Raw genomic sequence first — 57,386 nt, 5'->3', positions numbered from 1 at the left:
GTGCAGTCACACTGCAGATCCCCGAAGCAGTGTCTGCGGAATAAGTATGGACGCTTGCGGGTTTCATTTTGACAACAGCTACGTCCGCAAGCTGGAGGGCTTTTTCGCCCCCTGGCAAGCGGCAACTGTACCCTCCCCCCGCTTATTGATGCTCAATCATCCTCTGGCCACGGCGCTGGGACTAGATATTGCTGCATTGGAAACGGAGCGGGGTGCGGCCATTTTTTCCGGTAACATCCTTCCCGAAGGCGCGGAACCCCTGGCCCAGGCCTATGCGGGTCATCAATTCGGTCATTTGTCTCCGCAACTGGGAGATGGTCGGGCCTTGCTGCTGGGCGAAATTCTGGCTCCCGACGGGAAGCGCTGGGATCTGCAACTCAAGGGTTCGGGACGTACCCCCTTTTCCCGAGGCGGCGACGGCAAGGCAGCCCTCGGACCCGTGTTGCGAGAATATCTGCTGGGGGAAGCCATGCACGCCCTCGGTATCCCCACCACCCGCGCCCTGGCTGCGGTCAGTACCGGGGAGATCATTCACCGCGACACACCCCAGCCTGGCGCTATTTTGACCAGAATAGCCGCCAGCCATATCCGCGTCGGTACTTTCCAGTTTTTTGCCCTGCGCGATGATCGGGACAAGGTCCGCAAACTGACCGACTATACCCTTGCCCGTCACTACCCGGACGCTCAGCACACCAGCAATCCCTATCTTGCGCTCTTTCAGGCGGTAGCGGAACGCCAGGCGGCGTTACTGGCGCGCTGGATGCTGGCAGGTTTCATTCATGGGGTGATGAACACCGATAACATGAGCATTGCCGGAGAAACCATCGACTATGGTCCCTGCGCGTTCATGGATCGCTATGATCCTGCCACCGTATTCAGTTCCATTGACAGTCAGGGGCGCTACGCCTACGGTAATCAGCCGCTGATTGCGCAATGGAACCTGACCCGCTTTGCCGAAACACTGGTGGAACTGGTGGATCCAGACAGTGAAACAGCCATTGCCCTGCTGACCGAAGCCATCAACCAATTTCCCCGGCAATATACCGCGTATTGGCTACAGGGCATGCGTACCAAACTGGGCTTGATCACAAACGAAGACCAGGATCAGGATCTGGCCCAGCAATGGCTGACGGCCCTGGAAGAGAACTCGGTGGATTTCACCCGGGCTTTCCGCAGTCTCTCGACAGTCGTTCTGGGTAATCCTGCGGCCCTGCGCAGTCAGTTTGATGTACCCGCTGCGGCTGACCCTTGGTTGCAACGCTGGCAGGAACGACTAGCTCGTGAGCCCATGCCAGCCACCGAACGGGCCGCTCGCATGGATCAGGTGAATCCCGTATATATCCCGCGCAATCATAAAGTCGAGGAAGCCCTGCAAGCGGCCACCCAGCAAGGCGATCTGGGTCTCTTTCAGCGCCTTCTGGACGTGCTTGCCGAACCCTTCAATGAACGCCCGGGACTGGAAAGCTACGCCCAGCCAGCGCCCGAAAGCTTCGGGGTTTACAAGACCTTCTGTGGTACCTGAGTGCTGAGAAAATCCAGCACACGCTGCACTTGGGCATGGATGTCCGCATAGGCGTCAGCCACTGCCTCCAGCATCTCTGCAGGGCTTTGAATACCCGGTTGATTCGGGATGATTTCGTCGGCAGCATGCTGGATCAGGGCGGCAATGGTAGTGGCCGTACTTTCCAGATGAAATTGCAAGCCGATCACCTGACTACCGATCTGAAAGGCCTGATTTTCACAGGCAGCACTATGGGCCAATCGGGTTGCGCCGGCCGGCAAATCAAAAGTCTCCCCATGCCAATGAAAGGCCAGAAATTGCTTGGGAAACTGAAAATGATCCGCATCGCTCTTGTCTGCCTGTACGGGAAACCAGCCGATTTCCTGCTGCCTGGCCGGATACACCCGCGCCCCGCACACATGGGCAATTAGTTGGGCACCCAGACAAATGCCGAGAATCGACAAATCGGCCTGGATGGCTTCGGCAATGAAGCGCTTTTCCGCAGACAACCAGGGGCAGTCCACTGCATCATGCACACTCATGGGGCCGCCGAGAATGATGAGCAGATCAAAGGCGGAGGGATCTGCTGGCAACCGCTCATCGGCATGAAAGCGCGTCCAGGTCACCTGGGCCTTGCGATCCTGTAACCAGGTTGCCATGCTTCCCAATCCTTCAAAAGGTACATGCTGTAACACATGAACACGCATGACGGAAACCCTCCCTCTGCTGACAAAACCTATCAAAATGCAAGGCTACTCCCAAAATAACAAGCCCGTCAGCCCTTTCAGATCTGACGGGTTTGGATCAACGATCCGGCATCAATTGCTTACTTTTTTGGGGCCTTGGCCATCCGCAAGTAGGGCAGTTTGATATCGATATTGCCAAACTTTTCCTTGGCCTGATCATCATTCAGGGACAGGGCCACGATGACATCTTCGCCGGGAACCCAGTTGGCGGGAGTAGCGATCGGCACGCCATCCGTCGCCTGAATGGCATCCAGAGCACGCAGAATTTCCGCAAAATTGCGGCCTACAGACATGGGGTACAGCATGGTGAGGCGTATTTTCTTGTCAGGACCGATAATGAACACGGAACGCACCGTCGCTGTATTGGCTGCAGTTCGACTATCGGGAAGATAAGCATCAGCCGGCAGCATGTCGTAGAGCTTGGATACTTCCAGGGAAGTATCGTCAATGATCGGGAAATCCGCCGGCGCGCCCGCGAAGGCTTCAATATCCCGCTTCCATTTTTTGTGCTCTTCCACACTGTCCACGGAAACGCCCATCACCTTGGTGTTGCGTTTGGCAAATTCAGGGGCCAGTTTAGCTACCGCACCAAATTCCGTTGTACAGACCGGGGTAAAATCGCGGGGATGAGAGAAAAGAATGGCATAACTATCACCAATCCATTCATGGAGATTGAGCTTCCCTGCCGTGGAATCTACGGTAAAGTCCGGAGCAACATCATTAATACGAACGGTCATATGATTCATCCTCTATCTATTCAGGTTAAGGTCAGGTACTACGCATCTTCACTACACAATCACTATACCAAAGCTGATTTAGAATATCAACAGATATTTTTTTAATAAAAATTAGACTAGTTTTAAATAGTAGTTCACAGGTGTTGTTCTTATTGACCAGCTTCAGGGAGAGCGCCAGTAGGGCGCCAGCAACAAGGCTTCTGGCACCAGGGTTTTGATCGCTGCAGGAATTTCCAGGGTCAGACCGGGGCGCGGACGGATACTCACCCAGAGCAGGTTAGTGCGCAGGTTCAGGTCGGCAAACACGACCCAGCTGTCATAATGTTTGAGTACGGCATTGATAATACGCAAGGTATGCTGCTGACACAGGCCGCTTTTATCCCGTAACCCGGGAATCAGCATACGGAAGTCGGAGAGTAGATGACCGTTTTCATCACGACTGGGAACCCGACGCCAGAGGGGTTCATCGGGGTGGAAAAAAGCTTGAGAGGCCTTCTTCAGTACGCTGGAATCAGGATGCTTCCGTAATGATGGTGCTGCAGACATGGGAGTCTCCTGCATGTGCAAGTCACCCCCACAGTCTGCCTGCTCCGCTGCGGGGCGGCAAGCCCCGCAGCAAGCGGTGAAGTTTTATCCGTGGCGCTTGACGTCCGCTTCGATAATTTTGCGCGCTTCAGCGAGATTGGCCCAGTCTTTCATCTTCACCCACTTACCGGGCTCAAGATCCTTGTAATGCTCAAAAAAGTGGCGAATCTGCTGGCGGATGTGTTCCGGTAAATCCTCGACATCGCGAATGTCGGCATAACCCGCTGCGACTTTTTCGTGGGGAACGGCAACAATTTTCGCATCAATTCCATGCTCATCTTCCATCATCAGGACACCGACAGGACGGGCACGAATGACCGTACCGGGAGCTACCGGCTGGGGAGACCAGACCAGACAATCGGTGGGATCGCCATCATCGGAGAGGGTGTTGGGAATAAATCCGTAGTTGAGGGGATAATGCATGGCCGTGAACAGAAAACGGTCGACGAATACCGCACCGGCTTCCTTGTCCATTTCATATTTGACGGAAGAACCCTGGGGCACTTCGATCACCACATTGATATCGTCCGGTAAGGATTTACCCGCCGGTATTTTTTTCAGGTCCATAGATCACTCCTTGATGGTGGTTCAGGGAAAAAGACAACGTACCCGCTCCAGATCAGCCAGCGTATCCACGCCGGCCAGGGGCACTTCCGCAGAGCAATATACCGCAATTTGCACGCCACGCTCCAATGCGCGCATTTGCTCCAGCGATTCGATCTGTTCCAGAGGACTGGTTGGCCAGCGGGCATAATCCTGCAGAAACTGGTGGCGATAGGCATAAAGTCCGATATGACGCCACCAGTGCCCGCCATCCGGCAAAGGGTCCTGTGACTGCATGGGGAAATACTGGCGATACCAGGGAATAGGGGCACGGGAAAAATACCGGGCATGCCCCTGGTCGTTACAGATCAGCTTTACGGCATGAGGGTCTGCCAGTTCCCCCCAATGATGGATGGGGACAGCGGCCGTCGCCATTTTCAAGGCCGCATTTTCCAGCAACAGTTTTGCCGTGGCCTGCAAAAGAGCAGGAGGCATTCCGGGTTCATCGCCCTGCAGGTTGACGATTACCGTATCGGCAGGTAAGTCCAGTAACCGGGCGGCTTCGGCGAGTCTTTCCGTCCCGCAGACATGGTCAGGTGAGGTCAGCAAGGCTTCTCCGCCATGCGCTTCAATGCAGGCGACAATTTCCGGGTGATCGGCGGCCACCACGACCCGGGATGCGCCGCTTTCCACGGCGCGACGACGCACCTGTTCAATCATGGGTAAACCGCCCACTTCCAGCAGCACCTTGCGGGGCAGGCGGGTAGAGGCCAGGCGGGCCGGAATGAGCACACAAAAACTCATGCGGAGTTGTCCGTATAGGGCTTGGCCTCATCCAGCAACAGCACCGGAATGTCATCGCGGATGGGATATTGCAGGTGACAGCGCGGACAACAGAGGGCCTGCCGTTGTGCGCAGGGTTGCAGTCCTCCTTTGCATTGGGGACAGGCCAACAAATCCAACAAGCGACGATCAATGCTCATGATTCCTCCGGGTTGAAAGCGCCCTTTCCAGCCAGGGCATGAAATCTGCCACAAGTTGCGCTTCTATGCGCAACACCCAGTCATCCGCATGGGCGAACCCTCGACATTTTACGGCATCTTTTTCGGTCATGACGAGTGGCCGTGGCAAATGCTCAATATCCTCCCGACGAAAAACATGATGGTCCGGAAAAAACCGGGCATCCACTATAGCTCCCAATGCCTGCAAGGTATCGACAAAGCGTTGCGGACGGGCGATACCGGTCACGGCAGTCCAGTGTTGGCCAGTCAGGCTTTCCAGACTGCGGGTCCGCTGAGGGTCGGCGAGGGCCTGCAAATCCCGGGGCCGGACCTGAAATTGAAAACGCGGCGGCGATTCGCCAGGCGCCAGACTGGCCGCCGCCGCTGCATCCAGCAACAAGGCATCGGCCTCTGCGAGGGCGGCAGGAGATTCGCGCAGCGGGCCCGCCGGCAGGCAGTGACCGTTTCCCAGGGGTTGAGCTCCGGACATGACCAGAAAACGCAAGGTCGGGCGCAGAGCAAGGTGCTGGAAACCATCATCCAGCAAGGCCAGATCAAAGCCCTCTGCGGCTGCCGCCGCAATGGCACGGTGACGGTCAGGGCAGATGAAGACGGCCTGGTCAGCTTGCGTCTGGAACTGCGCCAGTAATAGCGGCTCATCTCCGGCCTGCTGCGCTGAGTCGCCCGCCTGCACCCGATAGGGCCAATGGGGAGGCTGCGCCCCATAGCCGCGACTGATGATAGCCACCCGCCAGCCCGCAGTGTTGAGCAATCTTGCCAGAGCCGCCACCAGCGGCGTTTTACCACTACCGCCGACACTGAGATTTCCCACCACGATGCTCGGGATGGCCGCTGGCCGTCCATGAATATGCCGCCGCCGCCAGGCCGCTACACTCCCAGTCAGAGCACCCAGAGGGCGTAAACTCGTGGCGAGCCAGCCGCCCTCCTGCCATTGTGCTTCGAGGGTCCGGCGCAGGGTCACCAGTCAAAAACCCGCTGCAAAAACTCGGGAAGACGCTCCCCGGCCAGGCGTCGTTCCTGCCAGAAAACCCGCCGCGTCGCATCGCCGCGCTGCCGCGCCGTCATCACATCTGCAGACAGATCCTGCCAATGCTGCAACACTTGTGCCGGTTGATCCAGAACCTCCACTGCACCGGCGTCCAGATGGCTGATAGCATTCACGATCACGCCCGGATGCACACTCACCGGTCGTGATCCGGCATAAACCTGCCATTGCAAAAAAGAGGATGCAGATTGCAGATGGACGGCCTGAGCGGCTGCGGCCAGGGCGGGATACCAGCGTTCTTCATCGACGGCCAACAGCGAACCAGCGGGCAGGGGTTGGCGCTGCCAGCGTGATAGCTTCGGCAAGTCTTGGGGAGTTTCCTGTCCGCCCAAAAACAGAATGCCTCGGCGCGACAAGGAGGATGCCAACCAGGCTTGTCGCCAGACCTGCCATTGTGTACCACTCAGGCCCTGGACCCACCAGAGGAGTCCTTCTTCGGTGCCACTGATCATGCTGCGAAAATTGGGATCCACTTGGGCGATGGTAAAAAGGGTCGCGAAATCCACCGGCTCCTGCAATAGCGATGCAGCGATTTTACCCTGCCATAATTCCGCCTGTGCTGAATCGCGAGGATAAATAGCTTCCAGCAGGGTTGGTCGGGAGTTTCCGGGATCGGCCGCCATCAGGATACTGGGGACTTTCCGGCGTTCCAGCGCTGCCGACAAAACCTGACGCGGCGCACGACCCAGTGCCAGATAACGCAGTGGGCTGAGTTTATCGAGGGTGCGCTCCACCGCCTGGGGATGATCACAGGGACCAAAGCCGTAGCCCAGACGCTCAATGCCTTCCGTATGCTGTTGCAACATCTGCGGATACTCTTGCTCAAAGGTCATGACCATACGGAGATCCCGACGCTTTTCGGCAATGGCCCTGGCGAGTTCTACACCTAGTCGCTGTTCGTCGGCAGCTGTAAAACTCTGCATCCAAAGGATCGGTCCCCGCTCACCCGGCGCCTTGATCCATCCCCAGCGGGCATTGGCCTGCCCCTGGCGACCCGCGCGCGCATCCTGCCAACTGGCCCAGCGTCCGCGCAACCATTGATTTTCGTAATAGCTCATAGAGGACTAATCATACTGGCGGCTTACTAAATTGTCCGCCTGTTTGCGTAAATCAATCATGGTTGTTTCCAATTGCTGCTGCAGTGTGGCCTGCATGACGGAGTCTGCATCCCGGGGAATCTGCAAAGCTTCTCCCCAGGTAATGACTATGCGTGTTCCCGGATAAGGCAACAAAAATCTATCCCAGCTGGAAAAACATTTGGCCCGCCGGGCCGAATAGCTCACCGGAATAATGGGCAGGCCGGAAATACGAGCGAGATCAATCACCCCTTTTTGCAAGACCTCACGGGGGCCTCTGGGTCCATCTGGGGTAATGGCCAGGGTGTGCCCGCTCAGAGCCATCTTGAGCATCCCTCTGCCCCCTTTCACTGCACCCCGTCGCGATGAGCCGCGCACGGCGGAATAGCCCCAATAGGCCAGAGTCATGGCAATCAACTCTCCATCCCGATGTTCACTGATGAGCACATGAATATCACGACCGCCGACGCGCCGATAGGCTTCGGTGATCATTACTCCGCGTCCATGCCAGAATGCCAGAATAAAAGGCTGTCCCGCTGCAATCTGTTGCCGAACCGGGGCGTCGCCCACTTCTTTCCAGCGCAAGGTCAAGGCTATGCCTTTGATCATAATAGCTGCCAGCCGAGCCGTCAGACGCTGGGAACGTCCTTCCAGTCGCACCGTTCAGCGATTACTCAAGGTGGCGAAACTGATGCGGGTCAACCCAGCTTGCTGGGCGGCATCCAGCACGTCAATCACATACTGCTGCGTGGTGTTTTTATCGGCACGCAACACGATCACGCGTTGCGGATCCTTGGCTGCCAATGCTTTCAGGCGTCCCAGCAAATCCGCCATGGGCACAACGACCTTATCCATCTGCACCTGTCCACTGGCACTCAGATCAATGGTGATGGGCGTCTTGGGCAGCCCCGCAGCAGCCTGCTGGGCCTTGGGTAATTGCATGGAGAGATGGGATTGATGCTCAAAACTGCTGGTCACCATGAAAAAAAGGAGCAGCACCAGCACAATATCCACCATGGACACCACATTGATGTCTGGCTCTTCGTTGACGCGAGGGCGCAGGTTCATCTTCCCGAACCTCCGGAAAGCGTATTCACCACTTTCAAGGCTTCTTTTTCAATGGCCAACACCAGACCATCCACCTGCCCCTTGAAATATCGATAAAATATCAGGCTGGGAATGGCAACAATCAGACCGCTGGCGGTGGTAATCAGTGCTTCGGCAATACCACTGGCCAAAGCCTTGGGATCGCCGGCTCCCACCATGCCGATGGCCGCAAAGGCGTGCATGATTCCGAACACCGTTCCCAGCAAACCCAGCAGAGGGGACACGCCGGCGATACTGCCGAGAAAGTTCAAAAAACGATCCAGATGCGCCACTTCTTGCCGGCCACTTTCTTCTATGGATTCCTTGATGACATCCCGGGGCTGACCGGCCTGCTGCAAGGCCACCAGCATCAGCCGCGCCAGGGGTGTGTCGTTTTCGTAGAGCAGCTTGACCGCCTGCTGGACTTTTCCGGCTTCGACCAGATCAGTGACCCGGGGAGCCAAATCCCGGGGCGCAATACGGGTCTTGCGCAGCACCCAGAAACGGTTGCCAATAATCGCCAGAGCGATGACGGCCAGGAGAATCAGAAGGGGGAGGACAAAACCACCCAGTTTAAATAACTGCAGCAACTCCTGCACATCGCCTCCAGCTTTCTATTAAATTGGACGAAGCAGGAATATAGCACAAGAGCTGAAAAACGGCAGCGCGATAAAATGAATCAAAAGGATCAATCCCGAGCCTGCCAGTAGGCTGGCGATGAAACAGCTGCAGAGCGAAAATGCCCGTTTTGCCATGTCCAAACTTCAGCAGGATTCTTCCCTGCATAATGAATGACCGCATGGGGCATGCGGCTGGCCAGAAATTTCCGCTCTGCCTCAGCCAGACTGTCAGGGGCCAATACCAGCTGTACTCGCTGCAAGCTGCTCGACCGGGTGCTCGCAAGCCGCTGTAGAGTATTGACATCCATATCGCCGAGAATCAGCAAATCCGGCCCCTGCCCCCACAACAGCATGCAGGGCTGGAAGGTCTTACCCAGATTTACAAAAACGCTGCCTGGCGGCGCATGACCGGCTTCACCACGACAGACGCCCAGGGGATTTGAGCTGTGCAGATAATGACGGGCCCCTGGTGGGGCCCACTGCCGCGCTGCTGCCAGAATGGGTAAAGGCGTGGAAGTATCTGTCCGCACCCAGTCCGAAACCTTGTCCAGACCTTTCTTCTGGAGCACAGCGACCAAGGCCAGACCCGCTTCGCGACGGGCTCCAGATTTCCAGAGATTGGCGGTCCATACGCCACTATATTGCTTTTCTTGCCAAAAGAGGACCATGCCGGACTGCGCCGATAAATCGCGCAGCTCAAAATCTGCGCCCCCCGCCGCTGGCACCAACAACGGCACCAGCCCGAGAAAGGCCAGGGATCGCCCCGGCCAACCGGACGGCAGGAAGAAAATGCTCAGTCCGAAGGCGGCGGCCAGTACCGCCCAGATCCGATCCGTACCGGTATGCAACTGTGCATAAGGGATCTCCAGCAAGGCTCTGAGCAATAGAGTAATTCCGTCCATCTGCAGAGCAACCACACGAAACAACACGCGACTGAGCAATTCCAGATCGAGCAGAGCAAGCAGGGTGCCCAGCAAGGCCACAGGTACTGCCAGCAATTCCACCAGCGGGATAACCAGCATATTCGCGAGGGGGGAAACCAGGGAGATTTGTCCGAACCAGACCGCGAGAAGCGGCAACAGCGCAATAAATACGGCCCACTGGCTGCGCAGTAAAGTGCGCCAGCCGCCTTCACCGTAGCCGACGGCTATTAGCGCGGCCACCGCACCCAGCGACAGCCAAAACCCCACATCCACCATGGCGCCGGGGTTGAAGCACACAATGAGCAGGCCCGCCAAAGCCAGTCCCTGCCAGGCGCGGTGGGAGCGTCCCAGCAGCCAGGACACAGCGGCGGCAGTAATCATCCAAGCCGCCCGCTCTCCAGGAATCTGCATGCCGGCAAAACTGGCGTAAAACCAGGCTGCCGGAATACTGGCCAGCACTCCGGCGGTTTGTGCTGGCCAGCGCATCACCAGCCAGGGTATCCGCCGCCAGAGCCATTGCAGCAACCAGCCGAACAGTCCTGCCACGACGGCCACATGGGAGCCGGAGATAACCAGTAGATGGGCCGTCCCCGTATCCCGGTAAATACGCCAGATTTCGGGAGGAAGCTGATTGCCCACACCTACACTGAGGGCCTGGACAAATCCGGCGGATTCCCGATCCAGAGCCATGTTGGTCGCCTGCAAAACCGCCTGCCGGGCCTTCGCAATGTGATCGCCGAGACTCCAGAAGAATGGTTTCAGCAGATGCCCATTTTCAATACGTGCCACGCCGCCGATGCCCTCCCAGAAACGCTGTCGGGCAAGGTCTGCAAAAGGGCTGACGGGTAAGCTGCTCAGTGCCTCACTGCGCAGTTGCAGATGCCAGCGTTGTCCGACTACGGGCACTTCAGGGAGGGATCCATGCACCTGCAAAATGGCCGGGCGGGCTCCGCCGGGCGCATCCTTCAGCCAATGTTCGGGAGCCATCTGAAAACGATATTCCCGTCCACCCAATTGGGGAATGGAAACTATCCGCCCCTCCACGCTGAGATGCTGGGCTAAGGGCCAATGCACAGCGAGGCGCAGTTCTGCCTGCCAGATCCCCCAGGAAAAAGCTCCCGCCGCCAGTACCACGAGTATTGCTGGTCGCCATTTCCAGACCAGCGCTAAAAACATGAAACCGAGGGAAAGCGGAATCCACAGGGGCGGTAATTGCCGGAAACAGTGAAAGAGCCCCATTCCCAAGCCTACCGCCAGAACAACCAAAGGCAAGGAAGGCCAGGATTTGGTTCCGGACCAGAGCTTGGCTACACTAGGGCGAATATTGTTGTGGAAAAATCCCATTGCGCCTACCCGCTTTTATCCGCTTTCCCACCCGCGAGGAAATCCTCAAAAAGCGTCCCCTCGGGCGTTTTACCCATTATCTAGCGCGTCCAGTGCTCTGGCGTCCGCACCGCCATAGCGTCGCCCGGGCGGCCGCCATCGGCACGTTCATCGGCAGTCTGCCATTTTTCGGACATTTACTCAGCATCACTTTGCTCTGCCTCTGGCGGAGAGCTTACATTCCCATCGGATGGGTTATGCCCTGGGTGGTCACAGGCCCCCTGACCATCATACCTTTTTTCTTTGCGTCTTATGAATTGGGTTTCTGGTTACTCAGCCAGTTGGGAATTGCTCCGGCCATCACCGTTCATTACGAAGATATTCATGAAATTTTTCATGGAGATATAGGTATTCTTGCGATGGGCGACCGGCTCTGGCACGCCTATCTGGTGACCTGGATAGGGAGCCTGATATTGGGTACCGCTCTCGCTCTGCTGGTTTACACCAGCATCATGCAGGGTTGGCGTATCTGGGTCATTTGGCGCCTATATCGCCGCCGCCTGCGTCAGTCAAGGATTCGCTAAGTCAGCAATATCAGCCTTCCAGAGCCTGCAAAATCCCGTTCTGCAAGCGCAACACCCGCCCCATATGGGCTGCCAGCGCCGGTTCGTGGGTCACGATAACCAGGGCCGTGCCCAGTTCCCGGTTCAGGCTGAGCATCAAATCGTGGACACTTTCGGCCGAATCACTATCCAGATTTCCCGTGGGTTCATCGGCCAGCAGCAGGGCGGGCCGGGTAACCAGCGCCCGGGCCAGAGCCACGCGCTGCCTTTCCCCGCCCGAGAGCATGCCCGGTTTGTGTTGCAGACGTTCACCCAGCCCGACCCGTGCCAGGATTTCTTCGCCCCAGGCCTGCACAGAATGACGGGGAACCCGGCGAATCAGCAATGGCAACAGGACATTTTCCAGGGCCGTAAACTCCGGCAGCAGGCGATGCAACTGATACACGAACCCCACACTCTGGTTGCGCAGACGACTGCGGGCGGATTCTCTGAGCTTGTAAATTTCCTGGCCGAGAATGCGCACCACACCCCCCGTCGGTTTTTCCAGCCCGCCCATGAGGTGCATCAGGGTACTTTTACCCTGACCGGAAGCGCCGACAATCGCCAGACTTTCGCCCTGGTGAATTTGCAGGTTGACGTCACGAATGACATCCAGCTTGTCTCTGCCAATGGCAAAGCTCTGGCGCAAGTGTTCCACAGACAGAATCAGATCATCACTCATAGCGCAAAGCCTCCGCCGGGGCCACCCGGGATGCCCGCCAGGACGGATACAAAGTGGCAACCCAGCTCATGATCAATGCTGCCACCGCCACATGCACCACGTCCCAGGGCTCGAGTTTGGAAGGAAGCTGACTGATGGAATATACCTGCGGAGAAATGAACTGGGTATGCAGCAGTTGTTCGAGCGCGGGGACCAGGGTCGGGATATTCAGGGCCAGCAAGACACCGAAAAGCACGCCCAGGAGAGTGCCAAACAGGCCGATCACCGCCCCCTGGACCATGAAAATCAGCATGATACTGCGTGGGGTCACCCCCAAGGTGCGTAAAATCGCAATATCGGTTTCCTTATCGGTCACCACCATGACCAGGGTGGCCACAATATTGAAGGCCGCCACGGCAATAATCAGGGAAAGAATCACAAACATGACCAGTTTTTCCATACTCAGGGCCTTGAAAAAGTTTTCATGGGTCTGGGTCCAGTCCTGAATGTAAAACGCGGGTCCAAGCTGCTTCTGAAGATGGGCCGCAAATGCCGGAGCATCAAAGGGATTTTTGATCTGCATACGCAAACCCGTCACCCCTTGATCCAGGCCATAGAGGCGCTGGGCATCCCCCAGATTGATGTACGCCATGCCACTGTCATAGGCGTAAATACCCACCGAAAACAGCCCCACCACCGTAAACTGTCGCAAGGAAGGACTCACACCGAGAGGCGTGACGCCCCCCTGGGGTGAAATCAGGGTGACCTTGTCCCCCACCGTCACCCCCAGTTGCCGGGCCAGAGCCGTGCCCAGAACAATACTCCAGGGCTGAGTTTGCAAACTTTGCAACTTGCCGACCTTCATGTCCTTGGCCAGCTTGTCGACCTTGCCTTCCAGGGCGGGATCAATGCCCTGGATCATGGCACCACTCACCAGACCGTCGTGGGAAACCAGGGCCTGGGCCTGCACGTAGGGGGCCACGCCCGTCACATCGGGTACCCGCGACAAGCGCCGGGTGGCGGTCTGCCAGTTGAGCACCGGTACCCCGTTACCCTGGACGATAACATCCGAAGTCACCGCCAGAATCCGTGAGCGCAGGGTGTGATCAAAACCGTTCATAACCGCCATGACGGCAATCAGCGCCGCCACTCCGATCACCATCCCGAGAATGGCGGTGCCGGTAATGAAGGAAATGAAATGATTATTGCGTTTTGCCCGGGTATAGCGCAGTCCGATCCACAACTCATAAGGGCGCATGTTTATTCCGGTCGCAGATGGGGGAAAAGAATGACTTCGCGAATACTGGGCTGGTCCGCCAGCAACATCACCAGACGATCGATGCCGAGTCCCACCCCCGCCGTGGGGGGCATGCCATACTCCAGGGCGCGGATATAATCGGCGTCATAAAACATGGCTTCTTCATCACCGGCATCCTTGGCCTCGACCTGGGCGCGGAAGCGGGCCGCCTGATCTTCAGGATCATTGAGCTCCGAAAACCCATTGGCCAGCTCCCGTCCGGCAATCATCAACTCGAAGCGATCGGTCACTTCCTCATCCAGATCATTGCGGCGTGCCAGGGGGCTGACCTCCAAGGGATACTCCGTGATGAATGTCGGCTGCTGGAGATTGCCTTCCACGGTTTTTTCAAAAATCTCGATCAGCCGCTTGCCCCAACCCCAGGAAGCCTCACAGGGCATCCGCAACTGCGCCAGCTTGTCTGCCAGCACTTGCGGATCGCGCAAATCGGCATCGGCCAGATCCGGATTGTAGGCGCGCACTGACTCTGCCACGCTCATGCGCACAAACGCCTTGCCCAGATCAATCTCCTGACCCTGGTACTGAATCAGGGTCGTACCGAGAGATGCTTCGGCGGCAGCGCGAATCAGCGTTTCGGTCAAATCCATGGCGTCACGGTAGTCCGCATAGGCTTGATACCATTCGAGCATGGTGAATTCAGGATTATGCCGGGTCGAAACTCCCTCGTTGCGGAAATTGCGGTTGATTTCGAAAACCTGTTCGATCCCGCCCACCACCAGCCGCTTCAAATACAGTTCCGGAGCAATGCGCAAATACAGGGTCATATCCAGAGCATGATGATGGGTCATGAAGGGACGTGCGGTGGCGCCACCGGGAATGACATGCATCATCGGCGTTTCGGCTTCAAAAAACCCGCGTTGGCGCAAGCCTTCGCGCAGTGCCGCCACGGTTTCCGCGCGGATTTGAAAAGTCCGTCGGGCCGATTCGGTGACAATGAGATCCACATAACGCTGGCGGAAACGGGTTTCCGCATCGCTCAGACCATGCCATTTTTCCGGGAGGGGACGCAGGGCCTTGCTCAATAATTGCAGGCTATGCACCTTCAGGGACAATTCACCGGTTTTGGTGCGAAAGAGGCTGCCTTCCACGCCGATGATGTCCCCGAAATCCAGAGCCTTGAAGCGCGCATAGGCTTCTTCACCGAGATTATCGCGGCTGACAAAAAGCTGAATGCGCCCGGACTGGTCCTGAATATCGGCAAAACTGGCCTTGCCCATGACCCGCCGGGTCATCAGACGACCACCCAGGCGGGCCAGAATGGGCTCCTGTTCCAGGGCCGGAGCACCCATATCGCCGTAGCGACCGTGCAGATCACCGGCCAGGGCATCACGGCGAAAGTGGTTGGGGTAGGCCTGCCCCTCGTGCCGCCACTGGGTCAGCTTGTCCTGGCGTACCTGCATCTGGTCATTCAGTTCCTGATCCACTTTCCTCTCCTCGCGCAGATTGTGTGTGACTGCATCTTATTACAGGCCGGCTTTCAGTGCCGCTTCAATAAATCCATCCAGAGCGCCATCCAGCACCTTCTGGGTATCCCCCACTTCGACCCCGGTACGCAGGTCTTTGATCCGTGACTGATCGAGGACGTAAGAGCGAATCTGGTGTCCCCAGCCGATATCACTTTTGCTGTCTTCCAGCGCCTGTTTTTCGGCATCGCGCTTTTGCATTTCCATTTCGAAAAGCTTGGAACGCAGCATACGCATGGCTTCGGCGCGATTTTTATGCTGCGAACGGTCGGTCTGACAGGCGACAATGATGCCCGAGGGGACATGGGTAATGCGAATGGCCGAATCGGTCTTGTTGACGTGCTGCCCGCCGGCACCACTGGCCCGATAGGTATCCACCTTGAGGTCGGCCGGATTGATTTCGATTTCAAAGCTGTCGTCAATTTCCGGGTAGATGAACACGCTGGCAAAACTGGTATGGCGACGGTTGCCCGAATCGAAGGGTGACTTGCGGACAAGGCGATGCACCCCGGTTTCGGTGCGCAGCCAGCCAAAGGCATGATCGCCCTTGACGTGGATACTGGCGGACTTGATACCCGCCACCTCGCCTTCCGAAACTTCCACCAGCTCGGCGGCAAAACCGTGCTGCTCCGCCCAGCGCAGGTACATGCGCAAGATCATTTCCGCCCAGTCCTGGGCTTCGGTACCCCCCGCCCCTGCCTGAATATCGACAAAGCAATCGGAAGCATCGTGGTCACCGGAGAACATGCGCTGAAATTCGAGTTTTTCGACCATGGTCAGCGCCATATCCAGATCCGCATCGACGGCGGCCAGCAGATCCTGGTCCTGCTCACTCAGGGCGAGTTGGAGCATTTCCTCCCCGTCTGCCAGACTGGCGCTGAGCTTGTCCATGGGAGTAACAACAGCTTCCAGGGCAGCGCGCTCACGGCCCAATTCCTGGGCTTTTTCGGCGTTGTTCCAGATGGCCGGGTCTTCCAGCTCGCGCTGAACTTCTTCTAGGCGGCCGCGCTTTTCTTCGAGGTCAAAGATACCCCCTCAGGCCGCTCACCCGGGCCTGGAGATCCTCGTGCAAGGCACGCATCTCATTCACTTCTCTCATGATTTTTCCTTTTCCAGTTAGCGTGCCCGGACCCGGTCCGCGCCGGCACGCTTATCCCGCACATAAAGCTCGCAATTATGCGCAGTTTTGAGGCCGATCTCCAGTGGCTTTGCTCATACTTCACATATCGTTCGTAAAGACGGGGACAAAGAGTCATGACGAGCCCCCCTTCTTTTGCAATGGCATCAAGCAGACCGGCTCGCTGGCAGCCTTTGAGGAAGGCCAGTTTCAAAAAGTTGCTGTTGGCAACCGGCGCTTTTGCGGTCTGTTGTTGAATGGTGTCAAGGTAGTTGTTCGGTGTAAAGCCAGAGGCATCGCGTAAAATACGAAACTGCTCCAGCCAGTCCTTGGCGTCACCATCGCAGCATTTCGCCTTGTAGCGCTCATCAATACCGTACACCTCTTTCCAGGTCTCGATCTCCTCATGGACGGCAGCTGGACCGAAGGTGAGTTGAATGTCGGCGGGTGTCAGGCGATCAATATCTGGATTGTTGAGGTCGATTGTAATTTCGATACCGGGGAAATCGGTCGTATAGGGGTAGAAAGCCTTGCGCCGTCCGGCCTTATTGCGTGCCGGGTCTTTGCTGTGTTTGTAGGTGCTGTTGCACTCATGGCAGGCCGGGGCGAGGTTGCGGAAATTGATCGAATTGAAGGGATAGAGCGCCTTGGGCAGATAATGGTCATAAGCCTCGCGCCTAGTGTGATGCACCCCCTTGATGTCGCCGAGGCCGCAGAACGGACATTTGCCGGTGGTGTTCGCCCGCATGAATTCCTCATAGTGCTTATCAAGCTGGCCGATCTTTTCCCGCAGCGCCGCAAGGTCGAGCAGTTGCTGGGAATAGAGTCCCTTGAAAAATGACGCCAGTTGCTCGCTCAGATCAGGATGGATGTCGGCGATATCGACATAGCGGGCGATTTTGACTTTCGGGTCATTGGCGCAGACCTTTTCGATCTCATTGTTGGCCTGGTACCACTGTTTGAGTTGGTCGACCTGCTCCGGGGTTAATGGGGCAAAGAGCTCATAGATCGCTTTGATGTCTTTGTAAAACTGCTTGCCAAGCTTGGGGGCATTCGCCGCAAACCCGAAAGCTGAAAGAACTTCTCTTAGGTCTGGCTCGGTTTCAAACAGATCGAGACTGAAAGGCAATCCGATAGGCGCATTACACCACACCTCAAAAAAGATGAAATTGATGAACGCCTGCATCTTCTCCATTGCGTGGGAGACATAGGTGTAAGCGAACAGCATCAGTCCTGTCCCTCCCCGCCATTGGGCACCTCGAAAACCCCTCTTTTTTGCGGAATAAAACGCTTCATCAATTTGATTATATTATGTAATATTTTATTCTGTCGGGGTTTTTCGCGGTGCCCATTATCTGCGCCAACGTCGAGGATGGTCTTGATGAGTAGGACCTTTTCCACCGAGTCACCAAGCTGGTGGTTGATCTCGGCAATAAGCTGCTCCTGATTCTCATTGGCATCCTTTGAACGTTCTCGAAAATCATCAAGCATTCCCTGCGCACGGAGCCCGATGGTCTCGCGCTTGCCGAAGGTGGCCATGGTGATCTTGTTGATGGACGCGCCCATGGTGTTGTAGTCAGGGTAACCGACTGAGACCACGCCATTGGACTTGTTGAACACCAGCACCTTTTCGGGTCGGCTGTCGGAGATCAGAAACGGGTTGTGGGTGGTGATCAGCATCTCCTGGCCGTCGCTGCCGTTGAAACTCTGATGTAGGCGGGTGACGAAGTTGGCGCGCCAGTCGGGGTTGAAATGGGTCTCCGGCTCGTCGAGCAGAAACAGGCTCTGGGTGTTCTTGAACAGCAGGCAGAGGCCCAGGGTGTGCAGCAATTGATGTTCGCCGTCGGAGAAACTTTTGAGCAAGACGGACTTGGCCACATTGGCCTTTTTCACCCAGAAGTGTTTGAAACGCATGATGCGTTCATCTGAAGCCAAGATCGGCACCGTCTCGCTGGCATAGAGACTGTCAGACTGATACAGATCTGCCTTCAATGAATCGCTGACGGCAAATTGATTTAACGTCAATAGCACCTGTAACGCTTGAAATAGCACCAGTGGATCGTGATCGAAATTTTCGAGGAACGCTTGTTTGGTTGCGTCATTCACCCAGTAATCGAGCACAAGCGTATCCGTAGCCTCCTCCACATAATGCAAGGTGGCACAGCGAGTGAGAGCGCTCACCGCTAGAAAAGACCTTTCATCGCCCTCCAACAGCTTCGTTAGGTTCAAGCGGTAACGGCCGCCGCCAATCTCATCGGTTTCAGAAAGTGCGGGATTGCCTTTGATAATCTCACTGCGAATCCACTCATCCATTGACTGGCGAATTTCAGAATCAGACTCACCTCGCTTCTTAGCTTCTGCTACGATACGATGCTGCCGTTCGCGGCGCTGGTCGTCATCTAACAGATCGAATGCATTAACTTGTTCTTTCGAAATAGGAATGCTTCTACGGATGATGACGCGGAACTCTTGCAAGGCCTCAATACCCACATCCTCGCGGAAAGGCTTGAGTGTGCCTTCATTCTGAAATAGCAGGTTGCATAACAGTATGGCTTGGCTAAAGCCACTGTCCAAATAGGCGAGTCTGGTTTCTGGATGACCAGGGTAGTTTAGTTGCTTTGCCAGTGCATTCGAGTATTCGTCGAACTGCACGAAGCGCATCTTGAGGAAGGGCAGGCTAAGTATTTGATTTTCTCCAGAGGAGTAGCCTAGCACCTGTGGAATTAAATAGTCTTTAACTATTGTATTAAGAGCATCATAGGGCAGGGCTCCGTCAAGCTCGCCAGATATAGTAGCAGAGGTTTTCGCCACTGATTTTAATGGTGGTTTGAAGGGGCTATAGTTGGTGGAAATGCGGCATTTTCAGGCGATTTTGGGTGCAGAATCGTGAATGGGGTGGCTGACGGACGCAGCTCGCCCTCCGGAGCTATTCTCGGATAGGTAAACCCCGTGGTGGCGCCTCAGTATCCGAGTTGGCGGAGCGTTTTGTGCGCGCTGGCGGCGAAATCCCGGCACGCTTTGGCGATATTCTTGACGCCAGTGAGACGCATAATGCTCATGGCCAGTTCGCGCAAGGTCGCCATCATATGGGGACCGTTCTGGGTACGGACTTGGGAGAGGTCCTCGTGGAAAGTCACATCGCGGACATGATGGTTCCGGTTTTCAATTTCCCAGTGACCACGGGCCAAGCCCAACAGATTTTCGGGCGTGGCACGATCCGGGGTCAGGCTGGTGAGTCCGAAGGCATAATCATCCCGAATCGTGCCCTCTTTGCTGTTGATGGTGGAGCGTTGGATCAGGAAAGCTTGTCCGACATGCGGAAAATGGAGGCCGGTTGCCCGGGTGGCGACGATGATTTTGCGGTATTCAAAGCGGCCATGCCCGACCTCTGTGGTTTCAGCGTTGAGGGGGAAAATCGCCCCAAGGGAGGCACGTCAGACGGTCGCGGAGTTTTCGTTGATTGCCTTTGACGGCGGTGAAGAGATAATCGGCTTTCTTGTCTTCGACGAGGAAGCGGGCGGTCTCCCGCTGGGTATGCAGGGCATCGGCGGTGACGACCTTGCCCGCGATGTTGACGTCCTGGAGCAGGTTGCGCAGTTCTGGAATTTCGTTGGTTTTCCGGGCGATTTCTTTTTGCGCGATGGTGGCCCCCTGTCCATGCAGGAACGCGCTGAGCAGATGCACCTGAGCGCCGTCTGCGCGTGCGGCCCCTTTGAGGACTTTGCCATCGACGGCCACCGCTTCAAAGCCCGCCGTACCCAGTAGCCAGGCGCCGATCGCCGCATCCAGCGCCTCCACATCGGCCCCTTGCAAGACGCGCCGGATGGTCGGTTCGGAGGGGGCGAGGTAGCGCTTGGTTTTGGGATCGAATCGGGCGCGGATGCGCTTCAATTGAGCCTGGGTCAAGCGACCGCCCCACTCGGCGATGGCGGCATAACTTTCGGCCCGCGTCAGGACAGCGGCCACGGCCACCGTCAGGATGGCCGGGAGGGGATGCTGCTTGCCTAGTTTGCTGCGGGTATCGGGAAGGCGGAAAAAGATTTGGCGCAAGCCTTCCATTTGCGCGGTCGCTCAACGTCACGGTTTGCATGGGGGTATGGGTCCATTCGAGTTGGGGCTGCGGCTGGGCCAACCAGGCCCGCGCCTGTGGATGGAGAGGAAAGAGCAGAAGACGTTTAGGTTGGCCGTGGTGGACATAGCCACCACCGGGACGGCGGGCGAAGCCCTTGGTTCCGCCGACATCCACCCAGTTGGCGGCCCGGTAGCAGGCACCGGTAAAACGGGGGGATTCCACAAAGGTCTCAGCCAGCACGATGGGATGCCCATAGACGGATTGCCAGTCCGCAGAGAGCCTGTGCAGGTTCAGCGCCAGAATACGGGACGCCAGATTCGGGAAGGATTCTCCGGGCAGGATCAGAAAACGGGCATTGTTGGCGATGAGATGCAAGCGCTGGCGGCGCAAGATCCAGGACCAGCCGATCCACCGATCCCGCGCCTGGCATTGAAAAGCGGCGGCATGCCAGCCCAGTAACGCTACCCAGCGACCATCGAGCGTAGCCACATAGCGCAGGTTACGGCCCGCCAAGGTGCGAAAGCCCCGGTAGTGATACGTTTGCATCAGCGTATTCCAGCGTTCCCGCTCCGTGGGCAGGATGGGTCGCACCTGAACACGGTGCAGGCTGGCTTGCTGGTTTTCGGTGAGAGTTGGGACTTCCATGCGGCAAAAGTTACCGCATTCATCCTGAGAAGTCCAGAAAAACCCTTTGTGCTACTCCATCAGCAGCTTAGATGGAAGGTTGACAGGGCCCTGATCATAGGGCTGATCATTTGAATCAAAAACCCACCATGTAATTTCATTTTTACCTGGTATTTTATATATTTTCACCCTGAACCACGGGGCGGATCCTATGGGAGAATATTCGGCCGGAACCTTAATTAAATACTCTAGCTCAAAACCGGTTGGCGAGGTTTGCAAATGATCATCTTGCAGCACTTCGGGCAGAAAACTGCGTTGCACACGTAAGATTTCCAACTGAAAGAAAATCGCCGCCAGCGCCTCCAGCAGGTTCGACTTGCCACTGCCATTGGGTCCCGCGCAGACGAAGGGTGCAAAGCCCTGCTCTTCCTGCAAGTCCCACTCGCTGCGGAAGCGGTGCTCAAAACCCGCTTGCAGGCTGCGAAAGCCCTTCGGGTCGGTGATTTTGAGTCGCAGCAGCTTCATCTGGCGTTATCCCTTTGCTGCTATAATCTGCACACGGTTGTTGTCATCGTCATAACCTTGAATCAGACGGCCCTGTTCCAGCGCTTCGAACACTTGAGTCTTGAGTTCGTCGTATTCCGCTGCGCCCCATTCCGGTGCGTCGTCTTCCGCCAGCTCCCACAGCCGTTGCCGGGCGGCATCCATAAAAGCCTGCGTGGCAAAGGGCGCATCGCTCAGTTGCTCCAGCCAGGCATTCAGCCACTCACCCAGCAGGGCTTTGCGGCCTTCGGAGGTACGCAATAGGGCAAGTTCTTCGGGTGCAGGCAACTCGAACAATGGCTCCATGGGTTGTTTTTCCTCAATATCGGTCGTTTCTCCCTCGGCAATCTCAGGCTCTTCCGCTGGCAGCACCACCCGCGACAGATCCAGCTCGCCCTTGAAGGCCTTCTGGCTCAACGCGCCATAGAGGCTTTCCAGATCGGTCAGGCTTTGCTGGTAGCGGGATTTGAGGGCGTCGACTTTTTTGATGATGGCGGCGAATTGGTTTTGGTGAGCGATGGATGGCTTAACAACTTGAAAGCTACGAATATCATCAAAGTTAAGCCCAGCCTTAACCCCCTCGCGATTCTTCTTTTGGATAAATGATTTGCCGTAAGGCAGGGAAAAGTACCAGGCCAGGAAGATTGGATTAAAGCCTGCTTCCTCTTTGATGCGAATCAATGCCAAGTGCTGGTTAATGTACGAGCCATCTAATTCTTTCGGTATGACAGCAGTTCTTCCAAGGTCAGCTGTAATTGATAGGAGCAAATCACCAGATCGTACTCTAGTACGATTAGCCTCGGCAGAGGCTGGTGCATTAACGTAAACAACGTCATCAAGTTTTAAACGCCCATCTTTCACATTGTTTATGCGTAGAAAAATATCCCCAGTATCGGAATAATATTTTGCCCATCCACGAGAGCCGCTTGTAAGAAAGTCTATAAAATCGCCCAGCAGAAAATGCTGTTGCTGTTTCATTGCCGTATGGTCGCCGAACATCTCCAGAAAGACGCTTTTGAGCAGGTCGTCGAGTTGTTGCAGGTGTTGTTTGCGCCGGGCGATCAGCCCTTCCACCTTGCCGAGCAGATGGGCAATGCGCTTTTGGTCGTCGAGCGGCGGGAGTTCAATTTCGAGATTTCGAACAATTGTTGCCGAGAGATTCTTTAGGGCAACACCTTGACCTTGATTTATAAGTCGCTGCTTATTGCTTTCGAACCAGCATTTTAGATATTTCAAATCGATTTGAGCATCAACCTTGGGTCTGATCCCCAGAATTGCTTGGTTTGCAGATAACTCGGTTCCAGCAAAGGCAACTTTCCCGATTGACCCATACATCGCAAACAACAGGGTGCCTTTTGGGAAAAGTTTGCCTCTTATGTTCTTTAAGCCATCAGCAGTAATACATTCATCAGTCGTGTAGATAAAACCGTTATATGCGGCTTCAATATCCGAAATTTTCGCCCAAGGGATATCCCCTTTGAAGAATTCTGGATTGTTTCGCGAGGGAGTCCCGCCGCTTGAAATGTCGCATACATCAGACAGCTTGACGGTTTTCATCCAACCATCCCCCTCAATTCCAACAACTCCCGCACAATCCCACTCTCAACCCCCTCCAAAACCTTTTCGCGCCTTTCGTGTTTTTCGTGGTTAAAAAACTCTTCCCCCAACTCCGCCACCAGCAACCGCTCCAATATCACCGCAGGCGCTTCATACACCACCTCTTCAAACACATCCTCCTTATATCGACTCAGCGACAGGTCATACCCCTCCGCCTCGATCTCCCCCCGCGCCACACAAAACCATTTCGCGGTGCGATCAGCATCGACTTCCGGATTGCGGGCATGGAACCGGGCAACGATATCTTGCAAATCCCCATGCCCTTCCTGCTTGCTGCGCTTGTCATCCAGCGAATAGCCGTCGGCCTGCATCTCGTAGAACCAGACATGTTCCGTGGCCGGTTGCGTCACCTTGTCCTTCGGCCCCCAGACCTTGGTGAAGAGCAGAATGGCGGTGCTGACCCCGGCATAGGGCTTGAACACGCCGCTGGGCATGGTGACCACGGCCTTGAGGTCGCAGCGCTCCACCAGCATTTGGCGCAGGGTCTTGAATGCACCGCCGGAGCCGAACAGCACGCCTTGCGGCACGATGACGCAGGCGGTGCCGCCTTTCTTGAGCAGGCGGTAGATGTTCTCGACAAAGAGCAGTTCGGTCTTGGTGGTGGAGAGGCTTAAGTTTTCGTTGATGTCGCCCTTGTCGATGCTGCCGGTAAAGGGCGGGTTGGCCATGACGATGTCGTATTCGGCCTCTTCCAGGTAGCTCTTGGAGAGTGTGTCCTTGTAGTCGATGTTGGGCTCGTCGATGCCGTGCATCATCAGGTTCATCAGCCCCAGGCGCACCATGGTGGCGTCGATGTCGTAGCCGAAGAGTGAGGCCTGCAGGATGGCCCGGGCCTTTTCGGTGAGGCCGGCCGCTACCGAGGTGCGGACAAAGCCGTCTTCATCGGGCGGAAAGTCTGTATTGCCCGCTTTCTTTGCCAATTCCGTGACGATGTACTGATAGGCCCCGAGCAGAAAGCCGCCGGAACCGCAAGCCGGGTCGGCGATGCGGTGGCCAAGCTGCGGCTGCACCAGGTCGGCCATTAATTTAATGATGTGGCGCGGGGTGCGGAACTGGCCATTCTTGCCCGCCGTGGCGATCTCGGAGAGCAGCATCTCGTAGACATCGCCCTGGATGTCCTGAAAGGCCTGGCCCTTTTCCTGCGAGTCCCTCTCCATGATCTCGAAGATCTCGTCGATGGTTTTCACAGCCTCGACCAGCAGCGCCGGTTTGGGGATGATGAACACGGCGTTCTTCATGTGGTGGGTGAAGTTGCTCTCGGTCCCGTTCATGTCCTTGAGGAAGGGGAAGACCTTGGTCTGGACGTGCTGCAACATCTCCTCGGCCTGCATGCGCTTGAACTCGCTCCAGCGCAGGGTGTGCTTGTCAATAGCGTAGTTCTCTGCGCCGTCCTTGTCGCGGTATTCGGGCGGAATCCACTGGCCCGCAAACTTGGAGATATAGGACTCGCTGGTCCATTCGGCATCGGCCTGCTTTTTCTGGTCCAGCTCGTCGAGCCGCTTCATGAACAGCAGGTAGGTGATCTGCTCGATGGCGGTGAGCGGATTGCTGATGCCGCCGGACCAGAATTTGTTCCAGAGCTGGTCGATCTTGCTTTTGAGTTCGGGGTTGTTCTGAAGCATGGTTATTTCTCCTCCAACTGCTTGACGTTTCTGTCGGCAAGCAGGAGTTTCATCTGGTGAATGGCGGTCTGGTTCAGGATTTTTAGGCGCTCGGCCTGTGGGAGCCCCTGGTGTATGAAATGGGCGTTCAGGGTTTCGAGATTGGCCAGACAGACAAGCTGGGAGACATTGGCTTCGTCGCGGATATTGCCTTTGTGGTCCGGGTTTTCATCCCGCCATTGCTTTGCCGTTTTGCCGAACAGGGCCATATTCAGCAGATCCCCCTCGCTGGCATAGATGAAATTGATCTGCTGAGGCGACAGTTCGGGCGGGATCAGGTTCGTCTTGATGGCGTCGGTGTGGATGCGGTAATTGATTTTGGCCAATTCTCGCTTGGCTGACCATCCAAGCTGCTTTTGTTCTTCTTCCTTTAAGCGTTGAAATTCCTTAACAATGTAGAGTTCAAATTCGACAGAGATCCAACTGGCAAATTTGAAAGCAATGTCCTTATGGGCGTATGTGCCGCCATATCTACCTGATTTAACGATAAAACCTATGGCATTTGTGGTCGTTACCCATTTCTGAGGAGAAAGGGTAAAGGCATTGAGCCCCGCCTGTTTTCTAAACCCCTCGAATTCGAGGGGTTTGAAATTGGGATTATAGAGCGACTCCCAAATCCCTAAAAACTCAATCGTATTCCGGTTGCGCATCCAGTTGCCTATAACAGCGCTGGTTTCATCTGTTTTGTATCTTGCAATATCTGTCAGAGAAATAAAATCCTGCTCTTGATTATCAACAACGGTTATCTCGGCGCCTCGAACTTCAATTTTTCTGTTCTTAGCCATACTATTTCTCCAGTTTAATTGAGGCGAATTCGCTATAGTTAAAATCCGCTCTAAGGCGCTTAAACTGCAGATTTCCCCATATTTCCAAACGGGTCGATTTCGACCCTTTTTCGTGTCTTTCTCGATTCATATCCATCAAGCCGCCAACCGCTCGGTGAGCTGTAGTATTTCGTTGATCTCGGCCGGGCTGAACACACCGCGAATCCCCTGCGGGTGGATGACTGTGAACGGTGCGTTGATGAGGTCTTTCTTCTCGACCTTCTCGCGCTCGATGATGAAGCCCTTGAGCAGGTTCAGGAACTCCAACTGACGGCTGGAAAGGCTCGTGTGCTGCTCGATGAACTGATCGAAGGCTTCGCTGACCGTTTCCGGGAAGCTCTTCAGGATCTCGATACCGAGGATGTGGCGGATGAACTGGATGAAGCGCGCCTTGCGGTTCTTGTAGACCTGGCGCAGAAGATCTTCGGTGATGTGGGGGTGCTCGGCATGGAGCAGCTCGGCCAGTTCAAGGGCCTCGTCAGCCGAGACATCCTGACCATTCTTGAGTTTTTGCAGGATGGGGTTGTGCGCGGTCAGCTCCGCGATCATGGCCTCGACCATCTCGCGGTAGCGGCTGATGCTGACCGATTCGTACTGGGGGCCGAACTCGACCATTTCCTTGCGGTGGATTTCATCTTTCAGGTCAAGGTGTGTCGGACCGGGGCCGGTCTGTTGCTCGCGGAATTTCATCAGCGGGCCGAGGCGACTGTTCAGGTCGTCGAGGGCGTCCTCCAGCTCACTGGCATCCGTTTTGGCCCAGTAGTGGTTGCTCTGGGCGGCGCGGATCAACGATTCCTCGGCTTTGACGAAACTGACCGACAGCGGTAGTTCACTGATCTGCTCGACGATGCCTTCCTTGATGGTTTCGGCTTTTTCCTTCTCTTCGCTGATCCGGGCGAGTGAAAATTCTAACAGGTCGCGCTCGAAGCGCATGGCCTTGAAGTCGGCCTCGGAGACGGTGCGGAACAGCGGCTTGATCTCGCCGCGCAAAAATTCCAGCCGCTGGTGATTCAGGGTGATCCAGAAGTTTTCCTCTTCGAGCCGGGCCAGCGCGGCGGCTGCCTCCTTGATGATGACGGAGCTATGCGGCAGCTGGCTGATCTGCCGACGCAATTTGACGATTTCACGCTCGCCAACCTGCGCCTGCGCAAGGTCGATGGCCTTTTCGATTTTATCCAGCCGCAAGCCGACCAGCCGCACCGGCAGCGGGAGCTGGGGTTTGAGTTCCTTGCCCTTGGGTTGCAGCTTGAAGTATTCGAAGTTGTCCCAGCAATCGAGGATAAGGAACACATCCTTTTCGGTACACCAGGGCTTGGGCTTGGCTGCTTCAAGCAGCCGGGTGCCGCGCCCGATCATTTGCCAGAACTTGGTGTAGGAATAGACCGGCTTGGCGAAGACCAGATTGACGATCTCGCGCACGTCGATGCCGGTATCGAGCATGTCGACGCTGATGGCGACGCGGGGCATGTCGTTGTTGGTGAACTGGTCGAGCAGGCCGCCCTTGCCGTAGACGCGCGGGTCATCGGAGACCAGCACCTTGGCCAGCTCGCCTTTGTATTGGGGGAAGAGCTTGTCGAAGATCTCTTCGATGCGCCGGGCATGGGCCTTGGAGGAGCAGAAGAAGATGGTCTTGCCGGGCAGCACACCGCTGCCGTCCTTGATGCACTCCTCCATGAACTCCTTGACGATGAGGGCATTGGTTCCCTTGTTGATCACCTGCTTTTCGAGCTGTGAACCCTCGAAGTTGATCTCTTCGATCTCCTTGCCTTCCAGCAGCAGCTTTTTCTGGTCTTCCAACGAGATGGTGCGCTTGCTGATCCCCTCCATCTGAAAGCGGGTCTGGATCTTCATCACCTGAAAGCTGCACAGGTAGGGCGGCACATTGTTGACCGCCTCCTCGAAGGTATAGGCAAAGGTGGGAAGGCCGTCTTCGCAGTGGAAAAGCTGGAAGGTGTTGTGGTCGATGATGTCGGTGGGCGTGGCGGTGAGCCCCAGGGTGATGGTTTTGAAATAGTCCAGCACCTCTTTGTAGGTGTTGTAGATGGAGCGGTGGCTTTCATCGACCACGATGAAATCGAAAAAGTGCGGCGAAAGCTGCTGCGACTCGTCCCGGATGATGTTGAGCATGGTGGGATAAGTAGAGACGTAGATGCGGCGGTCCTTGGCGATGAGCTTCTCGCCGACATTCGGCCATCGAGGTTCGTGGGGCAGATGCTCCTTGAAGGCGGCCAGGGCCTGCTCGCGCAACGCGATGCGGTCGACCAGAAACAGGACCTTTTCGGCGTGTCCGGCACGCATCAGGGCATCGACCATGGCGATACAGGTGCGGGTCTTGCCGGTGCCGGTGGCCATCACCAAAAGGAAATCGCGTTTTTTCTGTTCGATGCCTTCCAACACGGCGCGAATGGCCCGGATCTGATAGTCGCGGCCCGCGATGGATGTGTTGATCAGCTCCTGGGTCAGGGGCTTGCGGTTGCGGCGAATATATTGAAACCGCTCAAGGTCATCTCGGGTCGGGAAGCCGACGATCTTGCGCGGCGGGTAGTTGTCCAGATCCCAGAAATAAATCTCGTGCCCGTTGGTGTAAAAGCAGAACGGCAGCTCGCCACCCAGTTGTTTCTGGATGTTGTAACAGTATTGCTTGGCCTGCTCTCGCCCCAGCGCGGCGTCTTTGCTCGTTTTCTTGGCTTCGACCACGGCCAGGGGCTTGCGATCCTTGCCAAGCAATACATAGTCGCTGAATTGATGACCTTCGTATGGGGTGCGCGGTTCGGCAACACCCAGGGGCAGTGGAGTCAGGATGTCGAACTCCTCGATGACCTGGGTGGGGTCTTTGACGTTCCAGCCAGACTGAGTGAGCTGGCTGTCAATCAGTTCAGAGCGGGTCTGGGCCTCAGTCCTGGTCATGCTTCAACTTCTCATGTTCTTTAACTTCCGCACACAAAAGTCATAATAATTCACCCGCCGTGAACAAATTCAGCATACTCTCCATAGCCTACAGCCATCTATATAATATGTGCCAGAATATTTTAAGTGATCACCGCATACTTTATTCTCAGTTGCAGGGTGGTCTTGTCCCGAAAGGTATTGATTTCCAGCCCATAGGCGAAAGTGACGTCATCACCGACAGCCACCGGGCTGAGACCATTTTCTGCGGCGCCGAACCAGATGGCGTCGTAGTCCGCTCCGGCCATCTGCAATACCAGTTTCAGGTGCGTGCCGTCACCCACCGGACGGAGTTGGGTGATGCGCCCCGCACCTCGAAATACAGGCGGATCCCATTGCCGGCCATAAGGCTCCAGAACCATCAGCTCCTCAACCACTTCCATGCTGGGACTATCCTCCAGCACACCATCGGTCAGAATCTCCGGCCCAAGCTCCTGACCAGACAGGGCTTCTGCGGCAATGGCTGCCCAGGCTTCGGCAAAACGCGCCAGCGCCTCCTGTTTGAGGGTCACTCCACCTGCCCCGGCATGCCCGCCCCAACTTAGAAAATCATCGGGATAACGTTCAGCTATTTTTGCCAGGGCATGGCGGACATGGAAACCCGGCACCGTTCGCAATGAGGCCGTAATGCCACCTCCTTCAGCTTTGGGTGAAAAATAAGCGACCGGTCTTCCGCAAGACTCCACCAGGCGGGCTGCGCAAATGCCGTGCACCCCCGGATGACCTTGGGGATCAAATATGGTGATGGCGGAGGCGCCATCCCGAACTTGCTGCAGGGCCTGACAGGTGCTGCGCTGCAGCATTTGCGCCTGGACGACTTTGCGTTCGTTGTTGTGCTCAACAAAATGCTCTGCCATTTCTTCGGCTTCTGGAAGATGCGAACTCATCAGCAAATCCACGCTGCCCAGGGCGGAGTCCAGACGCCCCCGGGCATTGATCAGGGGTGCGAAGCTGAAGGCCAGGGTGGCTGCGGTAATGGGACCATGACTTCGGGTGGCCAGTTGCAGGGCCTGCCAGACAGGGCGCCGCGCCGGGGCGTTCATAAGTGCCAACCCCCGGGCAATAATCGCCTTGTTATTGCAGGAGCGCGCCAGATCCACACAATCCGCCATAGTACCCAGCGCCACATAATCCAGTAGCCCGCCAAGCTTCGGCGCAGAAGCAGGAAGCAGACCTGCCGCAATCAGTGCCTGGCGCACAGCACAGCAGAGCAGCCAGGCCACATGCACACCAGCAATATAAGGATCGGGAAAGCTGGAATCGGCACGCACCGGATTCACACAGGCCACCGCTGCAGGGGGTGGCCCGGAAGCGGGCACGCCATGATGGTCGGTGACGATGACGGTAAAACCATGATCCCGCAGTCGGGTAATCCGCTCATGATCGGTACTGCCCTGATCCGCCGTAATAATCAGAGCCGGGCTCGGGGCCTCCGCAATAATCCGGTCGGTCAGGGTTTCGGTAACCCCGTAGCCATCACGCAACCGATGGCCGATATAACTGTGTATCTGCTGTTCGGGGACGCCAAAATAATCCCGGAATGCGGTTTTCAGTACCGCATGGGCCGATGCGCCGTCCGCATCAAAATCAGAAATCAAAATAATCGGCCATTGTTGCTGGATAGCCGCGATCACCGTTGCCGCAGCATTGGCCATATCGGGAAGCAGGTCGGGTGGGGTGAGTCCGCTCATCTGCAGATTCATCAAGGCCGGGAGCTGACCGACGTCCGCATCACACAGGCGTCCGGCGATGATCCGCGCCTGCAGGGGGGTATAGCCCAAGGCCAGGGCCGCATCCCGGATTTTCACCGAGACCGGACGATCCACAATACGCACGCTTTCCATGAATTCTACCAGGCACCCGGCAGACTGGCCTGGCCGGGGCGCAGCGCCTTGCGCCAGAAGCGCCAGCGATCACCACGACTGAGCGTCATTTGCTCCACGCCACCATTTGCCAGTATGCCAGTCCAGCATTGCAGCTGCCCACCGTTGCGCCATAGCCTCTGCAAGGCAGGCTCCAGAGCTGCAAAAGATTTGGCTGCATCGGGATAAAGCCAGGTTCCGGACCAGACCCAGAGGAGATTATCCGGAAGCTTTGCCGCCGCCTGCAACGCTTTGGAATAGGATAATGGCAACTCAAGCCAGGCGGCAGCGGCCTGCAGATAATCTGCTTCTGCGGACACCGTCTGCCATTTGCTTACCGGACGCTGCTCCGGCAAACGCCCTTCACCCCAGGCCCAGAACAGGCACCAAGGCTCACTACCATCATGACCCTGATTGACCGGATGCGCAGCCAGGAACATCTGTAATTCATTGAGAAAGGCATTCCAGCGCCGGGCGTCGCTGCCGGTATTTTGCTGCGCGATAGGTTCACGCCCCCAGACCTGCTCAGGATCAGGACAATGCAAATCCGGCGTGGTCTGGCTCAGCACATACCAGCGCCGGGCACCGCGCTGCAAAATCCAGGGAGAATCGGCCAAAAACTCTACTGCAGCACTGAATAATGCCGCCGCCGCAGATTCTTCCAGGCCCGCCAGGGGTTGCACGACAGCCCGCCCCGCCTGCCCCAGAAAGGCAACCGGCTCCAGAGCAATCACCCAGTACCCGGCGGTCGCGATCCCTTCTGACTCTGCCAACAAGGCCGCCGCTGGCAGGACGCCGGCAAAGCCCAGCAACCGGCCCGCCACTTCCAGGGAAGACTGTGCCGCTAGGTGTTCTCGGTGCCCCCGTCCCCAATAGCGCGGCAATACCTTGCCCAGGTCCTCCTCCGGCAGGCCGTGCAAGCCCGACAGCCAGAGGCAGGCATCAGCCATCAGCGCTCCAGGATAGCGCGCTGTACCGCATCCAGGGTGGCATTGACGGTCACCACCTCACCGCCCTGGGAAATGGCCGTATCGGGATCTTTGAGGCCATGCCCGGTCAAGGTGCAGACCACCGTGGCCCCGGCCTCGATTTTGCCGGCACGGGCCGCCGCCACCACACCCGCCACCGAAGTAGCCGAAGCCGGTTCACAAAACACCCCCTCAAATTTGGCCAGCCAGCGCTGGGCTTCGAGAATGTCTGCATCACTATGGCTGCCAAACCAGCCACCACTTTCCTCCTGCACACGATGGGCCTGATCCCAGGACATGGGGTGACCGATACGAATGGCCGTCGCGATGGTTTCCGGATTTTTCACAAAATCGCCCGCCATGAACGGGGCGCTGCCCGCTGCCTGGAAGCCCAGCATTTTCGGGCGTTTTCCGGCTTTGCCATGGCCATAAGTACAGATGCCATTACAGAATTTGCAGGCATTGGTCAGCACCTGCGAAGCTTCTTTCCGGCCATCGGTGGCTTCACAGTAGCCCATCCAGTGCGCGGTGATATTGCCAGCATTTCCCACCGGCAGGGCATGATAATCCGGCGCCTCGCCCAAGGCCTCGATAATTTCGAAGGCCGCCGTTTTCTGACCCTGGAGACGATAGGGATTGACCGAATTGACCAGGGTAATGGGGGCATTGGCGGCCACTTCCTGGACAATTTGCATGCCTTCATCGAAATTACCGCGAATCTGCAGGACCAGTGCCCCGTGCATCATGGCCTGGGAGAGTTTTCCCAGGGCAATTTTCCCTTCGGGAATGACCACAAAAGCCTGCATCCCGGCCCGGGCTGCATAGGCCGCCGCTGCCGCAGAAGTATTGCCGGTAGAAGCGCAGATGACCATCTCGCTGCCCTCCTCCTTGGCTTTGGTCACCGCCATGGTCATGCCCCGATCCTTGAAAGAGCCGGTAGGGTTCAAACCTTCAAATTTCAGAAACAGACGCATATCCACCCCCAGCTGGCGGGGCAGGTTGACGCATTCGATGAGTGGGGTATTCCCCTCACCCAGGCTGACCGCCTGAGTATCCGGGGCCAAAGGCAGAAAAGCACGGTAACGATCAATAATGCCGGTATAACGAGTCATGGAAGGTTCCTGCAACAAAGGGGATTCGGAAAATAGTTCACTGCTCGGCCAGACTTTCAACGCGCAGCCGCAATACCGGCCGGGCTACCACCGGCAGGGCCTCGATGCGGCGGATGGCCTGCTCCAGATCACCCTCGCGGCAGCGGTGCAGCAACAACACAATAGGTACTGTATCGGCTTCCGGAGTTTCCTTTTGCACCAGGGCCTCAATGGAAATTTCATGCTCGGCCAGCATGGTCGCCACCTGGGCAAGCACGCCGGCGCGGTTATGGGCATGAATGCGCAGATAGTAGGCACTTTCCACCTCGGCCATGGGCAACAAGGGCAAAGCACTCAGGGCATCGGCCTGGAAGGCCAGATGAGGTACCCGATTACTGGGATCCGCCGTCATGGTCCGGGCCACATCCACCAGATCGGCAACCACGGCACTGGCGGTCGGATCACCGCCAGCACCCCGACCGTAATAGAGGCTCTGTCCGGCGGCATCGCTCTCCACCAGAATGGCATTAAACGGCCCCTCGACATTGGCGAGCAGGTGACTTTCCGGAATCAGGGTGGGATGCACCCGCAACTCGACGCCATCCGCGCGGCGCCGTGCAATACCCAGCAACTTGATACGATAACCGAGCTCCGCTGCATAGACCACATCATCCCGCTCCAGAGCGCGAATACCCTCCACATGGCAATGGGCGAAATCCACTGGAATACCGAAAGCAATGGAAGCCATCAGGGTGATTTTGTGCGCGGCATCGCCGCCATCCACATCCAGTCCCGGATCGGCTTCGGCATAACCGAGGCGCTGGGCTTCACCCAAAGCCTGCTGAAAATCCCAGCCCTCACGAAACATCTGGGTCAGAATATAGTTACTCGTGCCGTTGATGATGCCTGCCAGCCAGTGAATGCGATTACCCGCCAGGCCCTCGCGAATCGCCTTGATGATTGGAATCGCTCCGGCCACCGCAGCCTCAAAGGCCACCATCACGCCCTGTTGCTGAGCCGCCGCGAATATCTCATTGCCATGCTCCGCCAGCAGGGCCTTGTTGGCTGTCACCACATGCTTGCCTGCCGCAATGGCCGCCAGAATCAGTTCCCGGGGAAGGCCAGTGCCGCCCATGACTTCCACCAGCACATCCACTTCCGGATCACGCACCACTGCCCAGGGATCAGCACTGATCCGCGCATCCAGGTGCAGCCCTTCCAGGCGGGCAGGATTGCGAACGGCAGCATGCACCACCCGCAAATCCCGCCCCACCCGGCGGGTGATTTCTTCGGCATTGCGAGCCAACACCCGCACCGTCCCCTGGCCGACGGTACCCATCCCGAGAATGCCAATGCGTACCGGATCCATACCCTCGCTCATCACAAATCCTCACGAAACATCTGTTTGATGCCACGAATCGCCTGCCGGGTCCGATGCTCATTTTCCACCAGACCGAAGCGCACATACTCATCACCCAGTTCGCCAAAGCCTATGCCCGGGCTTACGGCCACTTTGGCACGGTCGAGCACCAGCTTGGAAAACTCCAGAGATCCCATCTTGCGCAGGTTTTCCGGAATGCGCGCCCAGACAAACATGGTGGCCTTGGGTTTATCCACCGCCCAGCCAGCGGCTTCCAGGCCTTCGCAGAGTACGTCGCGGCGCTGTTCGTACATCAGGCGGATGTCTTCCACACAATCCTGCGGCCCTTCGAGAGCGGTGATGGCCGCCACCTGGATAGGGGTGAAGGTGCCGTAATCCAGATAGCTTTTCATGCGTGCCAGCGCGCCCACCAGCTTGGGGTTACCTACCGCAAAACCGACCCGCCAGCCGGGCATGTTGTAGCTTTTGGAAAGGGTAAAAAATTCCACTCCCACATCCTTGGCCCCCGGCACCTGCAGAAAACTGGGCGCCTTGTAACCGTCAAAAACGATGTCGGCATAGGCCAGATCATGGACCACCCAGATGCGGTGCTCCTTGGCAAACTCGACGATTCTTTTGAAAAAATCCAGATCTACCACTGCCGCCGTGGGATTATGGGGAAAATTGATGACGAGCATCTTGGGTTTCGGCCAGGCAGCCTTGACCGCTTTTTCCAGCTCTTCAAAGAAATCCACTCCGGGAAGCATGGGCACATGGCGCACATCCGCACCCGCAATCACAAAACCATAGGGATGAATGGGATAGGTTGGGCTGGGCACCAGCACCGTATCACCAGGCCCCATGGTCGCCAGGGCCAGATGGGCGATGCCTTCCTTGGAACCAATGGTGACGATGGCTTCCGATTCAGGATCCAGGGCAACCCCGAAGCGCTGTTCATACCAGGTGGTAATGGACCGGCGCAGGCGGGGAATACCCCGGGAGACGCTATAGCGATGAGTATCCCCACGCTGGGCCGTTTCACAGAGTTTGTCGACAATATGTTGCGGTGTGGGCTGATCAGGATTTCCCATTCCGAAGTCGATAATATCCTCACCCCGCTTACGGGCCTGGTTTTTCAGGTCGGTCACAATATTAAACACGTAGGGAGGCAAACGACGGATACGTTCAAAATCACTGTTCATGGAGCACAGACCTTCAAGGGTTGTCGTGAATACCGAAATCGAAGAACAATAGAGAGGCTACGCGGGCCTGTCAATCTGCATCACGGAGGAAAGTCATGAAATTACACCGGCAACTGGACACCCAAGCCAACCTCATCAACAGCTATGGGCCGGAGGGCGTAGTCATTCGCGGCCAGCGTTATACCCAAGGCGTACTGGTAAGCACAGACTGGCTACATAGCCCTTGGGGGCCACCCAGCGCCACCGCCCTAACTCTGGAGCATTTTCATGAGGTACTTGCGCGCAAACCCGATGTTCTGCTGCTGGGCACGGGCAGAAAACAGTTTTTTCCCTTGAAACTCATGGTAGCCTTGCGTGAGGCCAACATTCCGGTGGAAGTCATGGACACCAGTGCCGCCTGTCGTACCTACAATATTCTCTTGGCAGAAGACCGCGTCGTACTCGCCGCCCTGCTGCACCCCGAAGCCTGAGCGCTTTCAGCCAAACAAGGATTCTGTGGTCAATCCTTCTTCTTCAATGCGCAAGCGTAGCGTCAGTAAAGCCTCTACCTGAATTTGCCGCACGCGTTCCCGGGTAATGCCCAGACGTTGGCCCACCTCTTCCAAAGTAGCGCCGTCGGTGCCGTCCAGGCCAAAACGCCAGAACAGTACCTGTCGATGCTTTTCGGACATACTGCCGATCCATTGATGAATCTGTCGGGATAAATCACGATCCGCGAAGGCGGTTTCGACACCCGGCATGGCGGCATCAGCAATCACATCGGAAAGAGGACGATCTGACTCGCGACCGTGGGGAATATCGAGGCTGCTGACCCTGCCGTCATTTTCCAGGCACCCGCGAATTTCTTCTACCGGTCGATCCAGGGCGGCAGCCACTTCTTCGGGGGTGGGATCACGCTGCAGGGTCTGACCCAGACATCGTGCGGCACGCAGAACTGTACTGAGTTCTTTCATCACATGAATGGGCAGGCGGATGGTGCGGGTCTGATTCATCAGGGCGCGTTCTATATTCTGGCGAATCCACCAGGTCGCATAAGTCGAAAAGCGGAAGCCCTTTTCCGGATCGAATTTTTCTACAGCGCGAATCAGACCCAGATTCCCTTCTTCGATAAGGTCCAGCAGCGGCAGCCCGCGGTGAATGTAACGCCGCGCCAGCTTGACCACCAGGCGCAAATTGCACTCGATCATGGTGCTGCGTGCCGCTGGATCTCCTGCCTGCACCAGCCGCCCCAGTGAAATTTCCTGTTCTGCCGTCAGTAGCGGGTTATGACCAATTTCCTTGAGATAACAGCGGGTGGCGTCCCAGTCAGGCGCTTCGCCATAATCTTCCTCCGGATTTTCCTGAACTTCTTCGCTACCCTCGACTTCCAGGGATACGTCCTCTTCTGCGACTCTGATTGCGTCGTTCATGATTAACACTCTCCAGAGGCCAATGAAACGGTGCCCGTCAGCAAGGGCACAAAAAAACAATCACCCAGAGGACTGATCCTGGCTTCCTGGCCATCCCAATGACTGACCTGCAAATGCTGCTTGCCATCTTCATCCACCGGCATCACCAGGCGGCCACCGGGTCGTAGCTGGCGATACAATGGCGCCAAGGCACAAGGAACAGCCGCTGTAATCACAATGGCATCATAGGGGGCTTGACTCGACCAACCTTCACTCCCGTCACCATGCAATAAATGGACCCGGGTGTATCCCATTCGTGTCAGCAGTTTCTCGGCGTGGTGATGTAGTGGACCAATCCGTTCCACACTGAACACTTCGGCGCCCAGTTCCGCCAAGAGGGCCGTCTGGTAGGCAGATCCGGTACCGATTTCCAGAATCCGTCGGGGAGTCGGGCTGTTTTCGAGAATGGCCTCCATCATCCGCGCTACCGTCCAAGGCTGAGAAATGGTCTGACCATAGCCAATAGGCAGGGAAACCAATTCGTAAGCCCTGCCCGCCAGCGCCTGGGCAACAAAGTGATGGCGCGGCACCTGATTCATCACATCCAGCACCCGCTCATCGCGAATACCCGCCGCCCGCAGGCGCAGCACCATTTTCCCCCGGGTGCGAGGAGAAATCATACCGACTTCGGGGCTCAGGACTGGCAGGTGCGCAGCCACTGACTCAAACCCTCCAAAAAATTGTAGCGGGTCATGTCCAGGTCCAGGGGAGTGATGGAGACATAGCCTCTGCGGACCGCATCAAAATCCGTACCTGGTCCGGCATCGGCTTCCCGACCCGAAGGACCAATCCAGTAGACCGGATCGCCCCGTGGATCCGCAGCCGGTATCACCATATCACTTTTATGCCGTCGCCCTAGACGAGTGACCTCGAACCCGCGTAATTGCTCATAGGGCAGATCGGGCACATTCACATTGAGGATGGTATCGGCAGGCAAGGCATGACTGAGCACACCGGTCACCAGACGCGCCGCAACTTGGGCAGCGGTTTCAAAATGACTGCAATCCCGCCCGGCCAGAGACACGGCAATCGCCGGCAATCCGAGAAAACGCCCTTCGGTGGCTGCCGCCACCGTCCCTGAATAGAGCACGTCATCCCCCATATTGGCACCCCGGTTGATACCCGAAACCACCATGTCCGGCGATTCGGCAAAAACACCGGTGACTGCCAGATGCACGCAATCCGTAGGCGTACCACCTACCAGATAGTGAAAACCGTTGAGGCCGGTGCGCATCCGCAAGGGGCGGTCGAGAGTCAGGGAATTACTGGCGCCGCTGCGATCCTGTTCGGGAGCCAGAACTTCCACTTCGCCCAGGGGGGTGATTGCTTGAGCCAGCGCTGCCAGTCCCGGTGCCAGATATCCGTCATCGTTACTGAGCAAGAAACGTGGCATCTGATCTCCCTGAAAGTCTTTCATTCAGCCTGCTATAGTAAGCCACGAAGACAGGGCAGGTCTATCCCGATTTCTGCTCAAGTTTCGTTGAATCGCTTCAGGCTCCGGTAAAGCCGTCTTGGCCATTGTCAATGCGCCAGATTGGCCCGGGGAGCATCCGGTACAGGATGCTCCGATAGCTGCTCCAGTTGATGCTGCAGCAATAAAACCCGCAACTGGGCGCTATCCATGGCTTGCTTCAACGCATTCACCCGCTGCAAGTAACGGGCGTAATTCCGTTCATTACCCGTGCGGACAGCCTTGCCATGTTCATAATTATGGGTAGCCTGCAGCAACTGCGCACGGGCAGCAGCCAATTCGGCTTCCAGGCTCTTACGCGCAGGGCTGGTCTGGTTGCCTGCTGACTTTGCGGGCGCGGACTGATCTGACCTTGGCATGAGCACCGGTCTTTGCTCATCGGAAGCTGCCGGTGTGCTCACAGATTGCTGCGGAGCTCCCGCAATCTGCTCAACCCCCCTTGCCCCGGCAGGCGGATTCTCTCCGTAACTCACGACTCCATTATTTCCTACCCAGCGATAAATGGTTTCCGCAGTCACCTGCACACTGAACAGTCCGATCAGGAACAAACCCGGCAGCACGCAGCGGGCCATAAACCTATGTATTGCATTTTTGCCTATTGCCATTTTCATCACGCCTTCTCAATAGCTCTCCGCGAAACTTATATGGTCGTCCCGCAAGTCCTTGTCAAGGCGCCAAAGAAAAAGGCCCCGCACAATGCGGAGCCTTTCACCTCTGACACCGGCAGACTGAATCGTCCGCTTTCCGGTCAGAGGCTATAGTACATCTGGAATTCTACTGGGTGAGTAGTAATCCGCAGGGCTTGCACTTCCGCCCATTTCACATCGAGATAGCCTTCCAGCCAGCTTTGGGAGAACACGTTACCCTTCATCAGGAACTCGTGATCCGCTTCCAGAGCCCGCAAGGCTTCTTCCAATGAAGCAGCGACGCCCGGAATGTTGGCCTGTTCTTCGGCGGGCAGATCATAGAGATTTTTGTCCATGGCATCGCCGGGATGAATCTTGTTCTGGATACCGTCAAGTCCGGCCATCATCATGGCGGCAAAAGCCAGATAGGGGTTGGCGGTGGAGTCCGGGAAACGGACTTCAATACGCCGGGCCTTGGGGCTGTTGACGAAGGGAATACGGATGGAAGCGGAGCGGTTTTTGGCCGAATAGGCCAGCAACACCGGGGCTTCATAGTGGGGGACCAGACGCTTGTAGCTGTTGGTGCTGGGATTGGTCAGGGCATTGATAGCCTTGGCGTGCTTGATGATACCGCCAATGTAGTAGAGCGCCAGCTCTGACAGACCGCCATAGAGGTCGCCAGCAAACAGATTCTTGCCGTCCTTGGCCAGAGACTGGTGAACATGCATGCCACTGCCATTATCCCCGACAATGGGCTTGGGCATGAAAGTGGCCGTCTGACCATAAGCCGCCGCCACATTGTGGATGACATATTTCAGAATCTGTACTTCATCCGCCTTACGGGTCAGGGTGCTGAAGCCCACACCGATTTCATGCTGACCGGCAGTCGCCACTTCGTGGTGATGCACCTCCACTTTCAAACCCATTTCTTCCAGCGCCAGACACATGGCTGAACGCAGATCCTGGGCAGAGTCCACCGGGGGGACCGGAAAATATCCGCCCTTCACACCGGGACGGTGCCCCATATTGCCGGACTCATATTCCTTGCCGGAATTCCAGGCGGCTTCCTCGGCATCCACCTTGTATCCGCAGCCACTCATGTCGATGTTCCAGGTTACCGAATCAAAGACGAAAAATTCGTTTTCCGGACCAAAATAGGCGGTATCGGCAATGCCCGTACTTTTCAGATAGGCTTCGGCACGTTTGGCCAGCGAACGGGGATCGCGTTCATAACCCTGACCTGTAGCGGGTTCTACAACATCACAACGGATATTCATGGTCGCTTCATCGGTGAAGGGATCCAGCACGGCGGAATCAGGATCGGGAAGCAGAATCATGTCGGATTCATTGATGCCCTTCCAACCCGCAATGGAGGAACCATCAAATGCTTTACCTTCCACGAAGGTATCTTCTTCCATGGTGTGGGAAGGGACGGATACATGCTGTTCCTTGCCCTTGGTGTCGGTAAAGCGGAAATCAATGAACTTGACATCTTTTTCTTTGATCAACTTCAGTACATCTTTCGGGCTATGACCCATCTGCATTTCCTCCAATCAAGAAATATTTACCACCTGAAGCCAGGTAACTAGCAAAACTGATACCACCCTCCAAGCGAGTACTCACAAAGTTCTGGCCGATTATTGCACCAAACTAACACCCCATAACAGTGCAATCAAACGCTTTGCACCAAATTTGTGCACTACGCCCCCTGATCTTGGCTACCCGGATGTCTGCCAGGCCACATCCACTCTCTGCAAGCCGACGATCTTACCTTGCAAGGCGTCCTGAATCTGCTTTTCCTCAGCCTCCAGTGTTTGCAGAGTTGCTCCTACCGGAAATGGATAGCGCAGGCAAACTACTACGCCTTCTTTCAGATAATGCAGGGTCATCTGTTGTGGATGGGGCAAGTTTCGGGCGAGCAGCCCGGATGCCACTGCTTTTTCAATCTCACTACGGGGCGGCAATACCGCACCGCCCTCTTCATCATTTTCGCTGTCAATATGAATGGTGGCATCCACTAGATCATCCACGGCTTGAAGCAAACAAATCCGTACGCGCTCGGCAATCTGGTGTCCCTCGGAAACGCTGAGCAAGGGATTGGTCACCTGTAAGTGCACTTCGGCCAGCGCTTGATGTCCTATTTTGCGGGTCTTCAGCAGATGCAGGTCGCGTACGCCCTCACAACCCAGAATGATTTCACGGATTTGCGTCAGAGTGACATCATCCAGACCCCGGTCAGCCAGCTCCTGGAGTGCCTCCCAGGCCGTCACGACACCGATACGCAGCACCATCAGCGCGACAATGAGGGCAACCACCGAATCCAGATAAGGAGCGCCCAGAAGACTTCCGCCGATACCAATCAACACGATCACGCTGGAAATCGCGTCGGTACGATGATCCCAGGCATTCGCCCGGAGTGCGGCAGAGCGGGTTTTGCGGGCCACGCGAATGGTGATCTGATACAGGGATTCCTTGGCCACGATGGCAAATGCGGCAATATACAGGGTCCAGACAGCGGGCATGCCATAATGCCCGATGACCAGCCGTTGCACCGCCTCATAGCCAATGCCCGCACCATTGGCCGCCAACAGCGTGCCGGTACCCAACGCTGCCAGGGTTTCAAAACGCTCGTGCCCGTAGGGATGCTCATGGTCCGGAGGCTGGCTGCTGAAATGCATGGCCAGAATCAAGCCCAGATCCGAGAGCAGATCAGACAGGGAATGCACCGCATCCGCCACCAAGGCGTCCGAATGGCCCAATATTCCGCCCGCCAGCTTGGTGAAAAAAAGCACCATGTTGGTGCCCGCCCCCATCAGGGTCACCCGCATGTTCTTTTTTCCGCGATCACTGCGGCTGATGGTTTCTGTCACGCTCTGGTGTCCTCTGTGTGGTCTGGAGTGTGCTTCTCTCCAATCTTGCCTATGATAACGGCAAAATGCTCCGGGATATAAGTGATCACCGCCACCACCCCCTTCTCGGGGCAATCCTAATCACTATAAAAAAATGCCCCGGAAATTTTCCAGCAAGATGGCCCAGCACCTTACGTAATCAACGAATCCCCTATATACTTCTGATTATCATTATAACTAAATGACTTTTTCGCCAGAAATTAATGACCATTAATGATGGGAGGAGTCCATGCAACCCTGGATGATCGTGACAGGTGCTTCCGGCGCCTTGGCTAATGTGTTCATACCGTTAGCAGCAAAACATGAATGGCGAATATTGGCGGTGAGCCGCAAAGAAGATTTCATCCCGCCAGAAACCGCAGACATCACCCGACTCCAGGCCGATGTTTCAAGTATGGCCGGAGTAGATACGGTCATGCAGTTTTTCAAGGAGCGAAACGAAGTGCCGGAGTGCCTTGTGCATCTTGCTGGCTCATTTCTACTGGCTGGTCTGGGCCAGACTTCTGAGACCCAATATCGACATTGCCTGGCGGCGAATCTGGATTCTGCTTTTTTTATGCTCAAGGCTTTCGTGGCTATCCTGCGGAAAAATCATACGGCAGGTAATGCCGTTTTCGTATCTTCTGTAGTAGCCGATATTGGCGTTGCTTTTCATGAGGCGGTAGCTGCCGCCAAAGGCGGGCTTGAATCTCTGGTTATGGCAGCTGCAGCCACCCATGCCCGCGACGCTATTCGTATTAATGCGGTGCGTTCCGGACTGATGGATAGCCCGGCAGCAAGCCATATTTTAAGAAACACTCAGGCCCGGGAAATGGCGCAACGACAATATCCTCTCGGGGAATTAATTGATCCGGCCCTGGTGGCTGAAGCGATTATTTTTTTACTGCAGCAGCGCCAAATGACCGGACAAATATTATCTGTGGATGCGGGCTTTACTGCTATTCGTCCTTTGGTGACGAGCTGAGTTATAAACCTGTGGAACGATGCACCAAAGAAAAATACCAACGATAGGGCAGACAACGCAGCAATTTAAGTTTACGGGTAAAAGCGCGGGGAAAATGTATTTCAAAATGATTCCCTTGCATTCCTCGCAAAATTTCCCTGGCCGCTTGCTCGGGGCTGATCAGATTGGGCATAGGAAAATCATTATGGGCTGTCAGCGGGGTGGCGACAAAACCGGGGTGAATCACCTGAACCTTGATACCTTTGTCTTCAAGGTCAAGATGGAGCACTTCGGCAAGATGGGTCAATGCGGCCTTGCTCGGTCCGTAGTAAAGAGACTGTGGCAGCCCCCGCAGACCGGCAACACTGGAAGTCAGGACAATCTGCCCCTGCCCTGCTGTCAGTAAATCCCCAAGCACTGCGTGCACCGCGTCCACGGCCCCCAGATAATTGGTCGTCATAGCCTGTCTTGCCAAGGTCGGATCCAGATCCCAGCTCCGTGCTGCCTGATAAGTCCCAGCCAGAAACAGCAGGAGATCCAGGCCGCCCCAGTGCTGTTTAATGACTGTATAGGCTTTTTGTAGCTGCTCTGTTTGGGTCACATCAGCGGGGCAGATCAGGGGCTCATTGCCCAGCTGGCTGGCGAGTTGTTCGAGTTTGTCGGGATTACGCGCCGTCAGAGCAATTTTTGCTCCCTGGTCATCTAGGGCCTTTGCACAAGCCGCGCCAATACCGGTACTGGCACCGATGAGCCAACAACGTTTTCCTTGCCAGTAGCTACTCATACGGGTACCGGATCGCCCAGGCGGGGCAGCTGCATCATAGCCTCGCGATTTTCCGCTGTATCTGCCAAACGATGAATTTCAATACTGACATCTCCTACGAAAAACCCCCAAAACCGCATTTTACTACGATTAATGACGTGATCTTTATCAATCAGATACATCCAGTCATCCACACGCAAGTTAAAAAAACGCTTCCCCACAGGCTGACGCAACGTATAACGCCAGCGCATGGCAAATCCCTCGGCTTCCCCTTGGGCAACACCCACAATATCACCCGCAGAACCTTGTGCCGTAGCGGCAAAGGTATGCCCTCCCGTGACTTGCAACTGCCACAGACGGTCTGCATGTGTCGCTTTACCGTTATTATCCAGAAATAGAAATTTTTCACTGAGTGAGCCAACCGATTCGCTCTGCCAGGTGCCCAGCAAGTGCATGATAAAGCGGTTGACCACCTTACCGGAGCGATCCTGGAATATGCCCGTTGCTACAGAAGGGCCATTAAAAAATTGATGGAGCTGAAACACGGGTAGGGTTGATGCGTATTTTTTCATGACGCGCCTGTCTATCGAATAAGAGTGCCCACAAAATTATAACCGTTATACAGCAAAAAAGAGGGATGCATAGCATCCCTCAAGGCAGGGCCCTGTCAACCTTCCATCTAAGCTGCTGATGGAGTAGCACAAAGGGTTTTTCTGGACTTCTCAGGATGAATGCGGTAACTTTTGCCGCATGGAAGTCCCAACTCTCACCGAAAACCAGCAAGCCAGCCTGCACCGTGTTCAGGTGCGACCCATCCTGCCCACGGAGCGGGAACGCTGGAATACGCTGATGCAAACGTATCACTACCGGGGCTTTCGCACCTTGGCGGGCCGTAACCTGCGCTATGTGGCTACGCTCGATGGTCGCTGGGTAGCGTTACTGGGCTGGCATGCCGCCGCTTTTCAATGCCAGGCGCGGGATCGGTGGATCGGCTGGTCCTGGATCTTGCGCCGCCAGCGCTTGCATCTCATCGCCAACAATGCCCGTTTTCTGATCCTGCCCGGAGAATCCTTCCCGAATCTGGCGTCCCGTATTCTGGCGCTGAACCTGCACAGGCTCTCTGCGGACTGGCAATCCGTCTATGGGCATCCCATCGTGCTGGCTGAGACCTTTGTGGAATCCCCCCGTTTTACCGGTGCCTGCTACCGGGCCGCCAACTGGGTGGATGTCGGCGGAACCAAGGGCTTCGCCCGCCGTCCCGGTGGTGGCTATGTCCACCACGGCCAACCTAAACGTCTTCTGCTCTTTCCTCTCCATCCACAGGCGCGGGCCTGGTTGGCCCAGCCGCAGCCCCAACTCGAATGGACCCATACCCCCATGCAAACCGTGACGTTGAGCGACGCGCAAATGGAAGGCTTGCGCCAAATCTTTTTCCGCCTTCCCGATACCCGCAGCAAACTAGGCAAGCAGCATCCCCTCCCGGCCATCCTGACGGTGGCCGTGGCCGCTGTCCTGACGCGGGCCGAAAGTTATGCCGCCATCGCCGAGTGGGGCGGTCGCTTGACCCAGGCTCAATTGAAGCGCATCCGCGCCCGATTCGATCCCAAAACCAAGCGCTACCTCGCCCCCTCCGAACCGACCATCCGGCGCGTCTTGCAAGGGGCCGATGTGGAGGCGCTGGATGCGGCGATCGGCGCCTGGCTACTGGGTACGGCGGGCTTTGAAGCGGTGGCCGTCGATGGCAAAGTCCTCAAAGGGGCCGCACGCGCAGACGGCGCTCAGGTGCATCTGCTCAGCGCGTTCCTGCATGGACAGGGGGCCACCATCGCGCAAAAAGAAATCGCCCGGAAAACCAACGAAATTCCAGAACTGCGCAACCTGCTCCAGGACGTCAACATCGCGGGCAAGGTCGTCACCGCCGATGCCCTGCATACCCAGCGGGAGACCGCCCGCTTCCTCGTCGAAGACAAGAAAGCCGATTATCTCTTCACCGCCGTCAAAGGCAATCAACGAAAACTCCGCGACCGTCTGACGTGCCTCCCTTGGGGCGATTTTCCCCCTCAACGCTGAAACCACAGAGGTCGGGCATGGCCGCTTTGAATACCGCAAAATCATCGTCGCCACCCGGGCAACCGGCCTCCATTTTCCGCATGTCGGACAAGCTTTCCTGATCCAACGCTCCACCATCAACAGCAAAGAGGGCACGATTCGGGATGATTATGCCTTCGGACTCACCAGCCTGACCCCGGATCGTGCCACGCCCGAAAATCTGTTGGGCTTGGCCCGTGGTCACTGGGAAATTGAAAACCGGAACCATCATGTCCGCGATGTGACTTTCCACGAGGACCTCTCCCAAGTCCGTACCCAGAACGGTCCCCATATGATGGCGACCTTGCGCGAACTGGCCATGAGCATTATGCGTCTCACTGGCGTCAAGAATATCGCCAAAGCGTGCCGGGATTTCGCCGCCAGCGCGCACAAAACGCTCCGCCAACTCGGATACTGAGGCGCCACCACGGGGTTTACCTATCCGAGAATAGCTCCGGAGGGCGAGCTGCGTCCGTCAGCCACCCCATTCACGATTCTGCACCCAAAATCGCCTGAAAATGCCGCATTTCCACCAACTATAGCCCCTTCAAACCACCATTAAAATCAGTGGCGAAAACCTCTGCTACTATATCTGGCGAGCTTGACGGAGCCCTGTCCCTCAAGGCCACCAGAAACTACAATACGTACTTCATAATCAATGGATCAAGCAGAGGCAGATAAAAGCTGATAAAGATCGGCCACTGAGCGAGCTCCAGCTGATTGTCCTTGAGCCATGGAGTCATCAATAGTCTCCGGACCCGTTGCCGCACCACAGACATAAATGCCTCTTCGTGTTGTTCCCTGGGTATTGGTGTATTGTTCTGCTCGATCAATGAACCCGTGTTTTTCTAGAGCAACACCAAAAACCTTGGAAATTTCTGGATTCAGTGCATTGGGATCCATACCAATGGCATGCACCACCAGATCCATGGGAATAACAATGGGTCTTTTGACCAGTGTATCTTCGCCCTTAACCAACAAACGACCATCAGGAGATTTGGTTACTTCAGCAATGCGCGCTTTCACAAATTTGGTTTTGAACTCTTCTTGGCTCTTCCAGTAAAACTTGTCTTCGTACAATCCAAAGGTACGAATATCCATGTAATAAATGAATACATCGGTAGTAGGTGATATTTCCTTGATTTCCATTGCTAAGTTGGTGGAAACCGTACAACAGATCTTGGAACACCACTCTCTGCCGATTTGTCGATCACGAGAACCCACGCACAACAAAATGGCGACTCTTTCAGGGACGCGTCCATCTGATGGACAACGAATTTGCCCGGTGGCCACCATTTGCTCCATTTGGGTTGTGGTCAATACGTCTTCGTAAGTGCCAAATCCCCATTCGGGTTTATTGATGGAATCAAAGTGCGTAAACCCTGTGGCGAGAACCACGGCGCCGGTTTCCACTTTTTCGCCAGAACTCAAAGTTGCAGTAAATTGACCGGGTTCTCCACTGAAATCAGTCACTTTAGTAGAGGTATGGATAGAAACATTTTTGTTACCTGTCACTCTGCTAACCATACGGCCGATAGCATCCTTAGCCCATTCGCCGGAAGGCACCAAGCGGGCATATCCTGATATGATGGGTGCCCCGCCCAAGACATCTTCTTTTTCGACGATAACTGCTTTTTTACCCATAGATGCAATGGTTGCTGCTGCAGAAAGACCCGCTGGACCAGCTCCAACTACCAGTACTGAATCGGTATTCGCCATGACACGCTCCTGAAATTCAACTGATGGTTAAAATGTAGAACATGCCCTGAACATTGTCAAGCATTTGTATTAAACAAAAGCTGGTCACAGTGAAGAGGTCAGGACCATTCCCGTATTGCCTCCAACATATCCTGTAAGCGCACAAAACAGGATTCATCTCTGCCACTGCCGAGCTCGAGACAACCACTCCCTCCCAACCAGAGGGTAATATCAGACGGTATCCGTTTTTGCAATTCCTTCAGGTAGATACGATTTTGTGAATTGACCGCCGCCGCCGATATCGCCATATGAATGACCTGCACATGACAGGCTTCTGCTGCCGCCAGAAGATCATCCAGTTCTGGCTCAGGCCCGATATACAGAACATCTACTCCCTCACCCATCAGCAAGGCCCGGGTCATCTGTAATTCCAGAGCACGCCCCTCCCCGGGAAAACTCGCCAGCAAAACCCGCAACCGTGCCACTCCGACAGGAAGCTGACTGGTGGCCACATAAAGACATTCTCTCAACAACTCCTGAAGACAGGCTTCCCGGTAGGGCTGAATTTCTCCCGTAAGCCGGGCGCGGGCAACGCGCTGCAGCAACGGCGCAGCAACCTGTAATACAAAGCGTGGAAGACCTTCCTGCTGCAACTGACGACGCAAGTAAGTCAACAATCGTTCCGGGCGGTCCGAGGCAAGCATCGCCAAGGCTTCGGCCAGAGCTTCCGGATCTTCTCGCGGGACCGCTGACGGCACCGGAATTTCGGCAATCAGATTCTCGATTTTCTGGGCATCTGCACCCACTACAGCCCCCGGCCGATAGCCTGCCGCCAGCAGCCGATTGATCTGGTGCAAACGGTCGATCTGGGCACGGCTGTACAAGCGGTTTCCTGTCAGATCACGACCAGGCACCGGAAAGGCATACCGCCGTTCCCACATCCGTAACAACTCTTTGGAAATACCGGTTTCCTGCTCGACCACACTGATCGGAAATTGCGGCGCATCTACTTCATCCGTACTGATATCCACCAATGTTCCCTTTTTGTATATGACGTCTTCTTGACATATGAATCCTGAACAGTAACCTACTATAGCATTGCCAGAGAGATTCCTGTGCTTACTGTTTTATTTCATGGTCACACAAATAGTCAGGGATGCCCATGCTTTATATGAATTCTGGTGGCAATCCGCTATCAGGGCAAGACGGGGGTACAGGATTCGCTCTTCCTGGCAGATTCATTTTGTCCAAGGAACGTGAATGTTCGCTAAAAATTTTGTTGCCGACGAGATCCTGAACCACCCTGAACAAATCACCGCGACCATGGCTGATCGTCAAGGTTTTGGGATTATTGCCCTGGACAATCATGCTCTGGTAAAAATTTTCAATGCTGCAGAATCACGTCTCAGCGGACTCAGCGTCTCAGAAGTTCTGGGTAGGAATTTTTTTACCGAAGTTGCGCCCTGTACTGCCAGCCGATTGTTTCGTGGCCGGTTTCGTCAAGGTATTCAGGATGGAACCATGGATACGCATTTTTACTATACGTTTACTTATCGTATTCGTCCGATTTCTGCGCATATTCATATGCTTTACGATATTCGCAAAAGTCCGCTCTTTTTTATTTTCATTGATCGTGTCATTCAACTTTACGAGGACCTCGGCTGATGTCTGCGCCCGTTGAAAGCAATGTGATCATCCATTTTCTGGCATATGCCGATGAGTTAATACAAACGGTGGCTGATCTTCCGGAGATTCAGCAGGAACAAAAACAACTATATCATGTTTGTTTAAGCAGCCTTTGGCAGATCCTGAACAATGCCTTCCAGCAGGATGGACAACAATTTCTCAGCGCCGAACAGGTACAGCTCCTACAGATGGTGGATCAGGAAATTTGCCACCACGAAGAGGAAATCTCCGCAGATTTGCGCCAACAAATTAGTCGCTTTTTGAGAGATATGTCTCCGGATTTGGTGTCCTGACAGTGGCGGATCGCGATGCTTTTTTGCAGCGACTGGCTGCGGGCATGCATCATGGCTTTGCCCTGGACTGGCAGCACAACGGAATCAGCCATGCCTGGCCCGGACAATCGCTTTGGGCCCGCGCCGCGCGCATCAAAACCCGCTGGCGGCGCAGCAAGCTGCTACCCGGTGCACGGGTTGTCGTCAGTATTCCCAATAGTCCGGCCTATGTGGCTTACATGCTGGCCTGTTGGATGGGCGGCTGGACTTTTTGTCCCTTACCCAACCTGCACCCCCAGGAAACCCGGCGACGTCTGCAACGGCTTCAACCGGCCTTGTGGATCCATTATTCAGCGCAGCGTCTGCAGGAAATCCCCTGTAATGGTCTTCCGCAGGAGGATCTGGATGCCGCGCTGATTATGTGGAGCTCGGGCAGCATGGGGGCAGGAAATGCGTATCGTCTGCGTTTTTCAGCCTTGCAATGGCAAGTGGATGCCCACCTACCGGCATTGCAGCTGAGTACCGACAGCCTCATCTGGAACACACTGCCCTGGGCGCATGTTTTTGCCGGCGTGCTGGAGTTACTTACCGCCGGCATTGCAGGCAGCGTCATTCAGGTAAACGCACAGCGCGCCCGTCACCCACCTCCTGACTGCACGCATCTTTTCACGGTTCCGCGCATTGCCCGCTTGCTCGATCAGCAACAAATAGGCGCACTGGAGGGGGGCATCATTGGTGGCGCGCCGCTAGGAACCCAATTGGCAGAACAGCTTCAGGGCAGCAAGCTCCGGGTCGGTTATGGACAAACAGAAGCCGGGCCGGGCATCACTCTGGGACTCCCTGGTGAGTTTCATCCCTTTATTCTGGGATTCCCCCTCGTGCAATGCACTATTGCCGGGGGAACCTTGCGCTATCAATCACCCGGTCAGGCAGATGCCTTCCTGGATGCATCAGGTTGGCAGAACATGCCTCAGGAACAGGGTTGGCGCAATAGTGGTGATGAGGTCTATCAGAATCCTCAAGGATGTCTATATTGGCTGGGAAGGCATGATGGCGGATTCAGCCTTGCAAACGGACAGAGTGTCCGATCAGAAGCTGAAGAGGCACGCTTGATGGATGTCTATCCTCAAGCAGACAGCATCGTCCTTGGTGCACCGGGGTCGCGGCATTTGAGCGTCGTCGCAAACGTGTCTGAAGCGCAAAAAGCCGCCTTCATTCGGCATTGGCACGAACCATACCGGTTACATGTTCCCGGACAGACCTTCTGGGAGAAGGCACCCAGCTCTCAGGGCAAACCCAACCGACGCTGGCTGTATGAAAACTGGCCTGAATAAAACGGCTTTCGCTTTTCTGACGGACTCCCTTATAATTTTTCGCTTTTGACTGAATAGCGAGTAATCGGCCCTATGCGCTCCCGCCCCTCCTCTGTCAGCCCCAGCGAAATATGGGGCCACGCCGTTGCCAACATTACCCCGTCAGCCATGCCCGCGGTGACGATCTCACTGGTAGCTATGCACAGCGGCCATTTTACCTGGCTGGCCTATAGTGTCATCGGCTTGTTAATGATGTTGGTGGCTGTGCAAGTTGGCATTCTCGCCCGGCATTTTCCCTCGCCCGGCTCCCTGTTTTTTTATCTCGGCAAGGCTTTGCACCCCATCGCTGGCATGGTGGCGGGTTTTGTCATGATTACCGGATATTTCGGTGCTCTGGCAGCCGCCCCGCTATTGGGGGGATTGTTCCTGGAGCAGGCGCTGGCCTTTTTCTGGCCGGTCCAGGGCATTGGCTGGATTGCGGTGATCGCTCTGCTGTATCTACTCGTTGCCTGGCGACTGGCACGGCGCGGGATTGAAATTTCTGCACGTTGGGGGTTGTGGGTCGAGATTTTTTCCATTGCCTGTATTATCCTCATCGCCGCCTTCACTCTGGGATATTATGGTTGGCGCGATCCCCATCAATGGGAATTTTCGCAGCTGCAGCAAGGCCCGTTTACCCAGGCGTTGATTCTGTCCCTCTTGGCTTATGGCGGTTTTGAAACAGCGGGTAATCTCGCCGGAGAAACCCGGGCGGCTCGTACCGCCATCCCCAAGGTCATGCTGTTTTCCGTGGGCATGGTAGGCATCTTTTTTGTAGCCATGGCCTATATCGAAATTCTCGCTTTTTCCCATATTCCTTCGGCCATTGGCAACAGCCCGGCACCACTCAACCGCATAGCCGAAGCGATTGGCAGACCCTGGCTGGGTATCTTCTCGGATTTAGCCATGGCTACCGCCGCTTTTTCCGCAACTATTGCCACCCTCAACAGTATCTCTCGGATTTTATTCAGTATGGCCGGACATCAGGTCATCAGTCCCTATCTGCATTTTCGCCACCCGCTGCACCATACACCGACCCGCGCCCTGGGCTTGTTAGCCCTGCTGGTCATGATCAGTACGGTAGTAGTCAGCATGGCCCGGTTTTCAATATTGTCCGTTGTGGGCACGTTTGGCACTTTTACCGGATTGGCTTTTCTGCTGATTTACAGCCTCGCCAACATTGCCACACCGCTGTTTTTGTTTCGTCAGCAACACCCCTGGCGCTGGATGAGCCTGATAGTTGCCGGACTTTCCCTGCCACTCTTGCTCAAGGTACTCCAAGTGAGTTTATGGCCTTTACCAAAAGGGGGAGAAGGGGCTGCCAGCGTGCTTTTTGTGCTGCTGGTGATCATCGTGTTTATCCGGGGTTTGCTATGGGCACGCTACCAACCCCGGAAATTGCATCAAATCATCGACGTGGTCGACGAATAAACTTACTTCACTTCCGCTACTTTTGCCCGGTTTTCGGCGGTATCGGGGAGTTTATGCATTTCCAGAAAAATATTACCGGCATGCAGCCCATACCAGGTCACATCGGTATGATCCATCAACGTATTGGGTGTAATCATATACATCCAGTCATTGGCATGCAGATGATAAAAAGTTTTGCCTACCGGTTGACGCACGTCGTAGGACCAGTGCAGAGCAAAACCAAAGGCATCTCCAGATGCCTTGGCTACATTCCCGGCTGATCCTTCAGCACTGCCCACAAAATGATGGTTACTGGTTTCGGTCAGATGCCAAACCCGTTGTTGATAGGTTTTTTTACCTGCAGCATCAAAATAAGTGAAGTTTTCTACCAGGGTGCCCTGATCGCCTTGCCAGGTACCCATCATCCGCACCACAAAACGATTCACAACCTTACCAGAACGATTTTCAAACACGCCTTGGGCCATCAGGGGGCCATTAAAAAAGGTCTTCAGATCGAACTTTGGCCGGCTTTGCGCATATTCCTGGGGCTGCGTCGCACAACCTGCCAAAGCCATGACCAAGGACAAACCCAATAATTGCTGTATTTTATTCATGATACCCTCCCATTAATGGAACCAAAGAATTCCGGCCCTCTAAGGACCAGACACCCATGAGCACAACGGCCAGTATTTTGATCAGCGCTGGCACCAGGGCATAACAAAAAGATAAGGCCCATAGATTTTGTCCGGCTGAATAGCCTAAACCTTGTAATAACGGCAATATCAAGCCGGCACCCAAAGCCGTGGCTGCCTTACCCACCCAATTGAATAAACCGAAATAATTTCCCGGACGACTGCGCGTGTCCCGGTCACTATGATCAGCCAGAAGGCTGGGCGGTAAGGCCTGATCAGCCCCCAGAGTCAGCCCCGTCAAAACGCAAATCAGGGCATAGGGCCAGACCTCCCCCGAGCGAATAAAATAAGCACCGGCAAAGGCTACGATGGCGACCAACATGGACAGACGCCAGGCCAGACTTTTACTGAAACGTCCCGATAGCCATAACCATAAAGGCATGCCTAATGCTCCCGAAAGAAAATAGGCCAACAGAAACAAAGGCGCCAGTGAGTGTGCCCCGAGAATTTCATCGACAAAAAAGAAAAAAAGTGTTCCGGCTACAGTATTGGCGGATTGTGAAAGCAAATAAATAATCAGCAGGTGTCGTAATGGCTTATGCTTCAAGGCTGAAAAAAAGGCCCACCAAGGGAGCTTTTCGCCAAAGACCGGGCGCTGCATGCTGGATTTCAGTAAAGGGAATACAGCCAATATCAAAAACAGAGCAAAAATACCCGCAAATAGTTCCAGGCCTTGCACTCTGCCCCATTGCTGCATCAATACGTCCGGCAAGGCAGCGGCCAGCAGTACACCTATCAAGGCGCCCGCCTCGCGACTGGTCGTGAGCCAGGTGCGGCCATTGTAATCCCGGGATAATTCTGCCCCCAAAGCCTGATAGTTGACACTGGTCACACTGAAAAACAGATAAAAAATGATCAGTGAGCAAGCCAGGCTGAGCCAGACCGAGCCCGGCCACGGATTGAAAAGCCCGTAAAAACCCAGAATCATGCCTGGGATACCCAAAAGAATCAGCACCCGGCGGCCATGATGCTGTTCTGCCCACCGGTCACTCCAAAGGCCGATCAGCGGGTCCTGTATGGCATCCAGCAAACGTACCGCCAGCAAAATGATTCCCAACAAACTCAGAGAGATACCGAAATTCTGGGCATACAGATGAGGAATCAGCAAATAGACGGGCAAAGCCCCAAAAGCCAAAGGCATTCCCAAGGGCGCATAAAACAGGAGCGTTCTATAGGAAGGGATACCCTGTTGCCGACCTTTACTCATGCCTGCCCAGCAGGTTTTTCCGTAAGCCCGGCACTTGGGTCCTGGGACTCAGCCAGATGGCAAAAAAGTCCGGACAGAATTGCGGATCATTAATTTTACTGTGCAATACGCCATTATAATAGAAGGCAGTGTATTTTCCGGGCACACACAAACCAACAATCTGATCCCCGGATTTCACGTCAGGAAAGGCGTTTTTCAAATCAAGCTGATATTTGACCAATTGCGCAGGGCTCAGGCCGTCCAGCCGACGCATTTCTTTCAGCGAAGTTTTTACCAGTTCGTGGCTGCTGAAGTCCCGTTCATAATCAATTCCCAATGCAAAGGGCTGGGTTGGCGTGTAATCATTACCACTCACCCAGAGTGCCGCATTATAAACGCTGAAAAACAACCAGTTCAGATGTCCCGCGCCCAACAAATGCAAATCCGGCTCGGCCATTTTCACGGCTGTCGGCAAGGATACCTGGGGCGGCTTTGCCCAGGCCAACGGGCTGAGCAGTAATATCCACAAAAAAATGAGTAGCTTAACCATGGGTCAAAGTTACCTGGGTCAGATCAATTTCTTTCTCGGAAAAGCCTGCCTCACAGTACATCAGATAAAAACGCCACATCCTGCGAAAAACCTGGTCATAACCTAGCGCCTCAATGGCTTCTTCCTGCGTGTCAAATTGCTGTCGCCATAAGTGCAAGGTCCGCGCATAGTCCTGACCAAAGTCTTTGCGTTCAAGCATCTGCAAACCTGCAGCACGGACTTCTGCCAGAAGTCGCGCCGGGGCGGGCAGCATGCCCCCGGGGAATACATAATGCCGGATAAAATCGGAGCTTTTCTGGTAAGCTGCAAAGCGTTCATCAGCAATGGTAATACTCTGAATCAGGGCCCGCCCGCCGCGCCGCAATAATTGCCGAATTTGCTGGAAATAACTGGGCCACCACTCAGCTCCCACAGCTTCGAGCATTTCAATGGAGACAATGCCGTCATAATGGCCCTGCATGTCACGATAATCTGTTAGGGAAAACTCTGTGAAATGGTCCAGCCCTTGACGACTTAAGCGCTCCCGGGCATAAGCCAGCTGCTCGGAGGACAAGGTGATGCCATGCACATGATATCCGCGCCGGGCTGCGTATTCGGCAAAACCACCCCAACCACAGCCAATTTCCAGAATCCGGGCTCCCGGAGTCAGATTGAGATTATCCAGAGCTCGGGCATATTTTCTTTCCTGGGCAGCTTCCAGACTCAGCGTATCTTCTCCGTCATAAAGGGCGCTGGAATAGGTCATGCTCTTATCCAGCCAGAGCTGATAAAAATCGTTGCCCAGATCATAGTGGAAAGCAATGTTACGACGACTGCCACGCCGGGTATTGGCGCGTAGCAGACGATTCAAAAGCGTAAATATCAGTCGTCGGGTCCACGAACCCTCCACATATTTTTCGACCATAGCCCGATTGGCAATGGCCAGACGCAGCAAGGCGACCGGATCACTGCTCTCCCACAAGCCTTCCATGTATCCACGTCCAAAGGCGATATCTCCATCCCGAGCCAACCAGGATAAAATCCGCCAGTCATGGATGACCCAATCCGCACGCAAGCCCGATTCTGCACCTTCAAACTGCAGGACTTCTCCCTCCGGCGTTTTGAGGGTCAACTGCCCGCAACCCATGCCTTCCAGCATTTTCAGCAATGCCTGTGCGGAGCGGGGCAGTCTGTTCGCAGAAACGCGACGGTTATCAAATACAGTGCTCATAAACTGATCTCCTGCTGCGGGGGCTCCGGTTTTTTGTGAAAAGGGATGTGGGCACGCCAGAGCTTCAAGGCCTGCCAGTGAATAAAAAAGACCACGGAAAAAGTCATGAAGGGCTGTTGCAACACCGCTCTCCATACCTTGGGCAAACTCAGCGGCTGCCGGTTTCCCGCTATCTGGGTAAGCAAGCAGGGTTCGCCAGCCGCATCCAGATAATGAATATCCGCATGAAAACTCTGCTCTTGCAGGCGAAACCGAAAACGATATTGCCCTTCTACAGGTAAAAATGGCGACACATGAAAAGCTTTGTCCGCAGTCAACCAGTCTCCCTGCCCAATAATCCGGCGATCTGCGTGGGCGAGCAGATAACTATGGTGCTCACCAAAAGTATTATTGACCTCTGCCAACACCCCGCGAATCTGGTCGTTTTCGTCCAGTCCCAACCAAAAACTGACTGGATTGAATACATAGCCCCAAAGACGTGGGTAGGTAACCAGCACATAGCGGCTGGCAGGAATCTGCTGCTCGGCAAAACACCCCTGAATCCAGGGCAACAAAGCAGAGCCATCACGGGGACCGTGATCACGATTATAAAAACGCAGGGGACTCAAGCGTGAAAGCACCTTTTGCAAAAGGGGCAGCGCATCCAGATCGAAGCAAATGCTGAACGTGCGATAATGAAAAGCAGGACGCGGGGGTTGCAGGCGCCGGTGCATGACCCGCCCCAACAAAAGACCACCTGTTAACGCAGGACGTGTTCTGGGCATATTTCCATCCGGGGTTCAGAAACGGAACTCTCCTGTTGCTGCCAGGCAGCACGAACACCCATACGATTGGCGACTTCTACCGCACTGCGCAGGCCATCCTCGTGAAAACCATGACCCAGCCAGGCACCGCAAAACCAGAGTCCATCGGCTCCCTGCAGACGACGGATGGCTTCCTGACCCGCCAGGGCAGCGTGATCAAAAACCGGATGGGCATAATGAAACTGTGCCCAGGTTTTTTCGGGAGCCGGTGCTTGTTGCGGATTCAAGGTCACCATGACCGGTGCAGTGAAAGGCAAGGGCTGCAACTGGTTGATCAGGTAGGTGACTGCCACGGAACGCTGCGTATCTGCCGCACCCTCTTCGTGAAAATTCCAGGCTGCCCAGGCCTTACGACGTTTGGGGAGAAAGCGTTCATCCCCGTGCAAATAGGCGGAGTTGTCCTGATACTGGCAATGCGCCAGCGCCGCCTTCTGGGCAGGCCAGTGCTCGCCGAGCAACTTTCTGGCCTGATCTCCATGTAATGCACAGATGACCTGATCAAAGTGCTCTTCCTGGCCGCCAGCATACTGGACCAACACTCCGCCCTGACGATCAGGGCGCAAAGCTTCTACCGGCGTATTCAAACGCAGATCCGGGAGATCCCGGATGATACGCTGCACATATTCACGCCCCCCGCCCAGCACCGTCCGCCATTGCGGACGATTAAAAATGGCTCTTCGTCAGATTGAGTGGGTAGGGGGTAGAATGCTGTGGAGCGGTCGTGCCCTGAATTGGAGTTAGCTGATGGTCCCTGAAGAGCTGTTTTCTCTCGCGTTAGGATTGGTTCCGCCGTGGTTGGTGGATCATGTGACTTTCACGGTGGAGGAGAAACGCCTGGATCTGCACATCAACTTTCCCAAGGGTAGTCGCTTTGCTTGCTCCGTCTGTGGTGAGGAGTGTCCGGTACATGATACCCGTGACCATACTTGGCGGCACATGGATTTCTTCCAGCATGAAGCCTATCTCCATGCCCGCGTACCTCGTGTGAAGTGCCAGGAGCATGGAGTGCATCAGATATCTGTTCCCTGGGCACGGGAAGGCTCGCATTTCACCCTGCTCTTCGAAGCGCTGATCATGACCCTGGTGCGGGAGATGCCGGTATTGACCGTAGCCCGCCTAGTCGGCGAGACCGACACGCTCC

Annotated in this window: 58 protein-coding genes and 1 pseudogene (1 of these 59 running past the window's edge); 12 read left to right on the top strand and 47 right to left on the bottom strand. The window is 55.6% G+C overall.

What is annotated here, in order from left to right; all coding sequences use genetic code 11:
- Positions 1–44, top strand: the 3' end of a protein-coding gene (clpA, locus tag B1757_RS08325) for an ATP-dependent Clp protease ATP-binding subunit ClpA (protein WP_101537869.1). Its footprint begins 2,215 nt before the window's first position; 44 of the gene's 2,259 nt are visible here — the last part of the coding sequence; the start codon falls outside the window, past its left edge; the stop codon is at positions 42–44.
- 2 nt (positions 45–46) lie between these two features.
- Positions 47–1,522: a protein adenylyltransferase SelO gene (locus B1757_RS08320; protein WP_101537868.1), complete on the top strand. Its 1,476-nt coding sequence runs from the start codon at positions 47–49 to the stop codon at positions 1,520–1,522.
- Here the strand turns inward: B1757_RS08320 and B1757_RS08315 are convergent.
- From B1757_RS08315 to B1757_RS08260, 12 genes are all read right to left on the bottom strand, one after another.
- A complete protein-coding gene (locus tag B1757_RS08315; protein WP_101537867.1) occupies positions 1,498–2,208 on the bottom strand; it encodes a type 1 glutamine amidotransferase in 711 nt (236 codons plus the stop codon). The two genes, B1757_RS08320 and B1757_RS08315, sit on opposite strands and share 25 nt — an antisense overlap.
- 119 nt (positions 2,209–2,327) lie before the next feature.
- Positions 2,328–2,984 (bottom strand): peroxiredoxin, encoded by a 657-nt coding sequence (locus tag B1757_RS08310; protein WP_101537866.1) that lies wholly within the window; start codon positions 2,982–2,984, stop codon positions 2,328–2,330.
- 162 nt (positions 2,985–3,146) lie between these two features.
- Positions 3,147–3,530, bottom strand: a complete 384-nt coding sequence (locus tag B1757_RS08305; RefSeq protein WP_101537865.1) for a hypothetical protein — start codon at positions 3,528–3,530, stop codon at positions 3,147–3,149.
- An 84-nt stretch (positions 3,531–3,614) separates the two neighbouring features.
- Positions 3,615–4,136: an inorganic diphosphatase gene (gene ppa, locus B1757_RS08300; RefSeq protein ID WP_101537864.1), complete on the bottom strand. Its 522-nt coding sequence runs from the start codon at positions 4,134–4,136 to the stop codon at positions 3,615–3,617.
- Between the two features lie 21 nt (positions 4,137–4,157).
- Positions 4,158–4,916, bottom strand: a complete 759-nt coding sequence (gene kdsB, locus B1757_RS08295; protein WP_101537863.1) for a 3-deoxy-manno-octulosonate cytidylyltransferase — start codon at positions 4,914–4,916, stop codon at positions 4,158–4,160.
- Positions 4,913–5,095, bottom strand: a complete 183-nt coding sequence (locus B1757_RS08290; protein ID WP_101537862.1) for a Trm112 family protein — start codon at positions 5,093–5,095, stop codon at positions 4,913–4,915. Before B1757_RS08290 ends, kdsB begins: the two co-directional genes overlap by 4 nt.
- Positions 5,085–6,095 carry a tetraacyldisaccharide 4'-kinase gene (gene lpxK, locus B1757_RS08285; RefSeq protein WP_101537861.1) on the bottom strand — a complete coding sequence of 337 codons (1,011 nt, stop codon included), beginning with the start codon at positions 6,093–6,095 and terminating at the stop codon, positions 5,085–5,087. Before lpxK ends, B1757_RS08290 begins: the two co-directional genes overlap by 11 nt.
- Positions 6,092–7,237: a hypothetical protein gene (locus B1757_RS08280; RefSeq protein WP_101537860.1), complete on the bottom strand. Its 1,146-nt coding sequence runs from the start codon at positions 7,235–7,237 to the stop codon at positions 6,092–6,094. The genes lpxK and B1757_RS08280 overlap by 4 nt, the downstream gene beginning before the upstream one ends.
- 6 nt (positions 7,238–7,243) lie before the next feature.
- Complete coding sequence (locus B1757_RS08275; RefSeq protein WP_101537859.1) at positions 7,244–7,915, bottom strand: lysophospholipid acyltransferase family protein; 672 nt, start codon at positions 7,913–7,915, stop codon at positions 7,244–7,246.
- A gap of 3 nt (positions 7,916–7,918) precedes the next feature.
- Positions 7,919–8,323, bottom strand: coding sequence for an ExbD/TolR family protein (locus B1757_RS08270; protein ID WP_101537858.1), 405 nt, complete (start codon positions 8,321–8,323; stop codon positions 7,919–7,921).
- Positions 8,320–8,940, bottom strand: a complete 621-nt coding sequence (locus tag B1757_RS08265; protein ID WP_101537857.1) for a MotA/TolQ/ExbB proton channel family protein — start codon at positions 8,938–8,940, stop codon at positions 8,320–8,322. The genes B1757_RS08270 and B1757_RS08265 overlap by 4 nt, the downstream gene beginning before the upstream one ends.
- Positions 8,941–9,029: 89 nt before the next feature.
- Positions 9,030–11,228, bottom strand: coding sequence for a ComEC/Rec2 family competence protein (locus B1757_RS08260; protein ID WP_101537856.1), 2,199 nt, complete (start codon positions 11,226–11,228; stop codon positions 9,030–9,032).
- On the opposite strand from B1757_RS08260, the gene B1757_RS08255 reads away from it, so the two are divergent.
- Entirely contained in the window at positions 11,228–11,791 is a 564-nt protein-coding gene (locus B1757_RS08255) for a DUF2062 domain-containing protein (RefSeq protein ID WP_101537855.1), read from the top strand. The genes B1757_RS08260 and B1757_RS08255 overlap by 1 nt on opposite strands.
- Positions 11,792–11,801: 10 nt before the next feature.
- Here the strand turns inward: B1757_RS08255 and B1757_RS08250 are convergent, their stop codons facing one another.
- The 19 genes and pseudogenes from B1757_RS08250 to alaC form a co-directional block, all read right to left on the bottom strand.
- Positions 11,802–12,491, bottom strand: a complete 690-nt coding sequence (locus B1757_RS08250; protein WP_101537854.1) for an ABC transporter ATP-binding protein — start codon at positions 12,489–12,491, stop codon at positions 11,802–11,804.
- Positions 12,484–13,728, bottom strand: a complete 1,245-nt coding sequence (locus B1757_RS08245) for a lipoprotein-releasing ABC transporter permease subunit (protein WP_101537853.1) — start codon at positions 13,726–13,728, stop codon at positions 12,484–12,486. The genes B1757_RS08250 and B1757_RS08245 overlap by 8 nt, the downstream gene beginning before the upstream one ends.
- Positions 13,729–13,730: 2 nt before the next feature.
- On the bottom strand, positions 13,731–15,212 hold the full coding sequence (gene lysS, locus B1757_RS08240) for a lysine--tRNA ligase (protein WP_216360845.1): 1,482 nt from the start codon (positions 15,210–15,212) through the stop codon (positions 13,731–13,733).
- A 39-nt stretch (positions 15,213–15,251) separates the two neighbouring features.
- Positions 15,252–16,350 (bottom strand): peptide chain release factor 2 gene (gene prfB / locus B1757_RS08235; protein ID WP_101537852.1). Its coding sequence is split into 2 segments (ribosomal slippage): positions 15,252–16,274 and positions 16,276–16,350, totalling 1,098 coding nucleotides; the frame shifts between segments, so codons are not numbered across the junction.
- Positions 16,334–17,596, bottom strand: coding sequence for an HNH endonuclease (locus B1757_RS08230; protein ID WP_216360844.1), 1,263 nt, complete (start codon positions 17,594–17,596; stop codon positions 16,334–16,336). The genes prfB and B1757_RS08230 overlap by 17 nt, the downstream gene beginning before the upstream one ends.
- Positions 17,596–19,179, bottom strand: a complete 1,584-nt coding sequence (locus B1757_RS08225) for a restriction system-associated AAA family ATPase (protein WP_216360843.1) — start codon at positions 19,177–19,179, stop codon at positions 17,596–17,598. Before B1757_RS08225 ends, B1757_RS08230 begins: the two co-directional genes overlap by 1 nt.
- A gap of 149 nt (positions 19,180–19,328) precedes the next feature.
- The gene (locus B1757_RS16055; RefSeq protein ID WP_368233151.1) at positions 19,329–19,721 is read right to left on the bottom strand and encodes a hypothetical protein; all 393 of its coding nucleotides are present in this window, start codon (positions 19,719–19,721) and stop codon (positions 19,329–19,331) included.
- A 43-nt stretch (positions 19,722–19,764) separates the two neighbouring features.
- Positions 19,765–20,427: an ISAs1 family transposase gene (locus tag B1757_RS15090; protein WP_143484185.1), complete on the bottom strand. Its 663-nt coding sequence runs from the start codon at positions 20,425–20,427 to the stop codon at positions 19,765–19,767.
- 220 nt (positions 20,428–20,647) lie between these two features.
- Positions 20,648–20,986, bottom strand: a pseudogene (locus B1757_RS16050) (Druantia anti-phage system protein DruA); the annotation flags it as partial.
- Positions 20,987–21,136: 150 nt separating this feature from the next.
- Positions 21,137–21,589, bottom strand: a complete 453-nt coding sequence (locus B1757_RS15410) for a hypothetical protein (RefSeq protein WP_216360842.1) — start codon at positions 21,587–21,589, stop codon at positions 21,137–21,139.
- 6 nt (positions 21,590–21,595) lie between these two features.
- Positions 21,596–23,164 (bottom strand): restriction endonuclease subunit S, encoded by a 1,569-nt coding sequence (locus B1757_RS08200; RefSeq protein WP_101537850.1) that lies wholly within the window; start codon positions 23,162–23,164, stop codon positions 21,596–21,598.
- Entirely contained in the window at positions 23,161–24,846 is a 1,686-nt protein-coding gene (locus tag B1757_RS08195; RefSeq protein WP_101537849.1) for a type I restriction-modification system subunit M, read from the bottom strand. Before B1757_RS08195 ends, B1757_RS08200 begins: the two co-directional genes overlap by 4 nt.
- Before the next feature lie 2 nt (positions 24,847–24,848).
- The gene (locus tag B1757_RS08190; RefSeq protein WP_216360841.1) at positions 24,849–25,670 is read right to left on the bottom strand and encodes a KilA-N domain-containing protein; all 822 of its coding nucleotides are present in this window, start codon (positions 25,668–25,670) and stop codon (positions 24,849–24,851) included.
- Positions 25,671–25,805: 135 nt separating this feature from the next.
- Positions 25,806–28,616: a type I restriction endonuclease subunit R gene (locus tag B1757_RS08185; protein ID WP_101537848.1), complete on the bottom strand. Its 2,811-nt coding sequence runs from the start codon at positions 28,614–28,616 to the stop codon at positions 25,806–25,808.
- A gap of 122 nt (positions 28,617–28,738) precedes the next feature.
- A complete protein-coding gene (locus tag B1757_RS08180; RefSeq protein WP_101537847.1) occupies positions 28,739–30,499 on the bottom strand; it encodes a single-stranded-DNA-specific exonuclease RecJ in 1,761 nt (586 codons plus the stop codon).
- Between the two features lie 5 nt (positions 30,500–30,504).
- On the bottom strand, positions 30,505–31,467 hold the full coding sequence (locus B1757_RS08175) for a hypothetical protein (RefSeq protein ID WP_101537846.1): 963 nt from the start codon (positions 31,465–31,467) through the stop codon (positions 30,505–30,507).
- Positions 31,467–32,597, bottom strand: a complete 1,131-nt coding sequence (gene thrC / locus B1757_RS08170) for a threonine synthase (protein WP_101537845.1) — start codon at positions 32,595–32,597, stop codon at positions 31,467–31,469. The genes B1757_RS08175 and thrC overlap by 1 nt, the downstream gene beginning before the upstream one ends.
- Before the next feature lie 37 nt (positions 32,598–32,634).
- The gene (locus B1757_RS08165) at positions 32,635–33,957 is read right to left on the bottom strand and encodes a homoserine dehydrogenase (protein WP_216360840.1); all 1,323 of its coding nucleotides are present in this window, start codon (positions 33,955–33,957) and stop codon (positions 32,635–32,637) included.
- Positions 33,957–35,138 (bottom strand): alanine transaminase, encoded by a 1,182-nt coding sequence (alaC, locus tag B1757_RS08160; RefSeq protein WP_101537844.1) that lies wholly within the window; start codon positions 35,136–35,138, stop codon positions 33,957–33,959. The genes B1757_RS08165 and alaC overlap by 1 nt, the downstream gene beginning before the upstream one ends.
- A gap of 95 nt (positions 35,139–35,233) precedes the next feature.
- On the opposite strand from alaC, the gene B1757_RS08155 reads away from it, so the two are divergent.
- Positions 35,234–35,608, top strand: coding sequence for an Mth938-like domain-containing protein (locus B1757_RS08155; RefSeq protein ID WP_101537843.1), 375 nt, complete (start codon positions 35,234–35,236; stop codon positions 35,606–35,608).
- 6 nt (positions 35,609–35,614) lie between these two features.
- Here the strand turns inward: B1757_RS08155 and rpoS are convergent, their stop codons facing one another.
- From rpoS to B1757_RS08125, 6 genes are all read right to left on the bottom strand, one after another.
- Positions 35,615–36,547 carry an RNA polymerase sigma factor RpoS gene (rpoS, locus tag B1757_RS08150; protein WP_101537842.1) on the bottom strand — a complete coding sequence of 311 codons (933 nt, stop codon included), beginning with the start codon at positions 36,545–36,547 and terminating at the stop codon, positions 35,615–35,617.
- Between the two features lie 2 nt (positions 36,548–36,549).
- Complete coding sequence (locus B1757_RS08145) at positions 36,550–37,245, bottom strand: protein-L-isoaspartate(D-aspartate) O-methyltransferase (RefSeq protein WP_101537841.1); 696 nt, start codon at positions 37,243–37,245, stop codon at positions 36,550–36,552.
- Positions 37,221–37,979, bottom strand: coding sequence for a 5'/3'-nucleotidase SurE (gene surE / locus B1757_RS08140; RefSeq protein WP_101538037.1), 759 nt, complete (start codon positions 37,977–37,979; stop codon positions 37,221–37,223). The genes B1757_RS08145 and surE overlap by 25 nt, the downstream gene beginning before the upstream one ends.
- Before the next feature lie 128 nt (positions 37,980–38,107).
- On the bottom strand, positions 38,108–38,662 hold the full coding sequence (locus tag B1757_RS08135) for a DUF4124 domain-containing protein (RefSeq protein ID WP_101538036.1): 555 nt from the start codon (positions 38,660–38,662) through the stop codon (positions 38,108–38,110).
- Between the two features lie 143 nt (positions 38,663–38,805).
- Entirely contained in the window at positions 38,806–40,221 is a 1,416-nt protein-coding gene (gene glnA / locus B1757_RS08130) for a glutamate--ammonia ligase (RefSeq protein ID WP_101537840.1), read from the bottom strand.
- A 180-nt stretch (positions 40,222–40,401) separates the two neighbouring features.
- Positions 40,402–41,553: a cation diffusion facilitator family transporter gene (locus B1757_RS08125; RefSeq protein WP_101537839.1), complete on the bottom strand. Its 1,152-nt coding sequence runs from the start codon at positions 41,551–41,553 to the stop codon at positions 40,402–40,404.
- 268 nt (positions 41,554–41,821) lie between these two features.
- Here B1757_RS08125 and B1757_RS08120 point away from each other — a divergent pair, with 268 nt between their 5' ends.
- Entirely contained in the window at positions 41,822–42,556 is a 735-nt protein-coding gene (locus B1757_RS08120; protein ID WP_101537838.1) for an SDR family NAD(P)-dependent oxidoreductase, read from the top strand.
- Position 42,557: 1 nt separating this feature from the next.
- On the opposite strand, the gene B1757_RS08115 is transcribed toward B1757_RS08120, so the two are convergent.
- Together B1757_RS08115 and B1757_RS08110 are read right to left on the bottom strand one after the other, a co-directional pair.
- Positions 42,558–43,319 (bottom strand): SDR family NAD(P)-dependent oxidoreductase, encoded by a 762-nt coding sequence (locus tag B1757_RS08115; RefSeq protein ID WP_101537837.1) that lies wholly within the window; start codon positions 43,317–43,319, stop codon positions 42,558–42,560.
- Positions 43,316–43,870 carry a DUF3833 family protein gene (locus tag B1757_RS08110; protein ID WP_101537836.1) on the bottom strand — a complete coding sequence of 185 codons (555 nt, stop codon included), beginning with the start codon at positions 43,868–43,870 and terminating at the stop codon, positions 43,316–43,318. The genes B1757_RS08115 and B1757_RS08110 overlap by 4 nt, the downstream gene beginning before the upstream one ends.
- A 178-nt stretch (positions 43,871–44,048) precedes the next feature.
- Here B1757_RS08110 and B1757_RS08105 point away from each other — a divergent pair, with 178 nt between their 5' ends.
- Positions 44,049–45,368 (top strand): ISAs1 family transposase, encoded by a 1,320-nt coding sequence (locus B1757_RS08105; protein WP_101537397.1) that lies wholly within the window; start codon positions 44,049–44,051, stop codon positions 45,366–45,368.
- A complete protein-coding gene (locus B1757_RS16045) occupies positions 45,349–45,804 on the top strand; it encodes an ISAs1 family transposase (RefSeq protein WP_140391020.1) in 456 nt (151 codons plus the stop codon). The genes B1757_RS08105 and B1757_RS16045 overlap by 20 nt, the downstream gene beginning before the upstream one ends.
- Positions 45,805–46,049: 245 nt before the next feature.
- On the opposite strand, the gene B1757_RS08095 is transcribed toward B1757_RS16045, so the two are convergent.
- Both B1757_RS08095 and B1757_RS08090 read right to left on the bottom strand, forming a co-directional pair.
- Positions 46,050–47,105, bottom strand: a complete 1,056-nt coding sequence (locus B1757_RS08095) for a CoB--CoM heterodisulfide reductase iron-sulfur subunit A family protein (protein ID WP_101537835.1) — start codon at positions 47,103–47,105, stop codon at positions 46,050–46,052.
- Positions 47,106–47,203: 98 nt separating this feature from the next.
- On the bottom strand, positions 47,204–48,115 hold the full coding sequence (locus tag B1757_RS08090; protein WP_101537834.1) for a MerR family transcriptional regulator: 912 nt from the start codon (positions 48,113–48,115) through the stop codon (positions 47,204–47,206).
- Between the two features lie 229 nt (positions 48,116–48,344).
- Here B1757_RS08090 and B1757_RS08085 point away from each other — a divergent pair, with 229 nt between their 5' ends.
- The 4 genes from B1757_RS08085 to B1757_RS08070 all read left to right on the top strand — a co-directional run bounded on the left by B1757_RS08085 (position 48,345) and on the right by B1757_RS08070 (position 51,825).
- Positions 48,345–48,749: a PAS domain-containing protein gene (locus B1757_RS08085; protein ID WP_101537833.1), complete on the top strand. Its 405-nt coding sequence runs from the start codon at positions 48,345–48,347 to the stop codon at positions 48,747–48,749.
- Complete coding sequence (locus tag B1757_RS08080; protein WP_101537832.1) at positions 48,749–49,063, top strand: hypothetical protein; 315 nt, start codon at positions 48,749–48,751, stop codon at positions 49,061–49,063. Before B1757_RS08085 ends, B1757_RS08080 begins: the two co-directional genes overlap by 1 nt.
- Before the next feature lie 2 nt (positions 49,064–49,065).
- On the top strand, positions 49,066–50,376 hold the full coding sequence (locus B1757_RS08075; protein WP_101537831.1) for an AMP-binding protein: 1,311 nt from the start codon (positions 49,066–49,068) through the stop codon (positions 50,374–50,376).
- Positions 50,377–50,448: 72 nt separating this feature from the next.
- The gene (locus B1757_RS08070; RefSeq protein ID WP_101537830.1) at positions 50,449–51,825 is read left to right on the top strand and encodes an APC family permease; all 1,377 of its coding nucleotides are present in this window, start codon (positions 50,449–50,451) and stop codon (positions 51,823–51,825) included.
- A 2-nt stretch (positions 51,826–51,827) separates the two neighbouring features.
- Here B1757_RS08070 and B1757_RS08065 read toward each other — a convergent pair whose 3' ends face one another.
- From B1757_RS08065 to B1757_RS08040, 6 genes are read right to left on the bottom strand one after another with little or no spacing between them, the layout of a single operon-like run.
- Complete coding sequence (locus tag B1757_RS08065; protein WP_101537829.1) at positions 51,828–52,418, bottom strand: DUF3833 family protein; 591 nt, start codon at positions 52,416–52,418, stop codon at positions 51,828–51,830.
- The gene (locus tag B1757_RS08060) at positions 52,411–53,703 is read right to left on the bottom strand and encodes an MFS transporter (RefSeq protein ID WP_101537828.1); all 1,293 of its coding nucleotides are present in this window, start codon (positions 53,701–53,703) and stop codon (positions 52,411–52,413) included. The genes B1757_RS08065 and B1757_RS08060 overlap by 8 nt, the downstream gene beginning before the upstream one ends.
- Positions 53,696–54,232, bottom strand: a complete 537-nt coding sequence (locus B1757_RS08055; protein WP_101537827.1) for a chalcone isomerase family protein — start codon at positions 54,230–54,232, stop codon at positions 53,696–53,698. Before B1757_RS08055 ends, B1757_RS08060 begins: the two co-directional genes overlap by 8 nt.
- Positions 54,225–55,442, bottom strand: a complete 1,218-nt coding sequence (locus B1757_RS08050; RefSeq protein ID WP_101537826.1) for an SAM-dependent methyltransferase — start codon at positions 55,440–55,442, stop codon at positions 54,225–54,227. Before B1757_RS08050 ends, B1757_RS08055 begins: the two co-directional genes overlap by 8 nt.
- Entirely contained in the window at positions 55,439–56,206 is a 768-nt protein-coding gene (locus B1757_RS08045; protein WP_101537825.1) for a DUF1365 domain-containing protein, read from the bottom strand. The genes B1757_RS08050 and B1757_RS08045 overlap by 4 nt, the downstream gene beginning before the upstream one ends.
- Positions 56,182–56,889: an FAD-dependent oxidoreductase gene (locus B1757_RS08040; RefSeq protein WP_301179160.1), complete on the bottom strand. Its 708-nt coding sequence runs from the start codon at positions 56,887–56,889 to the stop codon at positions 56,182–56,184. Before B1757_RS08040 ends, B1757_RS08045 begins: the two co-directional genes overlap by 25 nt.
- 100 nt (positions 56,890–56,989) lie before the next feature.
- Between B1757_RS08040 and B1757_RS08035 the strand changes: the two genes are divergently transcribed.
- A partial coding sequence (locus B1757_RS08035; protein WP_143484229.1) for a helix-turn-helix domain-containing protein occupies positions 56,990–57,386 on the top strand: 397 nt, incomplete at its 3' end.

Source organism: Acidithiobacillus marinus, from assembly GCF_002847505.1.
GTDB lineage: Bacteria > Pseudomonadota > Gammaproteobacteria > Acidithiobacillales > Acidithiobacillaceae > Acidithiobacillus > Acidithiobacillus marinus.
This window is presented reverse-complemented; position numbering and strand designations above follow the sequence as displayed.

Coding starts and splice junctions, on each gene's coding strand:
- B1757_RS08320 (WP_101537868.1), top strand. CDS start 47: ATGGACGCTTGCGGGTTTCATTTTGACAACAGCTACGTCCGCAAGCTG.
- B1757_RS08315 (WP_101537867.1), bottom strand. CDS start 2,208: ATGCGTGTTCATGTGTTACAGCATGTACCTTTTGAAGGATTGGGAAGC.
- B1757_RS08310 (WP_101537866.1), bottom strand. CDS start 2,984: ATGACCGTTCGTATTAATGATGTTGCTCCGGACTTTACCGTAGATTCC.
- B1757_RS08305 (WP_101537865.1), bottom strand. CDS start 3,530: ATGTCTGCAGCACCATCATTACGGAAGCATCCTGATTCCAGCGTACTG.
- ppa (WP_101537864.1), bottom strand. CDS start 4,136: ATGGACCTGAAAAAAATACCGGCGGGTAAATCCTTACCGGACGATATC.
- kdsB (WP_101537863.1), bottom strand. CDS start 4,916: ATGAGTTTTTGTGTGCTCATTCCGGCCCGCCTGGCCTCTACCCGCCTG.
- B1757_RS08290 (WP_101537862.1), bottom strand. CDS start 5,095: ATGAGCATTGATCGTCGCTTGTTGGATTTGTTGGCCTGTCCCCAATGC.
- B1757_RS08280 (WP_101537860.1), bottom strand. CDS start 7,237: ATGAGCTATTACGAAAATCAATGGTTGCGCGGACGCTGGGCCAGTTGG.
- B1757_RS08270 (WP_101537858.1), bottom strand. CDS start 8,323: ATGAACCTGCGCCCTCGCGTCAACGAAGAGCCAGACATCAATGTGGTG.
- B1757_RS08260 (WP_101537856.1), bottom strand. CDS start 11,228: ATGGGATTTTTCCACAACAATATTCGCCCTAGTGTAGCCAAGCTCTGG.
- B1757_RS08250 (WP_101537854.1), bottom strand. CDS start 12,491: ATGAGTGATGATCTGATTCTGTCTGTGGAACACTTGCGCCAGAGCTTT.
- B1757_RS08245 (WP_101537853.1), bottom strand. CDS start 13,728: ATGCGCCCTTATGAGTTGTGGATCGGACTGCGCTATACCCGGGCAAAA.
- B1757_RS08230 (WP_216360844.1), bottom strand. CDS start 17,596: ATGCTGTTCGCTTACACCTATGTCTCCCACGCAATGGAGAAGATGCAG.
- B1757_RS15090 (WP_143484185.1), bottom strand. CDS start 20,427: ATGGAAGGCTTGCGCCAAATCTTTTTCCGCCTTCCCGATACCCGCAGC.
- B1757_RS15410 (WP_216360842.1), bottom strand. CDS start 21,589: ATGAAGCTGCTGCGACTCAAAATCACCGACCCGAAGGGCTTTCGCAGC.
- B1757_RS08200 (WP_101537850.1), bottom strand. CDS start 23,164: ATGAAAACCGTCAAGCTGTCTGATGTATGCGACATTTCAAGCGGCGGG.
- B1757_RS08195 (WP_101537849.1), bottom strand. CDS start 24,846: ATGCTTCAGAACAACCCCGAACTCAAAAGCAAGATCGACCAGCTCTGG.
- B1757_RS08190 (WP_216360841.1), bottom strand. CDS start 25,670: ATGGCTAAGAACAGAAAAATTGAAGTTCGAGGCGCCGAGATAACCGTT.
- B1757_RS08185 (WP_101537848.1), bottom strand. CDS start 28,616: ATGACCAGGACTGAGGCCCAGACCCGCTCTGAACTGATTGACAGCCAG.
- B1757_RS08180 (WP_101537847.1), bottom strand. CDS start 30,499: ATGGAAAGCGTGCGTATTGTGGATCGTCCGGTCTCGGTGAAAATCCGG.
- B1757_RS08175 (WP_101537846.1), bottom strand. CDS start 31,467: ATGGCTGATGCCTGCCTCTGGCTGTCGGGCTTGCACGGCCTGCCGGAG.
- thrC (WP_101537845.1), bottom strand. CDS start 32,597: ATGACTCGTTATACCGGCATTATTGATCGTTACCGTGCTTTTCTGCCT.
- B1757_RS08165 (WP_216360840.1), bottom strand. CDS start 33,957: ATGAGCGAGGGTATGGATCCGGTACGCATTGGCATTCTCGGGATGGGT.
- alaC (WP_101537844.1), bottom strand. CDS start 35,138: ATGAACAGTGATTTTGAACGTATCCGTCGTTTGCCTCCCTACGTGTTT.
- B1757_RS08155 (WP_101537843.1), top strand. CDS start 35,234: ATGAAATTACACCGGCAACTGGACACCCAAGCCAACCTCATCAACAGC.
- rpoS (WP_101537842.1), bottom strand. CDS start 36,547: ATGAACGACGCAATCAGAGTCGCAGAAGAGGACGTATCCCTGGAAGTC.
- surE (WP_101538037.1), bottom strand. CDS start 37,979: ATGCCACGTTTCTTGCTCAGTAACGATGACGGATATCTGGCACCGGGA.
- B1757_RS08135 (WP_101538036.1), bottom strand. CDS start 38,662: ATGGCAATAGGCAAAAATGCAATACATAGGTTTATGGCCCGCTGCGTG.
- glnA (WP_101537840.1), bottom strand. CDS start 40,221: ATGGGTCATAGCCCGAAAGATGTACTGAAGTTGATCAAAGAAAAAGAT.
- B1757_RS08120 (WP_101537838.1), top strand. CDS start 41,822: ATGCAACCCTGGATGATCGTGACAGGTGCTTCCGGCGCCTTGGCTAAT.
- B1757_RS08115 (WP_101537837.1), bottom strand. CDS start 43,319: ATGAGTAGCTACTGGCAAGGAAAACGTTGTTGGCTCATCGGTGCCAGT.
- B1757_RS08110 (WP_101537836.1), bottom strand. CDS start 43,870: ATGAAAAAATACGCATCAACCCTACCCGTGTTTCAGCTCCATCAATTT.
- B1757_RS08105 (WP_101537397.1), top strand. CDS start 44,049: ATGGAAGTCCCAACTCTCACCGAAAACCAGCAAGCCAGCCTGCACCGT.
- B1757_RS08095 (WP_101537835.1), bottom strand. CDS start 47,105: ATGGCGAATACCGATTCAGTACTGGTAGTTGGAGCTGGTCCAGCGGGT.
- B1757_RS08085 (WP_101537833.1), top strand. CDS start 48,345: ATGTTCGCTAAAAATTTTGTTGCCGACGAGATCCTGAACCACCCTGAA.
- B1757_RS08080 (WP_101537832.1), top strand. CDS start 48,749: ATGTCTGCGCCCGTTGAAAGCAATGTGATCATCCATTTTCTGGCATAT.
- B1757_RS08070 (WP_101537830.1), top strand. CDS start 50,449: ATGCGCTCCCGCCCCTCCTCTGTCAGCCCCAGCGAAATATGGGGCCAC.
- B1757_RS08065 (WP_101537829.1), bottom strand. CDS start 52,418: ATGAATAAAATACAGCAATTATTGGGTTTGTCCTTGGTCATGGCTTTG.
- B1757_RS08060 (WP_101537828.1), bottom strand. CDS start 53,703: ATGAGTAAAGGTCGGCAACAGGGTATCCCTTCCTATAGAACGCTCCTG.
- B1757_RS08055 (WP_101537827.1), bottom strand. CDS start 54,232: ATGGTTAAGCTACTCATTTTTTTGTGGATATTACTGCTCAGCCCGTTG.
- B1757_RS08050 (WP_101537826.1), bottom strand. CDS start 55,442: ATGAGCACTGTATTTGATAACCGTCGCGTTTCTGCGAACAGACTGCCC.
- B1757_RS08045 (WP_101537825.1), bottom strand. CDS start 56,206: ATGCCCAGAACACGTCCTGCGTTAACAGGTGGTCTTTTGTTGGGGCGG.